The 56355-nt window shown below is 69.1% G+C and carries 56 protein-coding genes (1 of these 56 only partly in view); 34 read left to right on the forward strand and 22 right to left on the reverse strand.

Annotated elements, in window-relative coordinates:
• Window positions 1-67: 67 nt before the first annotated feature.
• From AB0H36_RS33190 to rsrA, 4 genes are all read left to right on the forward strand, one after another.
• The gene (locus AB0H36_RS33190; RefSeq protein ID WP_360532717.1) at window positions 68-868 is read left to right on the forward strand and encodes an SOS response-associated peptidase; all 801 of its coding nucleotides are present in this window, start codon (window positions 68-70) and stop codon (window positions 866-868) included.
• Window positions 869-937: 69 nt separating this feature from the next.
• A complete protein-coding gene (locus AB0H36_RS33195; RefSeq protein WP_360532720.1) occupies window positions 938-1570 on the forward strand; it encodes an alpha/beta family hydrolase in 633 nt (210 codons plus the stop codon).
• A gap of 129 nt (window positions 1571-1699) precedes the next feature.
• Window positions 1700-2314, forward strand: a complete 615-nt coding sequence (locus AB0H36_RS33200; RefSeq protein WP_132207908.1) for a sigma-70 family RNA polymerase sigma factor — start codon at window positions 1700-1702, stop codon at window positions 2312-2314.
• Window positions 2311-2589 carry a mycothiol system anti-sigma-R factor gene (gene rsrA / locus AB0H36_RS33205; RefSeq protein ID WP_360532723.1) on the forward strand — a complete coding sequence of 93 codons (279 nt, stop codon included), beginning with the start codon at window positions 2311-2313 and terminating at the stop codon, window positions 2587-2589. The genes AB0H36_RS33200 and rsrA overlap by 4 nt, the downstream gene beginning before the upstream one ends.
• 12 nt (window positions 2590-2601) lie before the next feature.
• Here the strand turns inward: rsrA and AB0H36_RS33210 are convergent, their stop codons facing one another.
• Window positions 2602-5055 (reverse strand): helix-turn-helix domain-containing protein, encoded by a 2454-nt coding sequence (locus tag AB0H36_RS33210; protein WP_360532726.1) that lies wholly within the window; start codon window positions 5053-5055, stop codon window positions 2602-2604.
• A 667-nt stretch (window positions 5056-5722) separates the two neighbouring features.
• Here AB0H36_RS33210 and AB0H36_RS33215 point away from each other — a divergent pair.
• Together AB0H36_RS33215 and AB0H36_RS33220 are read left to right on the forward strand one after the other, a co-directional pair.
• Window positions 5723-7072, forward strand: coding sequence for an HD-GYP domain-containing protein (locus AB0H36_RS33215; protein WP_360532729.1), 1350 nt, complete (start codon window positions 5723-5725; stop codon window positions 7070-7072).
• Entirely contained in the window at window positions 7069-8358 is a 1290-nt protein-coding gene (locus tag AB0H36_RS33220; RefSeq protein ID WP_360532732.1) for an HD domain-containing phosphohydrolase, read from the forward strand. Before AB0H36_RS33215 ends, AB0H36_RS33220 begins: the two co-directional genes overlap by 4 nt.
• Here the strand turns inward: AB0H36_RS33220 and AB0H36_RS33225 are convergent.
• The 3 genes from AB0H36_RS33225 to AB0H36_RS33235 all read right to left on the reverse strand — a co-directional run bounded on the left by AB0H36_RS33225 (window position 8320) and on the right by AB0H36_RS33235 (window position 10989).
• Window positions 8320-8937 (reverse strand): DUF5317 domain-containing protein, encoded by a 618-nt coding sequence (locus AB0H36_RS33225; protein WP_360532735.1) that lies wholly within the window; start codon window positions 8935-8937, stop codon window positions 8320-8322. The two genes, AB0H36_RS33220 and AB0H36_RS33225, sit on opposite strands and share 39 nt — an antisense overlap.
• A 118-nt stretch (window positions 8938-9055) precedes the next feature.
• Window positions 9056-10711: a monocarboxylate uptake permease MctP gene (mctP, locus tag AB0H36_RS33230; RefSeq protein ID WP_360532738.1), complete on the reverse strand. Its 1656-nt coding sequence runs from the start codon at window positions 10709-10711 to the stop codon at window positions 9056-9058.
• Window positions 10708-10989: a DUF3311 domain-containing protein gene (locus AB0H36_RS33235; RefSeq protein ID WP_360532741.1), complete on the reverse strand. Its 282-nt coding sequence runs from the start codon at window positions 10987-10989 to the stop codon at window positions 10708-10710. The genes mctP and AB0H36_RS33235 overlap by 4 nt, the downstream gene beginning before the upstream one ends.
• A 108-nt stretch (window positions 10990-11097) precedes the next feature.
• On the opposite strand from AB0H36_RS33235, the gene AB0H36_RS33240 reads away from it, so the two are divergent.
• The gene (locus tag AB0H36_RS33240) at window positions 11098-12075 is read left to right on the forward strand and encodes an endonuclease/exonuclease/phosphatase family protein (protein ID WP_360532744.1); all 978 of its coding nucleotides are present in this window, start codon (window positions 11098-11100) and stop codon (window positions 12073-12075) included.
• Here the strand turns inward: AB0H36_RS33240 and AB0H36_RS33245 are convergent.
• Complete coding sequence (locus tag AB0H36_RS33245; protein ID WP_360532747.1) at window positions 12062-12967, reverse strand: DUF2785 domain-containing protein; 906 nt, start codon at window positions 12965-12967, stop codon at window positions 12062-12064. The genes AB0H36_RS33240 and AB0H36_RS33245 overlap by 14 nt on opposite strands.
• A gap of 104 nt (window positions 12968-13071) precedes the next feature.
• On the opposite strand from AB0H36_RS33245, the gene AB0H36_RS33250 reads away from it, so the two are divergent.
• A complete protein-coding gene (locus tag AB0H36_RS33250) occupies window positions 13072-14550 on the forward strand; it encodes a histidine kinase N-terminal domain-containing protein (RefSeq protein WP_360532749.1) in 1479 nt (492 codons plus the stop codon).
• A gap of 78 nt (window positions 14551-14628) precedes the next feature.
• Here AB0H36_RS33250 and AB0H36_RS33255 read toward each other — a convergent pair whose 3' ends face one another.
• Window positions 14629-14880, reverse strand: a complete 252-nt coding sequence (locus tag AB0H36_RS33255; protein ID WP_012922773.1) for a WhiB family transcriptional regulator — start codon at window positions 14878-14880, stop codon at window positions 14629-14631.
• 589 nt (window positions 14881-15469) lie between these two features.
• Between AB0H36_RS33255 and AB0H36_RS33260 the strand changes: the two genes are divergently transcribed.
• Window positions 15470-15745, forward strand: coding sequence for a hypothetical protein (locus AB0H36_RS33260; RefSeq protein WP_360532752.1), 276 nt, complete (start codon window positions 15470-15472; stop codon window positions 15743-15745).
• Here AB0H36_RS33260 and AB0H36_RS33265 read toward each other — a convergent pair whose 3' ends face one another.
• The 5 genes from AB0H36_RS33265 to AB0H36_RS33285 form a co-directional block, all read right to left on the reverse strand.
• Window positions 15746-16543 (reverse strand): RNA polymerase sigma factor SigF, encoded by a 798-nt coding sequence (locus AB0H36_RS33265; RefSeq protein ID WP_360532755.1) that lies wholly within the window; start codon window positions 16541-16543, stop codon window positions 15746-15748.
• Between the two features lie 76 nt (window positions 16544-16619).
• Complete coding sequence (locus AB0H36_RS33270) at window positions 16620-17012, reverse strand: anti-sigma regulatory factor (RefSeq protein ID WP_360532758.1); 393 nt, start codon at window positions 17010-17012, stop codon at window positions 16620-16622.
• 126 nt (window positions 17013-17138) lie between these two features.
• Window positions 17139-17894 (reverse strand): amino acid ABC transporter ATP-binding protein, encoded by a 756-nt coding sequence (locus tag AB0H36_RS33275; protein ID WP_360532761.1) that lies wholly within the window; start codon window positions 17892-17894, stop codon window positions 17139-17141.
• Window positions 17894-18715 (reverse strand): amino acid ABC transporter permease, encoded by an 822-nt coding sequence (locus AB0H36_RS33280; RefSeq protein WP_360532764.1) that lies wholly within the window; start codon window positions 18713-18715, stop codon window positions 17894-17896. The genes AB0H36_RS33275 and AB0H36_RS33280 overlap by 1 nt, the downstream gene beginning before the upstream one ends.
• Window positions 18712-19566, reverse strand: coding sequence for an ABC transporter substrate-binding protein (locus AB0H36_RS33285; RefSeq protein WP_360532767.1), 855 nt, complete (start codon window positions 19564-19566; stop codon window positions 18712-18714). The genes AB0H36_RS33280 and AB0H36_RS33285 overlap by 4 nt, the downstream gene beginning before the upstream one ends.
• Before the next feature lie 301 nt (window positions 19567-19867).
• Here AB0H36_RS33285 and AB0H36_RS33290 point away from each other — a divergent pair, with 301 nt between their 5' ends.
• From AB0H36_RS33290 to AB0H36_RS33305, 4 genes are all read left to right on the forward strand, one after another.
• Window positions 19868-21079: an NADP-dependent malic enzyme gene (locus AB0H36_RS33290; RefSeq protein WP_360532770.1), complete on the forward strand. Its 1212-nt coding sequence runs from the start codon at window positions 19868-19870 to the stop codon at window positions 21077-21079.
• Window positions 21080-21134: 55 nt separating this feature from the next.
• A complete protein-coding gene (locus AB0H36_RS33295; protein ID WP_360532773.1) occupies window positions 21135-22103 on the forward strand; it encodes a zinc-binding dehydrogenase in 969 nt (322 codons plus the stop codon).
• Complete coding sequence (locus tag AB0H36_RS33300; protein ID WP_360532776.1) at window positions 22104-22607, forward strand: GNAT family N-acetyltransferase; 504 nt, start codon at window positions 22104-22106, stop codon at window positions 22605-22607. It begins immediately after the preceding gene.
• 147 nt (window positions 22608-22754) lie between these two features.
• Window positions 22755-23048, forward strand: coding sequence for a WhiB family transcriptional regulator (locus tag AB0H36_RS33305; RefSeq protein WP_360532779.1), 294 nt, complete (start codon window positions 22755-22757; stop codon window positions 23046-23048).
• A gap of 3 nt (window positions 23049-23051) precedes the next feature.
• Here AB0H36_RS33305 and AB0H36_RS33310 read toward each other — a convergent pair whose 3' ends face one another.
• Window positions 23052-24287: a sodium:proton exchanger gene (locus AB0H36_RS33310; protein WP_360532782.1), complete on the reverse strand. Its 1236-nt coding sequence runs from the start codon at window positions 24285-24287 to the stop codon at window positions 23052-23054.
• A 114-nt stretch (window positions 24288-24401) separates the two neighbouring features.
• On the opposite strand from AB0H36_RS33310, the gene AB0H36_RS33315 reads away from it, so the two are divergent.
• Window positions 24402-24758 (forward strand): metalloregulator ArsR/SmtB family transcription factor, encoded by a 357-nt coding sequence (locus AB0H36_RS33315; protein WP_360532785.1) that lies wholly within the window; start codon window positions 24402-24404, stop codon window positions 24756-24758.
• 363 nt (window positions 24759-25121) lie between these two features.
• On the opposite strand, the gene AB0H36_RS33320 is transcribed toward AB0H36_RS33315, so the two are convergent.
• The 3 genes from AB0H36_RS33320 to AB0H36_RS33330 all read right to left on the reverse strand — a co-directional run bounded on the left by AB0H36_RS33320 (window position 25122) and on the right by AB0H36_RS33330 (window position 29983).
• Window positions 25122-25298 (reverse strand): DUF6104 family protein, encoded by a 177-nt coding sequence (locus tag AB0H36_RS33320; protein ID WP_360365326.1) that lies wholly within the window; start codon window positions 25296-25298, stop codon window positions 25122-25124.
• Window position 25299: 1 nt separating this feature from the next.
• Window positions 25300-29148 (reverse strand): multifunctional oxoglutarate decarboxylase/oxoglutarate dehydrogenase thiamine pyrophosphate-binding subunit/dihydrolipoyllysine-residue succinyltransferase subunit, encoded by a 3849-nt coding sequence (locus tag AB0H36_RS33325; RefSeq protein ID WP_360532788.1) that lies wholly within the window; start codon window positions 29146-29148, stop codon window positions 25300-25302.
• A 424-nt stretch (window positions 29149-29572) separates the two neighbouring features.
• Complete coding sequence (locus tag AB0H36_RS33330; RefSeq protein WP_360532791.1) at window positions 29573-29983, reverse strand: DUF3052 domain-containing protein; 411 nt, start codon at window positions 29981-29983, stop codon at window positions 29573-29575.
• A gap of 51 nt (window positions 29984-30034) precedes the next feature.
• On the opposite strand from AB0H36_RS33330, the gene AB0H36_RS33335 reads away from it, so the two are divergent.
• The 5 genes from AB0H36_RS33335 (at window position 30035) to AB0H36_RS33355 (ending at window position 35247) form a co-directional block, all read left to right on the forward strand.
• Window positions 30035-30418 (forward strand): RidA family protein, encoded by a 384-nt coding sequence (locus AB0H36_RS33335; protein WP_360532794.1) that lies wholly within the window; start codon window positions 30035-30037, stop codon window positions 30416-30418.
• 17 nt (window positions 30419-30435) lie between these two features.
• Window positions 30436-31107 (forward strand): FadR/GntR family transcriptional regulator, encoded by a 672-nt coding sequence (locus AB0H36_RS33340; RefSeq protein ID WP_360532797.1) that lies wholly within the window; start codon window positions 30436-30438, stop codon window positions 31105-31107.
• A gap of 15 nt (window positions 31108-31122) precedes the next feature.
• A complete protein-coding gene (locus tag AB0H36_RS33345) occupies window positions 31123-31332 on the forward strand; it encodes a DUF6343 family protein (protein WP_360532800.1) in 210 nt (69 codons plus the stop codon).
• A gap of 151 nt (window positions 31333-31483) precedes the next feature.
• Window positions 31484-33064, forward strand: a complete 1581-nt coding sequence (locus tag AB0H36_RS33350) for an ATP-binding cassette domain-containing protein (protein WP_360532803.1) — start codon at window positions 31484-31486, stop codon at window positions 33062-33064.
• 92 nt (window positions 33065-33156) lie between these two features.
• A complete protein-coding gene (locus AB0H36_RS33355) occupies window positions 33157-35247 on the forward strand; it encodes a copper-translocating P-type ATPase (RefSeq protein ID WP_360532806.1) in 2091 nt (696 codons plus the stop codon).
• Window positions 35248-35296: 49 nt separating this feature from the next.
• Here the strand turns inward: AB0H36_RS33355 and AB0H36_RS33360 are convergent, their stop codons facing one another.
• The gene (locus tag AB0H36_RS33360) at window positions 35297-35860 is read right to left on the reverse strand and encodes a DUF305 domain-containing protein (RefSeq protein ID WP_360532809.1); all 564 of its coding nucleotides are present in this window, start codon (window positions 35858-35860) and stop codon (window positions 35297-35299) included.
• A 56-nt stretch (window positions 35861-35916) separates the two neighbouring features.
• Complete coding sequence (locus AB0H36_RS33365) at window positions 35917-36408, reverse strand: hypothetical protein (protein WP_360532812.1); 492 nt, start codon at window positions 36406-36408, stop codon at window positions 35917-35919.
• A gap of 176 nt (window positions 36409-36584) precedes the next feature.
• Between AB0H36_RS33365 and AB0H36_RS33370 the strand changes: the two genes are divergently transcribed.
• The 7 genes from AB0H36_RS33370 (at window position 36585) to AB0H36_RS33400 (ending at window position 45366) form a co-directional block, all read left to right on the forward strand.
• Entirely contained in the window at window positions 36585-37931 is a 1347-nt protein-coding gene (locus tag AB0H36_RS33370) for a cytosine permease (protein ID WP_360532815.1), read from the forward strand.
• A 57-nt stretch (window positions 37932-37988) separates the two neighbouring features.
• Window positions 37989-39545: a hydantoinase/oxoprolinase family protein gene (locus tag AB0H36_RS33375; RefSeq protein ID WP_360532818.1), complete on the forward strand. Its 1557-nt coding sequence runs from the start codon at window positions 37989-37991 to the stop codon at window positions 39543-39545.
• A complete protein-coding gene (locus AB0H36_RS33380; RefSeq protein WP_360532821.1) occupies window positions 39542-40618 on the forward strand; it encodes a DUF917 domain-containing protein in 1077 nt (358 codons plus the stop codon). Before AB0H36_RS33375 ends, AB0H36_RS33380 begins: the two co-directional genes overlap by 4 nt.
• The gene (locus tag AB0H36_RS33385; RefSeq protein ID WP_360532824.1) at window positions 40615-41730 is read left to right on the forward strand and encodes a DUF917 domain-containing protein; all 1116 of its coding nucleotides are present in this window, start codon (window positions 40615-40617) and stop codon (window positions 41728-41730) included. Before AB0H36_RS33380 ends, AB0H36_RS33385 begins: the two co-directional genes overlap by 4 nt.
• An 81-nt stretch (window positions 41731-41811) precedes the next feature.
• Complete coding sequence (locus AB0H36_RS33390; RefSeq protein WP_360532826.1) at window positions 41812-42888, forward strand: DUF917 domain-containing protein; 1077 nt, start codon at window positions 41812-41814, stop codon at window positions 42886-42888.
• On the forward strand, window positions 42885-44411 hold the full coding sequence (locus AB0H36_RS33395; RefSeq protein ID WP_360532829.1) for a helix-turn-helix domain-containing protein: 1527 nt from the start codon (window positions 42885-42887) through the stop codon (window positions 44409-44411). Before AB0H36_RS33390 ends, AB0H36_RS33395 begins: the two co-directional genes overlap by 4 nt.
• Before the next feature lie 187 nt (window positions 44412-44598).
• The gene (locus AB0H36_RS33400; RefSeq protein ID WP_360532832.1) at window positions 44599-45366 is read left to right on the forward strand and encodes an alpha/beta hydrolase; all 768 of its coding nucleotides are present in this window, start codon (window positions 44599-44601) and stop codon (window positions 45364-45366) included.
• Between the two features lie 2 nt (window positions 45367-45368).
• Here AB0H36_RS33400 and AB0H36_RS33405 read toward each other — a convergent pair whose 3' ends face one another.
• Genes AB0H36_RS33405 through AB0H36_RS33415 form a run of 3 tightly spaced genes read right to left on the reverse strand, consistent with a single transcriptional unit; the run spans window position 45369 to window position 48393 of the window.
• Window positions 45369-46331 carry an aldo/keto reductase gene (locus tag AB0H36_RS33405; RefSeq protein WP_360532835.1) on the reverse strand — a complete coding sequence of 321 codons (963 nt, stop codon included), beginning with the start codon at window positions 46329-46331 and terminating at the stop codon, window positions 45369-45371.
• Window positions 46328-47080 carry an SDR family oxidoreductase gene (locus AB0H36_RS33410; protein ID WP_360532838.1) on the reverse strand — a complete coding sequence of 251 codons (753 nt, stop codon included), beginning with the start codon at window positions 47078-47080 and terminating at the stop codon, window positions 46328-46330. Before AB0H36_RS33410 ends, AB0H36_RS33405 begins: the two co-directional genes overlap by 4 nt.
• The gene (locus AB0H36_RS33415) at window positions 47077-48393 is read right to left on the reverse strand and encodes an L-fuconate dehydratase (protein ID WP_360532841.1); all 1317 of its coding nucleotides are present in this window, start codon (window positions 48391-48393) and stop codon (window positions 47077-47079) included. The genes AB0H36_RS33410 and AB0H36_RS33415 overlap by 4 nt, the downstream gene beginning before the upstream one ends.
• A 185-nt stretch (window positions 48394-48578) precedes the next feature.
• On the opposite strand from AB0H36_RS33415, the gene folP reads away from it, so the two are divergent.
• Genes folP through AB0H36_RS33430 form a run of 3 tightly spaced genes read left to right on the forward strand, consistent with a single transcriptional unit; the run spans window position 48579 to window position 50901 of the window.
• Complete coding sequence (gene folP, locus AB0H36_RS33420; RefSeq protein WP_360532844.1) at window positions 48579-49457, forward strand: dihydropteroate synthase; 879 nt, start codon at window positions 48579-48581, stop codon at window positions 49455-49457.
• 14 nt (window positions 49458-49471) lie between these two features.
• Window positions 49472-50197: a pyrimidine reductase family protein gene (locus AB0H36_RS33425; protein ID WP_360532847.1), complete on the forward strand. Its 726-nt coding sequence runs from the start codon at window positions 49472-49474 to the stop codon at window positions 50195-50197.
• Between the two features lie 2 nt (window positions 50198-50199).
• Window positions 50200-50901, forward strand: coding sequence for a class III extradiol dioxygenase subunit B-like domain-containing protein (locus AB0H36_RS33430; protein WP_360532850.1), 702 nt, complete (start codon window positions 50200-50202; stop codon window positions 50899-50901).
• Here AB0H36_RS33430 and AB0H36_RS33435 read toward each other — a convergent pair.
• Window positions 50894-51520 carry a hypothetical protein gene (locus tag AB0H36_RS33435; RefSeq protein WP_360532853.1) on the reverse strand — a complete coding sequence of 209 codons (627 nt, stop codon included), beginning with the start codon at window positions 51518-51520 and terminating at the stop codon, window positions 50894-50896. The genes AB0H36_RS33430 and AB0H36_RS33435 overlap by 8 nt on opposite strands.
• Before the next feature lie 134 nt (window positions 51521-51654).
• Between AB0H36_RS33435 and AB0H36_RS33440 the strand changes: the two genes are divergently transcribed.
• Window positions 51655-52281, forward strand: a complete 627-nt coding sequence (locus AB0H36_RS33440; protein ID WP_360532855.1) for a hypothetical protein — start codon at window positions 51655-51657, stop codon at window positions 52279-52281.
• Between the two features lie 33 nt (window positions 52282-52314).
• Here AB0H36_RS33440 and AB0H36_RS33445 read toward each other — a convergent pair whose 3' ends face one another.
• On the reverse strand, window positions 52315-53289 hold the full coding sequence (locus AB0H36_RS33445; RefSeq protein WP_360532858.1) for an iron-siderophore ABC transporter substrate-binding protein: 975 nt from the start codon (window positions 53287-53289) through the stop codon (window positions 52315-52317).
• Between the two features lie 75 nt (window positions 53290-53364).
• Between AB0H36_RS33445 and AB0H36_RS33450 the strand changes: the two genes are divergently transcribed.
• The 4 genes in view from AB0H36_RS33450 to AB0H36_RS33465 are tightly spaced (each overlapping or abutting the next) and all read left to right on the forward strand, a layout consistent with a single transcriptional unit that may run on beyond the window.
• On the forward strand, window positions 53365-54378 hold the full coding sequence (locus AB0H36_RS33450) for an iron ABC transporter permease (RefSeq protein WP_360532861.1): 1014 nt from the start codon (window positions 53365-53367) through the stop codon (window positions 54376-54378).
• The gene (locus tag AB0H36_RS33455; protein ID WP_360532864.1) at window positions 54375-55403 is read left to right on the forward strand and encodes an iron ABC transporter permease; all 1029 of its coding nucleotides are present in this window, start codon (window positions 54375-54377) and stop codon (window positions 55401-55403) included. The genes AB0H36_RS33450 and AB0H36_RS33455 overlap by 4 nt, the downstream gene beginning before the upstream one ends.
• Window positions 55403-56176 carry an ABC transporter ATP-binding protein gene (locus tag AB0H36_RS33460; RefSeq protein ID WP_360532867.1) on the forward strand — a complete coding sequence of 258 codons (774 nt, stop codon included), beginning with the start codon at window positions 55403-55405 and terminating at the stop codon, window positions 56174-56176. Before AB0H36_RS33455 ends, AB0H36_RS33460 begins: the two co-directional genes overlap by 1 nt.
• Window positions 56173-56355: the start of a (2Fe-2S)-binding protein gene (locus AB0H36_RS33465; RefSeq protein WP_360532870.1), read on the forward strand. It continues 477 nt past the right edge of the window; 183 of the gene's 660 nt are visible here — the first part of the coding sequence; the start codon lies at window positions 56173-56175; its stop codon lies off the right edge, out of view. Before AB0H36_RS33460 ends, AB0H36_RS33465 begins: the two co-directional genes overlap by 4 nt.

The raw sequence follows: 56355 nt of genomic DNA on the forward strand, positions 1-56355 counted from the left end.
GGCGGCGACGGCGATCCGTCGCCGCTTGTCCGCTGCCACTGTCGGTGGACCTGATTAGGCTGTCGGTATGTGCGGAAGGTATGCGTCCAGCCGGGATCCGTCCGACCTCGTGGCCGAGTTCGAGATCGAGTCCGGGAACGTGCGCGAGTCCGTGCAGGAGGTGGGGGAGAACTACAACGTCGCGCCGACCGACCAGGTGATCGCGGTGGTCGAGCGGAAGAACCGCGAGGCGCCGGAGGAGACGGTGCGCAAGCTGACCACGGTCAAGTGGGGGCTGGTGCCGTCCTGGGCCAAGGACACCTCGATCGGGAACCGGCTGATCAACGCCCGGATGGAGACGGTCGCGGAGAAGCCGGCCTTCAAGAAGGCGTTCGCGACCCGGCGCTGCATCCTCCCCGCCGACGGGTACTACGAGTGGTACAAGTCCGAGCAGAAGGTGAACGGCAAGCCGGTCAAGCAGCCGTACTTCATCCGCCCCGCCGACGGCGGCATCCTGGCGATGGCCGGGCTCTACGAGATCTGGCGGGACCAGACAATTGAGGACCCGGAGTCCGACGAGGCCTGGCTGTGGACCTGCACCGTCCTGACCACCTCGTCCACCGACGACCTCGGCCGCATCCACGACCGGATGCCGCTGCTCGTCGAGCGCGAGCGGTACGACGCCTGGCTCAACCCGCTGAACTCCGACAAGGACGACCTGCTCGACCTGCTCGTCCCGGCCGCACCCGGACGGCTCGAGGCGTACGCCGTCTCCAAGGCGGTCAGCTCGGTGAAGAACAACGGACCGCACCTGGTCGACCCGCTCCCACCCGACGGCGTCGACCCGCTCGACAAACCCGAGGAGCCGAAGGAACCCCCGCTGTTCTGACCCACCGTGTCCTTTGACGCACCGCGCCGACACCACCGATCGGTGCTGAAGTGATGACAGGATGGGGCGGTGACCGACGAACGGATTGTGGGGACGCCGCACGGGGACGCCCGGATCGTGGCGCATCGGGCCCGGCGACCGGTGGCGACGCTGGCCCTCGGTCACGGCGCCGGGGGCGGAATCGAGTCGGCCGATCTGGCCGCGCTGGCGTCCCGGCTGCCGAAGCAGGACATCAACGTGTTCCTGATCGAGCAGCCCTGGCGGCATGCCGGGAAGAAGCTTGCCCCCGGCCCGAAGATCCTCGACGAGGCCTGGATCGCGATCATCGGCCAGCTCCGGATCCGGACGCCGCTGGTGGTCGGCGGCCGCAGCGCCGGCGCCCGGGTGGCCTGCCGGACCGCGAGCAGTCTGGGGTCATCCGGCGTACTGGCTCTGGCCTTTCCGCTACATGCGCCGGGGAAGCCGGAGAAGTCCCGGGTGGACGAGTTGCAAAGTGCCGGCTTGCCGACGCTGGTGGTGCAGGGGGAGCGGGACCCGTTCGGGATGCCCGAGGAGTTCCCGCCGCTCACCGAGATGGCCGTGGTGCCGGATGCCGACCACTCGTTCAAGGTGCCGAAGCGCGCCGAGCTCAGTCAGCAGGAGACCCACCAGCTGCTGGTCGAGGCCGTGTTCGAGTGGGTCAGCCGCGAAGTGTCCGGATAGTGGTCACCGGTTGACCACCGCCGCCGTACGGGGAATGCCCCCGCGCCCGGGCGTGTTGTGCCGGGCATGATGGCGACGAGAGAGGCTCCGGCGAGGACCGGCGGGAAGACCCCGGTATTCTCGATCCCGATGCCGACTCCCACCACGACCGAGACACCCGAGCAGCGGACCGCGCGCTTCGAGCGCGAGGCGCTGCCCTTCCTCGACCAGATGTACGCCGCGGCGATGCGGATGACCCGTAATCCGTCGGACGCCGAGGACCTGGTCCAGGACACCTTCGCGAAGGCGTACAGCTCATTCCACCAGTTCACGCCCGGCACCAACCTGAAGGCGTGGCTGTACCGGATCCTGACCAACACGTTCATCAACGGATACCGCAAGCGCCAGCGCCAGCCGACGCAGTCGCCGACCGAGGAGATCGAGGACTGGCAGCTGACCGCCGCCGAGTCGCACACTCCCGGTGGCCTGAAGTCGGCCGAGGCGGTCGCGCTGGAGCATCTGCCCGACTCCGACGTCAAGGAGGCCCTGCAGGCGATCCCGGAGGACTTCCGGCTGGCCGTCTACCTGGCCGACGTCGAGGGCTTTGCGTACAAGGAGATCGCCGACATCATGGGTACGCCGGTCGGCACCGTGATGTCGCGGTTGCACCGTGGCCGGCGCCAGCTGCGTGACCTGCTGGGCGACTACGCGCGCGACCGGGGCCTGATCCCGTCCGACGAGACCGGAACCGAGGAGGAGTCGTGAGCTGCGGCGAGCACCACGACATCGACTGCAGCGAGATCCTGCAGCGTGCGTACCTTTTCATCGACAACGAGCTCGAGGGCGCCAGTACCGACGAGATCCGGCAGCACCTCGAAGAGTGCGCGCCGTGCCTGGACGAGTACGACCTGGAGCGCTGCGTGAAGAAACTCGTGCACCGTTCCTGCGGTTCCGACCACGCCCCCGACGCACTCCGTCAGAAAATCCTTCTCCGCCTCACCCAAATCCAGGTCGAAACCACCATCACCACCACCGACTGAACGCGCCGCGGCTCAGATCGAATGCGTTGTGAACATGTAGCTGTAGGTGTCTCCACGCCGTAACAGCGCCAAAAGTTCCTTGGCGTAAGCGGCATGAAGCGGTGAAACAGTCTCGAGTACTGCGGCCGCCGCGGCGGCATTTGTCAGCGCGTTTGAACGATCATCTGCGGCGGCGTTGATGCGGGCGATCTCGAGCAGCAGACGGCCTTCCCGAATCGCGTTCATGGCCCGCCGGGCGGAGGCGAGTCCCGCCTCGGCATGGCCGAGTGCGCGGTCGAAATCCCCTTGCGCTGCCAAGGCGAGGGTAAGAGTTTGGTGGGCTTCGGTCAGGCGAATGTCGTCCTTCGTCTGCTCCGCGATTGCGAGGCTCTGCAGAGTCCAGCTGACGGCGTCGTCGTGCCGTCCGACCAGCAGGTGCGAGAAACCGGCGTTGATGTAGCGCTTGTAGACCGAACGCGCGTCTCCGGACTTCTCGGCCAGGCCGATCGCGTGTCGGAACGCCTCGTCCGCGCGGCGGTGGTCGCCCGCCTGGTTGTGCAGTCCGGCGACCGCTGTGTAGGCGACCCCCTCCAGCGTCGGGTCGCCCAGTTCCTGACTGAGCCGGAGCGATTCGTTGCCGAACGCCAACGCTTCGTCGATTCGGCCGAGGTGGCCGAGGACGTATGTCAGCGACGAGCAGCAGCGTGCCAGACCGGCGATGTCTGCTTGCGCGCGGAACATCTCGAGCGCGGTGAACAGGTGCTCGGCAGCCGACTCCAGACCGCCGTTCTCGACCTCAGGGATAGCGCTGTCGTGCTCGAGCCAGGCGGCCATCAACGGCAGACCATGCTGCGCGGCCAGCTCCGCGGCCCCTCGTCCGAGTTCGCCCATCTCGACCCAGCGACGCCGCGGCTCGAAGTATCCGAACAGTGCGAGCGCCAGTTCCGGGAGCAGCGCCGTCCCCGCGAGCGCCGACGTCGTCGCCTGCGCGACGCGGTCGGTCAGGTTGCGTTGCTCGTCGTCGAACCAGCGCAGGGCCGAGTCGAGGTCGGCGAGAGCGGGGAGCGGCTCGATCTGAATCGTGGCGAGCGCCAGCCGGGGGCTCGCCTCGTGGGTCAGCGCATGGCAGCGCCAAGCACAGCCGATGTAGAGGCGCACGATGCGTTCCAGTCCGGCGTCACGTTCTGCCGGGGTCAGCGTCTGGTCCGCGAGCTCGCGGCCGTAGGCGCGGATGAGGTCGTGGAAGCGGTAGCGCTCCGGAGCGACCGAGTCGAGCAGGTTGAGGTCGACGAGGCGTTCGAGGATGGCGTCGGCGCGGAGGACCGGGACGTCGAGCAGGTGGGCGGCGACGGCGGTGAGCAGGTCCGATCCGTCGGGCACGCTAAGCAGCGGCAACGCTCGCGCGGCGTCGCGATCAAGGCCACGCTCGCTGGTCTCGAGGAACTGGACCGAGCTCGCGATGCTCGCCCGTACGCCGGTCTCGCCGGCTTCCAGGCCGTCGAGCCGGCGGCCCTCGTCCTGCAGGAGATCGACGAGGTGGTGGATCGGCCACGTGGGTCGCGCGGTGAGCCGCGCACCGATCAAGCGGACCGCCAAGGGAAGCCGGCCGGTGAGCAGAGCGAGACTCTCCGCAGCGGCCGGCTCGGCCGCGATCCGGTCGGCGCCGACGACCCCAGACAGCAACTCGACCGACTCCAACTCCGACAACGCGTCGAGCCTGACCTGCCGGGCCCCGGCCAGCGTGGCCATCGACCCGCGGCTGGTGATGATCACGGCCGACCCAGGACTGCCCGGCAGCAGGGGAAGGACGTGCGGTACGTCAGTCGCGTTGTCGAGCAGCACCAGCATCCGCCTGCCGGCCAATTGGGACCGCAGCAGCGCAGCCGCCTCTTCGACGCCCTCGGGGATCAGTTGCACATCGAGCCCGAGGGAGCGAAGCAACTGGCGCAGGGCTTCAGTGCTCGTCATCGGCTTGCCGGGCCCGTAACCACGGAGGTTGAGATACAGGTGGCCGTCGGGATAGCTGCCCACGAGTTTGTGAGCAGCCTGGATCGCCAGGGCCGTCTTGCCGATGCCTCCCATTCCGGTCACCGCGACCAGGCCGACGGCTCCGTTGCGCCGGGGATCGCGAAGCGCGGACAGGACCGCCTCGATCTGCGCCGCACGACCGGTGAAGTCCGGGGTGGCCGGCGGTAGCTGCCACGGCATCGGCAGTACCTCGGCGGACGGAGTCTCCGGCCCATGGGCTCGTGGGCCACGGCCCTTGCCTCGCGCAACAGCGAGGAAGTGCGCGGTCTCGCCCTGGTCCAGTTCGAGGGCCTCGGTCAGCACCCGGATGGTGGCCACCCGGGGACGGCTCCTGGTGCCGCGCTCGATGACACTGATCGCCTGCTCGCTGAGGCCGGCCTTCTCGGCGAGGGCGGCTTGGGTGAGGCCGGCGCGGGCCCGGTACTTTCGCAGCAGTTCGCCCAGACTGTCCGTGATCACGTCACCCACCTCCCCTCACGCAGCGGCTTTCAACCGGCTACGGTCGGTGCCGGAGCCCCCGCTAACTCTAGGAGGCTCTGCCGTCACGCGCTGGCGTTGTCCAAAGCGATGACTGGACCGGTTTGGCTTGGATCGGCGGTGTGCGCATGGTTCGGCGGACCGGAAAGTCCAACGATCGTTTGAAGATTGCATTCGGTATTCGGATGCGAACGCTCCGAATACAAGACCTCTGTGCGCAGAGGTCTGAACCGACCCGTAACCAAATTGCAAAGACCCCGGTTTTGGCCGGGGTCCTCGCTGTCTGTAGCCGCCTGAGTCAGGCGTTGGGGCGCTTGCCGTGGTTAGCGCCCTTCTTCTTGCGTGCGCGGCGCTTGCGGCCGGTCTTGCCCATTCCTAAGCCTCCTTGTTACAACTGCAAAGAGTCACAGTCTCTCATATCCCGAGGGACTCTTCAGTTCGTGCGGCGGGTCACGGTCTGGCTTACAGTGTTTTGGCGCACGTCGGATGAGCAAAATTCCAGCCAAGAGTCAGCGATGCGCTGTCTGCCCCCCTGAACCTGCTTCCGCGGGTTTCGAGACTACGCCGCTGTTCGGAGGTGACTATCATGACGAACGACAGCTGGGACTGGTGAACTGTGTCGTAGCGGAAGGCTTGAGGTGGCGCCCCAGTGAGAGCTTCTCTGCTACGAGCAGCGGTTGCCGCGGTCGCCGTGGCTGCACTGGCGGTGTGGATCATCGCTCTCACCAAGATCACCTTTGGTTACACGACGCTTGCGCTGTGCCTTCTCATGCTCGTCGGCGGGGCTCTCCGGTTCCGGGTGCTGCCGAATCATCCTGCTGCCCTCGACTCGGTCGCGCTGGTAGCGGTCTTTGTCATTGCCGGCCCTTGGTACGCCGTTGCTGTCTCCGTCTTCGGCTACCTGGCCCAGTTACGGCAGCCGTCGCCCGTCATCAAGCGAATCTTCAACCCGTCCTACCGGGTGCTCGCTGCCGGCGGCGGTGGTCTCGCGTATGCCGCGGTCGGTGGGCCGATCGGCGCCGACGCTCTCGAGCACATCCCGATCACCGTCGCGGCCGCCGTCGCCGGCACGATCGGGCACCAGTTGACCAACGCACTCCTGGTCAGCCTGATCCTGTGGCTCGAGGGACAGGTGCGGGTTGTCGAATTCCTCCGGTCGGTGATCGGACCGACCTTCCTGCCGATGCTCGGCTACAGCGCTCTGGGGGTGCTGCTCGCGGTGATGTGGATCGGGGGCCTCAACATCGTCGCCTGCTTCCTGGTGGTCGTGCCGCTGATCGTCGTCCGGTGGGCGCTGTCGCAGTACCAGGCCGAGCGCGCTGCCCAGGCCGCGACGATGCGCGCCTTCATCCAGGTCATCGAGACCAAGGACCTGTACACCCGGGGACATTCCGAGCGTGTCAGTGCGGGCGTCGGGATGCTCGGCCGGTACCTGCGCCTGCCCGATGATCGCCAGAACGCCCTGGAACACGCGGGTCTGCTGCACGACGTCGGCAAGGTGGGAGTGCCGACCAGCATCATCCGCAAGCCCGGCAAGCTCGACGACTCCGAGATGGACGCGATCCGGCTGCACCCGGCACGTGGGGTCGAGCTGATCGGCAACATCCCGTTCCTCGAAGAGGTGAAGTCGGCCGTGCTCCACCATCACGAGAAATACGACGGATCCGGCTATCCGGCCGGCCTCAGCGGAGCCGGTATTCCCTACTTCGCGCGCATCATCGGCATCGTCGACGCTTTCGACTGTCTCACCTCGACCAGGTCCTACCGGCCCGCACGGAGCGTCGAGGAGACCCTGGCAATCCTCGTCCAGGACAAGTACACGCACTTCGATCCCGACCTGGTCGACGCGTTCGTCCGGGTGATCAAAACCCAGGGCTGGAGCGCCGCGGCGGCCGACCAGCCGGCACCGGACGAAACAGTGCAGGCCAGCCTCGATCACGACGACCTGAGTCTCGGCAGCGGCGGCGGGGCGTCCGGCTCGGCGGCGGGACCGGCATGACCATTCCGGGCGACCTGCAGGGCTATCGATACGAGGAACGGCGGCTGGGCAGCGGAGTCGTGCTGGCCGCCGCAGGCGGCGCGGTCGGCCTGGTCGGGGTGATCCTCACGGTTGGGCACGGCTTGACCGAGTGGCCTTTCGCCATCGCGTTCGGGCTGCTGATCGCCATCGGCGAGATGGTGCAGTTCCGGGTGGACCGGAGCCGGAACCGGGCGCCGATCGCGACCAGCGCCGCGCTGGCCTACGTGATGATCCGCGAGCCGGCTGTGCAGGTTCCTCCCGACGTCGCACAGGTCATCGCGGTCACCGGCGTCGCCACGCTCGCCGGAATCTTTCCGCGCGCCGTGGCCGGGCTGCCCTGGGATCTGGTGATCTCCAGCCGGCGCGTGCTCTCGGTGGCCTGCGCCGCGGTGGCTTTCAACCTCGTCACGCCCGACGACCTGTCCTGGAACGGCTCCTGGACGCATGCCTTGCCGCTGACCGGCGCGATGCTCCTCGGAGTGCTGGCCGCTGGAGTGGTGGACGCCCTGGTCGGCGCGGGACAGGAGACGGAGCGGGACAATCGGCCGTTCCCCGCAGCCCTGCGCGATGAGCTGGCGGTGATGGGACGGATCGGCTTGGCGATGGGAATCAGCGGCATTTTGCTCGCCGCCGGCACGTCCCTGATCGGCCTCTGGGCCGTCCCCCTGGTGGTGGTTCCGCTGTTGCTGACGCAATTCGCGTTCCGGCGGTTCGCGTCGGCACAACGCACGTATCGGGCAACGGTCCGCTCGATGGCTCGCAGTACGGAGATCGCCGGGTTCAGCAGCCCTGGGCAGAACGCGCGGACGGCGCAGCTGGCCGTTGCGCTGGGCCACGATCTGGGGTTGACGCCGTCGCGGATGGAGGCGCTGGAGTACGCCGCGCTGCTGTCCGGAGTCGGTCAGTTGGCGTTGGCGGATCCCAGTCCTGGCGGGGCTTCGCTGCTCCGGACCAGGACGGAGCGCCAGCGAGCAGCGGAGATCGGGGCAGCGGTCATCGAAAGGTCAGGTGTCCTCGAACACGTGGCGGAGATCGTGCGGCATTCGAATGACCCTTACCGTCAGGGCCGGGCGAAGAACGCCGACATCCCCGTGGAGAGTGGGATTGTCAATGTGGCGTTGGCCTATGAGCAGTTGGTCGGTGAGGGGACCGGGCAGTCGCCGGGGAAGGCGATGGAGTCGATCGGGTTGGGGATCGGGGCGGAGTACGACCCGGTGGTGGTCGAGTCACTCAGGAGGGTGATCGGCCGGGGCTTCCGCTTTTAGGCGAAGCAGCGCAGGCGTTCCCGCACAAGGCTTCAGGTCGTCCCAGACCGGCGCCTCGGTGGCCGGGATACGGTGCGACCCGCCCATTCCGGCGTACAGCAGAAGGCCCGCTCCGGCGGCGATCAGGACATCTCCTGGGCTGACCGCCTGGCCGAGCCCGGGAAGGGCCACCGGTACGACGTCGCCGAGCCACGGCAACCGGGTCGTCGCATCGGACAACTCGTGGCGCGGTGAGCTGGTGAAGGGCCCGACGCCGGCGCGGGCCAGCGCGTCGGCGTCGACCGGCATCGCGCCGTTCAGGGCGACCACCAAGGCGTTGCAGAAGAAGCCCAGGGCAAGCAGTCCGACACCGGGATGCCGCAGGTTCTGGCGGAGGAAGACCGCGATGCAGACCGCGGACCCGACCAGCCCGACCGGGTACGCCGTACTGCCGATGATCGCGCCGAGGAACTGGCCGATCGCGGCGGCGGCCAGCCAGTGCACGCCGGTCAGCGAGTTGTCGGCCAGGCTGGTGAGGCGTCCACCCGTTGCCCAGGCCGCACCCGCGGCGAGCACCATGACGAGGAGGACCAGCAGCACCCTCGCGATTCTGCCGTGGCGGACTCGGAATCCCGGGCAAGCTGATCCCGCAGCGTGTCGACATAACGGCAAAGAGTGATGGCGGCCCCTTCCGGAGAAGGGACCGCCATCGGTCGGCTCAGGACTTGGCCGAGGCCGCGCCGCCCTCGTCGAGCAGCTCCGGAAGGTCCTTCACCCCCGGGTCGCCCTGGTCGGCGCGGTAGTCCGACGCGTGCGTGCTGTCCACACCGTCCGGCACCTTCACCGCCCGGAACACCAGCGTCAGCACGACGACCACGATCAGGTTGAGCCCGAAGGCCGTCAACGCGATGTAGGCCTGGGTGTCGGTGAACGGGATGTTCGTGACCGAGCCACCGAAGTGCTTGCCGGTCGCCGGGTTGACCACGTTGTAGGCCTCGAGGGTGCCGTACACCATCGCGACCGCCCAGCCGGCCAGCAACGCCCAGCGATGGAACCATCTGGTGTACAGACCGACCACGATCGCCGGGAAGGTCTGCAGGATCCAGATGCCACCCAGTAGCTGGAAGTTCAGCGCGAGGGTCTTGTCCAGCGTGAGGACGAACGCCAGCGCGCCCAGCTTCACCACCAGCGACGCGAGCTTGGAGACCTTCGCCTCCTGGGCCGGCGACGCGTTCGGTTTGAGGAAGTCGCGGTAGATGTTGCGGGTGAACAGGTTCGCGGCCGCGATCGACATGATCGCCGCCGGCACCAGCGCCCCGACCGCGATCGCCGCGAACGCGATCCCGGCGAACCAGGACGGGAACTCCTGGTCGAACAGCCGCGGGATGGCCAGCTGCGGGTTCGCGATGCCGTCCAGGCCCTTCACGTCCACGTTGGCCTTGATCGCCATGAAGCCGAGCAGCGCGAGCAGGCCGAGCAGCAGCGAGTACGCCGGCAGGATCGCGGCGTTCCGCCGGACGATGTTGCGGTTCTTGGTCGACAGCACCGCGGTGACCGAGTGCGGGTACATGAACAGCGCCATCGCCGAGCCCAGGGCCAGCGTCCAGTACGCCGAGTAGCCCGTCTCACCCGGGATGAACGCGCCCACCGGCTTGCCGGTGTTCGGGTTCGTCGCGGTGAGCTTGGCCTCCGCGGCGTCGAAGATCGAGCCCCAGCCGCCGAGCACGTGCGGCAGGTAGAAGATCGCGACCGCGATCACCAGGTAGATCAGGCCGTCCTTGACGAACGCGATCATCGCCGGCGCCCGCAGGCCGGAGGAGTACGTGTACGCCGCCAGCACCGCGAACGCGATCAGCAGCGGCAGGTCCTTGGCCAGCAGGTTGTCGCCGCCCAGGCCCATCGTCTCGAACACGGCCTGCATACCCACCAGCTGCAAGGCGATGTACGGCATCGTGGCGAGGATGCCGGTCACCGCGACCGCCAGCGACAGCGACTTGCTGCCGTAGCGGCCGTGCACGAAGTCGGCTGGGGTCACGTAGCCGTTGCGGTGCGAGACCGACCACAGCCGGGACATGAAGATGAAGATGATCGGGTAGACCACGATCGTGTACGGCACCGCGAAGAAGCCGCTGATCGCACCGGTGGCGTACATCGCGGCGGGTACGGCGATGAACGTGTACGCGGTGTAGAGGTCGCCACCCAGCAGGAACCAGGTGATGAAGGTGCCGAACCCGCGGCCGCCCAGACCCCACTCGTCCAGGTTGTCCAGGTTGCCGGTGCTGCGCCAGCGAGCGGCCATGAAGCCCATCGCGGTGACGGCGCCGAAGATGAGTACGACGATCGTGAGCTGGACCCAGTCGACTGTGTGGTTCACTGGTCGCCCTCCTTCGCCGCAGCCGGCTTGTCAGGGTCACCAAGGCCCTGCGCCGCCCGTCGCTTGCGCTCCTCGGTGATGACCAGCTTGTAGCAGATGCTGACCAGGGCGGCGGAGAGGAAGACCCAGAGGAACTGGTACCAGTAGAAGAAGGGGAAACCCCACAGGCGGGGTTCGTCCCTGGCGTACGTCGACACCAGGAGCGGCACCACGACCGCGATCGCCAGCAGAACGCCGGAGATCCAGTACGCGGGTCTGACCGCGGACAATCGGGACACTGCAAACCTCCTCGGGACACAGGCGCAACGGAGCACGCTACCGTTCGACCCGACACGGGACCAGATCTAAGTGCCGGGTAACATCAGGCACTCGTACCAGGGTGGTTCATGGACAACGAACGAGCATGGTTCGTACGGCGGGTCGTGCTGTCCGTTCTCTTTCTGCTGATCGTTGCCGTCCCGCTGTATCCGGAGCTGTACGGCCTAGACGAGGTCACCCCTTTCACGCAACTTGTGGCGTTTCGCCCGCAGGGACTGGCTGTTCTGCTGCTGCTCGGCCTGCTCATGCTGGTACGGCGGGCCTGGCGCATCGCCGCCGTACTCGTGCTGGGCCTGGCGCTGACCGGGGCGGTGCTGACGGCGCCGCGGCAGTTCTCCGACGCGGACCCGCCGTCGGACGGCGCGCGGGTGCTGACGATCATGGTCGCCAACGTGCTCGGCGGCGGCGCCGACGCCGGAGCGGTGGCCAAGGTGATCCGGGAGCGCCGGCCCGACCTGGTTTCGTTGCCGGAGGCACAGGTCGACGTCCGCGAGGACATCCGGGCACACCTGCAAGGCCTTGCGTACAACGGTTACACGCTGCAGCCGAGCAAGGCGGTCGAGAGCGCGACGAGCGTCCTGGTGTCGTCGTCGCTGGGCACTGTGCGTTTCCAGGCCGACCAGCTCGGCACGACCTTCGGGCACATCATCGTGACCGGCGGGAACCTCGGCGACCTGCGGCTGATCGCGTACCACGGCTTCCCGCCGTTGCCGGCCGAAGTGACCACCTGGAAGCAGGACCTCGACGTCCTCCGGCAGTGGTGCGCGCAGAATCCGCCGACGATCGTGGCCGGCGACTTCAACGCCACCACGGATCACGCGGTCTTCCGGTACGCGCTCGGCTCCAATTGCCGCAGTGTCGCGTCGCTGACGGGCGCAGGCCTCGTCGGGACCTGGCCGTCGGACCGGCCGGCGGTCACGCGGACGCAGATCGACCACGTGCTGATCACCCGGCAACTCGAGCCGGGGCGCTTCACGACGTACGCGATCGAGGGCAGCGACCACCGTGCCGTCGTCGCGACTGTCTCCGTACCTAAGACTGGGTAGCGGCCGGGCGGTAGATGTAGGGCTGGGAGGCCTGCACTGCTTCGGTGAGCATCAGCAGCATGTCGGCCCGGGCCTCGATCGGCCGGCCGAACAGCTCGTCGTCACCCGGGATCGGGAACCCCTTCACGCCGATCGCCAGCTGGCTCAGCAGGACGTGCAGAACACCACGGGCGTTGAAGACCGAGGGAGTGGGCCACTCCGGCAACGTCTCGTGCATCAGCGGCTGCTGGGCGGCAGTCGCGGCCACCGGCTTCAGCCAGCGCTCGAGCTCGTCGCTGGTCAGCATGTTCCGGTGCAGGATCGTCATCACCGCATGCGCGACCCGGTCGTGCTCCTCGTGCACCCAGCGGTACTGCGTGTCCTTCACGATCCGGTCGGCCAGTACGTCGAGCAGCGCCCGAAGCACCCCGGTGTCGCAGTGCCGCGACCGGGCCAGCGCGCCGATCGCGTCCGCGCCATGGGCAACGGCATGCGCCCACCCGCAGTCCGGCACGTAGCCGCGCAGGTCGCGCTCCCGCAGCAGCCAGGTGGCCAGCCGGTCGCCCCAGCGCATCACCACCTCGTCGTGCACCAGGAACTCGGCGTTGTCGCGGTGGATCACCTCCGCAAGCGTCAGCGCGGTGAACGACCGCCGGAAGACGGTGTCCGTGCCGTCCTCACCCAGGCCGTACGCGAGGCCGGCACACAGACCGTCGCCGAAGCCCGGCAGCAGGTCGTCGTACACCCCGCGCTCCAGCCAGGTGGCCAGCGTCGGGTACGCCAGCGCGTCCCGGATCTGCGGGTTGGTGCTGGCGAGGCCGCGGACGAGCTCCTCGGTGAGGTCGGTCAGACCACGGTCGCGCGGTACCGCGTAGTCCGCGGCCATCACGTCCTGCCAGTACGTCGACTCCACCGAAGCATCCTTTCATCCGTGCCTGATCAATCAACACCTAGATACACCCACTTGTCGAGTGGACCTCAGCGGGTACTGGTATGAGCCGTCGGTAGCATCGAACCGTGCCGTCTCTGACCGACGTGGCCCGTAACCACACCACCCTGGACCAGGCCGACCTGGACCGCCTGCAGTTGCTCGTCTCCGACTGGCAGATGCTGGCCGACCTGTCGTTCGCCGACCTGGTGCTCTGGCTGCCCGACACCGAGGGCCTCGGCTTCTGGGCCGGGGCGCAGATGCGGCCCACCACCGGCCCGACGGCGTACCTGGACGACATCGTCGGCAGCTTCATCCCACGCGGCCGCCGGCACCTGCTGGACCAGGCGTACGACGGCGGCCGGATCTGCCGCGAGGGCGACCCGGAGTGGCGCGACGACGTGCCGGTCCGGGTCGAGACGATCCCGGTCCGGCGCGGCACCCGGGTGATCGCGGTGATCGCGCGGAACACCAACCTGCTCGGCGTCCGGACCCCGTCCCGGCTGGAGATCGCCTACCTGCAGAGCGCCACCGACCTGGCCCGAATGATCACCGACGGCGTCTTCCCGTACGGCGGGGAGCGGCTGCTCTCCACCACCCCACGCGTCGGCGACGGGTGCATCCGGGTCGATCGGCACGGGATGGTGACGTTCGCGAGCCCGAACGCGTTGTCGGCGTACCGGCGGATGGGACTGGTCACCGACCTGGTCGGCAGCCGGCTGAAGGACATCTCCGGCGAGCTGCTGCACAGCGGGCACAAGGTCGACGACGTGCTGGCGTCGGTGCTGACCGGGCGCGCGGCCAAGGAGCTCGAGATCGAGAACGCCGACGCGACGCTGTTCCTGCGCGCGATCCCGTTGCGCGCCGAGGGGCAGCACGTGGGGGCGCTGATCCTGCTCCGGGACGTGACGGAGCTGCGCAGCCGGGAGCGGGAGCTGGTCACCAAGGAGGCGACCATCCGGGAGATTCATCATCGCGTCAAGAACAACTTGCAGACCGTCGCGGCGTTACTGCGGATGCAGGGCCGGCGGATCACGGTGCCGGAGGCCCAGGCCGCGCTGGCCGAGGCGGTCCGCCGGGTCGGGTCGATCGCCATCGTGCACGAGACGCTGTCGGAGTCGTTCGACGAGCACGTCGACTTCGACGACGTCGCCGACCGGGTCGGCGCGATGGTGGCCGACGTGTCCACGGTCGCCACCTCGGTCGAGACCAAGCGGTCCGGGAGCTTCGGCGTGCTGGACTCCGAGATCGCGACCCCGCTGGCGATGGTGCTGACGGAGCTGATGCAGAACTCGGTGGAGCACGCTTTCCGGTCGCGTGACGGTGGTACGGCCAGCGGCACCATCGAGCTGTGGGCCGAGCGTTCGGTCGGCCGCCTGCACGTCACCGTGATCGACGACGGGCAAGGGCTGCCGGCGAACTTCGACTCGGAGCTGTCCGGGAACCTCGGCCTGTCCATCGTCCGCACCCTGGTGATCGGTGAGCTGGACGGGACTCTCGACTTCGGGCCCCGTCATGACGGGAAGTCCGGCGCTCAGGTCACCCTCGACCTTCCGGTCAAGGAGTAGCGCCGAAGCTTGCCGGGGAACTTGCAGGGGAAAGCGAAAGGCCCCGCGGGATTCTCCGCGGGGCCTCGAAGATCTTGCTCAGGCGGTGCGGATGCGGGCGCGAGCGTTGCGGCGCTTCAGAGCGCGGCGCTCGTCCTCACTCAGCCCACCCCAGACTCCGTGATCCTGGCCGGCTTCCAGCGCCCACGCGAGGCACTGCTCGCGCACGTCGCAGCGACGGCACACCTGCTTGGCCTCCTCGATCTGCATGATCGCGGGCCCGGTGTTGCCGATGGGGAAGAACAGTTCCGGGTCCTCATCGAGGCAAACGGCCCGGTGGCGCCAATCCATGGCGGATCCCATCTCTCTCAGTAGTTGTCATACGCTGTGAGCCTGGTCTGTGCCCAGTCAGCGCGGCTTTACTCGTAGTTCAGCTCGCACAGGGGGTTTCGAGGTGCGAGGGTGTTCGATCCAGGAACGTGTTGTGAACGTTTTCACGAACGAGACCATGTTCCCAATCTCGGCTGAGTGAAACAAGGGTTCTGGAGTTGTCGATCCGATCACAACACTTCCTTAACACTACGAACCGGTGCGCAGCCGTTCACCCCGTCCGGTAACCGGACAGAGACTCGTTCTTGCACTCACCCGTTCACTGCAAGTAACCGATCCAACGGCCTTTTGGTTACGCACGACCTCAGATCCCTGTGGGGCTGGGGTTCCCGCGAGGATTGGGCTCGCAGGAAGAGGGGGTGATCGTCCCTTGCGCCCGAACTACTCGAACGGCACGGGGCACTAAGCTGGCGAAGTGCCGACCGACCCCCCAGCTGCCGCCGTACCGAGACCGCTCAAGCTAGCCGCGGCTGTGGTGGCTGCGGAAGGGCTCGTGCTCGTCGTTCTCGGAATTGCCGAAGCATTAACGATCCAAGGCTCGCGGCTCTTCATGGGGCTGACCACCACCGCGTTCTTCATCCTGTACGGCGTGGGCCTCGGCCTGGTCGCCCGCGGCCTGTCGCGCGCGTCCACCTGGAGCCGCGGGCCGGCCGTGTTCGCGCAGCTGATCCAGATCCTGGTCGCGTACAGCTTCTGGGGCGGCGGCACCAAGCCGATCGCCGTCGCACTGGCCCTGGCGGCCCTCTTCGTCCTGGTCGCGATCTTCCGGAAGGCCTCCACCGAAGCCCTCGCGGACGACCCCACCAAGGACCGCCCGGTCCTGTAGCTATTCCTTGAGCAGGCCGGTTCTGAGCTCGGTGAGCGTGCGGGCCAGCAGGCGGGAGACGTGCATCTGGGAGATGCCGATCTCGTCGGCGATCTGGGACTGCGTCATGCCGCGGAAGAACCGCAGCGTCAGGATCCGCTTCTCCCGGGTGTCCAGCTGCGCCAGCAGCGGTTTGAGGGACTCCCGGTACTCCACGCTCTCCAGCGCCTCGTCCTCGCCGCCGAGGCCGTCCAGGACCGTCGTGGTGTCGGTCTCGTTCTGGTCCGGGGCGTCCAGGGACAGCGTGTTGTAAGCGTTCGCGGACTCCAGCCCCTCGATCACCAGGTCCGGTGAGAGGCCCAGCCGGTCGGACAGCTCGGCGACGGTCGGGGCCCGGCCCAGCTCCTGGGTCAGCTCGGCGGTCGCGGCGGTCAGGGAGAGCCGGAGCTCCTGCAGCCGCCGCGGCACCCGGATCGCCCAGCCCTTGTCCCGGAAGTACCGCTTGATCTCGCCCAGGATCGTCGGCGTCGCGTACGTCGAGAACTCCACGCCGCGATCGGAGTCGAACCGGTCGATCGCCTTGATCAGGCCGATGGTGGCCACCTGGACGAGGTCGTCGTACGGTTCGCCGCGGTTGCGGAAGCGGCGGGCCAGGTGCTCCACGAGCGGCATGTGCAGCGCGACCAGGCCGTCCCGGGCACCGCCGTACGCCGGGTCCCCCGGGCCGTCGGCGGCGGACATCGCCCGGAACAAGTCGGCCGTCCGCGTACGCAGATCTGGAGAGTCCTGAGCTTCGCCCAGGGTCATGTCCTCGGTCACGCCTCCGCCTCGCTGGCGCTCGGCTCCAGCGTGACCGACAACGGTGCTCTGCTCATCGTTCGCTCGCTGCGCTCGCTCACAGGGTCTCCGTGGCCGTGGCGGTCGCCGTCACGGTGATGGTGAGCCGTCCGTCGATCGTCTCGGCGGCCGCGGACTCGACCAGCGCGGTCAGCACGGTCCAGCCGAACGACGAGGTGTCGGGACGCCAGCCGTTGGGCACGACGGCGCTGGTGCGCACCGTCAGCTGCGGCGGGTCGATCTCGAACACGCAGTCCAGCACGCCGTCGGACGCCTGCGGCAGCAGCAGCGCGCACGCCTCGTCGACGGCGATCCGCAGGTCGTCGATCGCGTCCACGGTGAAGTCGTTACGGGCCGCCAGGTTGCCCACCACCGACCGCGGTACGGCGATGTACGCACTGTCCGCCGGAATACTCAGACGGACCTCGGCGGATCGTCCCCTGCTGCCCACACTGCCTCCCTCGAGTCCGGCGGGCGATCGTCCCACCACGCCGTACATCTTCCACTCTCACACGCCGCAATGCACGGCGAAGGCCCGGCCTTGTGGACAAGACCGGGCCTCCGCGGCGAACGAACGTCAGCTGGTCGGCTCGACGTGGGTCGGGTCGAGCACGCGGCGCAGGAACGTACGGGTGCGCTCGTGCTTGGGGTTGCCGATCACGTCGGCCGGCGGGCCCTGCTCGACGATGACACCGCCGTCCATGAAGACGACGCGGTCGGCGACCTCGCGGGCGAACGCCATCTCGTGGGTGACCACGAGCATCGTCATCCCGTCCAGTGCCAGCTTGCGCATGACCGTGAGCACGTCGCCGACGAGCTCCGGGTCGAGCGCCGAGGTCGGCTCGTCGAACAGCATCAGCGCCGGGTCCATCGACAGTGCCCGGGCGATCGCCACCCGCTGCTGCTGACCGCCGGACAGCTGCGCCGGGTACGCCAGCACCTTCTCGCTCAGGCCGACCCGCTCCAGGTTGGCCCGGGCGATCTTGTCCGCCTCGGCCGGCTTGCGTTTCAGCACGGTGGTCTGGGCGATCGTGCAGTTGGCCAGCGCGTTCAGGTGCGGGAACAGGTTGAACTGCTGGAACACCATCCCGATCTGCTGCCGGGCGGCGTCCAGGTGGCAGTCCGGATCGGTGATGTCGTCACCGCGCACGAACACCTGCCCCTCCTGCGGCTGCTCGAGCAGGTTGACGCAGCGCAGCAGGGTCGACTTGCCCGAGCCGGACGGGCCGATGACGCAGACCACCTCGCCCTGCTCGACGGTGAAGTCGATTCCGCGCAGGACGTGGTTGCTGCCGAAGGACTTGTGCAGGTTCTTGATCTCGACCAGTGCCATCAGCGGCTCCTCGCAGCGCGCGCCTCGAGCCGGCGGACCAGGATGCCCAGCGGCAGCGTGATGATCAGGTAGCAGAAGCCGGCGGTGACGAGCGGGGTCAGGTTCGAGTAGGTGTTGGCCAGGTCCCGGCCGAAGCCGGTCAGCTCGTACCCTTCCGCCGAGACGCCGATGATGAAGACCAGCGAGGAGTCCTTGACCAGCAGGATCAGGTCGTTCGTCAGCGGTGGCAGCACGATCCGGAACGCCTGCGGCAGCACGATCTTCCGGGTCGCCAGCCCGGCCGGCATGCCGAGCGAGCGGGCCGCCTCGATCTGTCCCTTCGGAACCGCCTGGATGCCGGCCCGGATCACCTCGGCCATGTAGGCCGAGGCGACGATGCCGAGCGCCAGCCAGACGACGCCGTACGGATCGAAGGGGATGGTCAGGCCCTCGAACGCCAGCGGCAGCAGGCTGAAGGCGATGAACACCACGATGGCCGGCAGGCCACGGAAGAACTCGATGTACGCCGTCGCGAGCCACCGGTACGGGCCGACGCTGCTGAGCCGCATCAGCGCCAGCACGGTGCCGCCGACCAGGCCGATGACGAAGGCGCCGGCGGTGTACTCCAGCGTCTTGACCAGGGCCTGGAGCAGGCCGTCCTCGAACGCCGCCTTGATGTACTCCGGCTTGAAGAAGACCTCGGCGATCTGGCCCCAGTCGGCCGTGAACACGGCGACCACGACCAGGCCGACGAGGACCGCGTACTGGATCCCGCGCGAGCGCCGAGCCCGCTGCCGCGGGCTCAGCCCCTTCCGCTCAACGGCTTCGGTCGACGTGCTCACTTCTTCGGCTCAACCCCGAACCACTTCTTGTAGATCTCGTTGTACTGGCCGTCCGACTTGGCCTTGGCCAGCAGCTCGTTGAACTTGGCCACCAGCTTCGGGCCGCTGCCGTCCTTGAGGGCGGCGAAGCCGTACTGCTCACCGGTGTTGAACTCGGTCGCGATCTCCATGTCCGGGTTCGCCTTGACGAAGTCGTAGAGCACGCCGTTGTCGTTGATGGCGGCGTCGACCCGGCCGGACTTGACGTTGTTGGTCTGCAGCGCCAGGTCGTTGAACGGGATCACCGTGTAGCCGTTGGCCGCGGCGTTGTCGTCGGCGTACTTCTTGCCGGTGGTGTCCGCCTGGGCGCCGATCTTCTTGCCCTTCAGGTCCGCCAGGCTCTTGATGCCGGAGTCCTTCTTGACCATCAGCACCTGGGTGGCGTCCATGTACGGCTCGGTGATGCTGATCGCGGCCTGCCGCTCCGGTGTGATCGTCATCGCGCCCATGCCCATGTCGCACTTCTTGGCCGCGAAGGCGGCGCCGGAGGTGACCTGGGCCCACTCGATGTTGACGACCTCCTGCTCCAGGCCGAGGTCCTTGGCGACCAGGTCGAGGAGATCCACGTCGAAGCCGACGACGTCTGCGCCGTCCTTGTACTGGAACGGCTTGTACGGCAGGTGGGTGCAGACCATCAGCTTGCCGGACTTCACCAGGGTGATGCCGGCCGCGGCGGCCTTGTCCTCGGTTCCACCGCTGCTCCCCGAGCCCGAGTCGTCACTGCCGCAGGCTGAGAGGGTGAGCGCGAGCACTGCGGCCGCGGCGACGACGGTGCGGGCGCGGCTCTTGCGGAGGGTGGAGACGATGTTCATCGCTGTTACTCCTCGACACTGGAACTTGTATTCCGTCCCGCACGGTAACCGGGTCGGATGCCGCATCCTGACACAGCAACCAGCCGGGTGGCGGCAGCAGACTCCGGCCGATACCTCATCGTCACCCTGTTGGGGCTGTTCGGAACCCTGTGGGGACCCTCACAGAGCAGACCAGTGCGGTGTGTGGTTTACTCGGTGCGACGGGTGACCCCCTGGCCACGGCGTTGTTCGACGCACCCACTGACCGAACCGCCCACTCACTGTAATCGACCGCCATCTCGCTGTTACGAAGGGTCCCCGCATGGTCGCCCAGCCGCATCCGTCCGTTTCCACGCCGCTTCCCGAGTCCGACCAGTACGCCGGTGACGCAGTCTTCGAGCTGCACCGCGGCGGCAAGATCGAGGTCACCTCGTCGGTGCACGTCCGCGACGCCGCCGACCTGTCCAAGGCCTACACGCCGGGGGTCGCCCGGGTCTGCACCGCGATCGCCGAGGACCCGTCGCTGGTCCGGCGCTACACCTGGAAGTCCAACGTGGTCGCGGTCGTCACCGACGGCACCGCCGTACTCGGGCTCGGCGACATCGGCCCGGCCGCGTCGCTGCCGGTGATGGAGGGCAAAGCCCTGCTGTTCAAGGAGTTCGGCGGTGTCGACTCGGTGCCGATCGCGCTCGACTGCACCGACGTGGACGAGTTCGTCGAGACCGTGGCCCGGCTGGCCCCGACGTTCGGCGGGATCAACCTGGAGGACATCTCGGCGCCGCGCTGCTTCGAGATCGAGCGTCGGCTCAAGGAGCGGCTCGACATTCCGGTGTTCCACGACGACCAGCACGGTACGGCGGTCGTCGTACTGGCCGCGCTGCGGAACGCGCTCCGGGTCACCGGGAAGTCGATCGAGGACATCCGCGTGGTCATCTCCGGAGCCGGTGCGGCCGGGGTCGCGTGTGCGCGGATCCTGCTGCAGGCCGGCGTCGGCGACCTGGCCGTTGTCGACAGCAAGGGTGTGCTGCACGAGGACCGCCCGGACCTGAACCCGGTGAAGCTCTCGCTGGCCCGGGACACCAACACCGGTGGGCTTTCCGGCCGGCTCGTCGACGCGCTGGACGGCGCCGACGTGTTCCTCGGGGTGTCCGGCGGGACGGTGCCCGAGGAGGCGATCGCGCGGATGGCCGACGGGTCGATGATCTTCGCGCTGGCGAACCCGAACCCGGAGGTGCACCCGGACATCGCGCACCGGCACGCCGCCGTGGTCGCGACCGGCCGCTCCGACTTCCCGAACCAGATCAACAACGTGCTCGCGTTTCCCGGCATCTTCCGCGGCGCATTCGACGCGAACGCCTCCCGGATCACCGAGGGCATGAAGCTCGCCGCCGCCGACGCCCTCGCCAACCTGATCGCCGAGGACGACCTCCGCCCCGACTACATCATCCCGTCCCCCTTCGACCCCCGCGTCGCCCCAGCAGTAGCCGCCGCGGTCGCCACCGCCGCCGCAACGGACGGCGTCGCCCGCACCTGACCCGTGGTGAATTCGGTAACTGACTTGGGGTGGGGCAGCGCGTAGGTTGGGTCGCATGCTTGCTGCCTACGCCGCCAAGTTCGACGCCGACGACCCGATCGCTGCGCTGGAGGTGGGGGAGCGGCCCGACCCGACCGTGCCCGAGGGATGGGTGACGATCGACGTCCGGGCCACCGCTCTCAACCACCACGACCTGTGGTCGCTGAAGGGGGTGGGGCTGGCCGAGAAGAGCCTGCCGATGATCCTCGGCTGCGATGCGGCCGGGATCGACCCGGACGGCAACGAGGTCGTCGTGCACGCGGTGATCTCGGACCCGGCGTGGAAGGGCGACGAGACGCTCGACCCGAAGCGGTCGCTGCTCAGCGAGCGCTATCAGGGGACGCTGGCCGAGAAGGTCGCCGTACCCGCGCACAACGTGGTGCCGAAGCCGGCCGGGCTGAGCTTCGAGCAGGCCGCATGCCTGCCGACGGCGTGGCTGACGGCGTACCGGATGCTGTTCACGCAGTCCGGGCTCAAGCCGGGCGACACCGTGCTGGTGCAGGGCGCCGGCGGTGGTGTGGCGACCGCGCTGATCACGCTGGCCCGCGCCGCCGGGATCCGCGTCTGGGCGACCAGCCGGGACGAGGGGAAGCGCGCGCGGGCGCTGGAGATCGGCGCGCACGACGCGTTCGAGTCCGGGGCCCGGCTGCCGGAGCGGGTGGACGCGGTGATGGAGACGGTCGGCCAGGCGACCTGGTCGCACTCGCTGAAGTCGCTGAAGCAGGGCGGCACCGTGGTGATCTCCGGTGCGACCAGCGGCCAGGCGCCGAAGTCGGCCGAGCTGAACCGGATCTTCTTCCTCCAGTTGCGCGTTCAGGGCTCGACGATGGGCACCCGGACCGAGCTCGCTGAGCTCGTCCAGTTCATGGCGAACGCCGGCATCTCGCCGCACATCGACTCGGTGCTCCCGCTGGCCGACGCCCGCAAGGGCTTCGCCAAGATGAATGAGGGCGACGTGTTCGGGAAGATCGTCTTTACTGTTTGAGTGCAACCGGAGATTCGCCGCGCGACGACCGACGATGCCGAGGCTGCGGCCTGGTGTCACCTGCTCTGCTGGCGCGAGGCGTACGACGGCCTGGTGGACCCTGGCGTACTCGCGGAGCGGACCAGCGACATCGACCGCCGGATCGAACGCTGGTCGCACGCGCTCGGCGAGGGCTGGATCCGATGGGTCGCGATCGATCCGGATCCGGCCGCCGGGGTCGAGGACCGGGTGATCGGCTTCTCGGCGGCCGGCCCGGCCCGGGACGACGACGCGCCCACGCCGCTCGAGCTGTTCGCGATCTACGTCCGCAAGTCCTGGTGGAGCACCGGCTTGGGCGCCCGGCTGCTGGAGGTTGCCATCAGCAAAGAACCGGCCACCCTGTGGGTGCTGGAGGGCAACGAGCGGGCGCGGGCCTTCTACCGCCGGCAAGGCTTCCGCGAGGACGGCACCCGCGTCGACGAGCCGTTCTTCGGCGTCCCGGAGATCCGGATGGTGCGCACCTAGGCCGTGCCTGGTGCCACCGGCACTTTTGTGCCGGATGACGTTTCACGCCGGAAACATTCGCGTCGCACCGGGGCAACGCGACTGGCTCACTCTGTTCCTACCGCAGCACGTTTCGATCCGCCCGATCGATGAGGAGCAGGAGTGCCCATGAGGCCGACCTTGACGGTGATCGCCGACCCCGCCGACCGCTGGATGACCAAAGCCGCGTGCGTCGGCCAGGCCCCGTCGTACGACGAGACCGCCAGCCAGTGGGAGCAGCGCAAGGCCCAGGCCGTGTGCCTGACGTCGTGCCCGGTGATCGAGGAGTGCCGCGAGTGGGCCCGCCGCACCAAGTTCACCGGCACCGCGGCCGGCGAGAAGTTCCTCTACGGTCGCCGCCGCGGCCGCCCGGGCCCCCAGGAGCGCCGCCGCCCCATCGTCGAGGAGCAGCAGGCCAGCTGAACCTCAGACCCCGACAAGCTCGTCGGCGCGCTTCGCGTCGGCGGGCTTTTCCGTACGGCGGAACGGGGAGGTCAGCGTCGGCAGCAGCTCGCGCCGGTTCCGCGTGAAGGCAACGATCGCCAGTACGAGGTAAATCCCGCTCAGCACGTACCGCCCGGTCTGACCAGGTACGGCGAACTGCACCGCGAACAACCCGAGCAGCGTCCAGGCCGCCCACCGCGGGAACCGAAGGCTCAGCAGTACGGCGAGACCCAGTAACGTCTGCGTCGCGGTGAGCAGGAACTCCTCGACCTGCCGTCCGTCCAGGTGCAGCGCCGTCGACCCGCCGCCGATCCCGTAGGCGACCGGCAGGCTGCCGATCAGCAGGGTCCACTGGTTCACCTTGGCCGAGATGAGCAGGCCGAGCGCGGCAGCTCCCTTCCCTCGCCAGGCGAACAGCAGCGCCACGATGAACTCCGGCGCCTCCGAGGCCAGTGGAGCCAGCCACTGCACCAGCAGGAACTGGTCGATCCCCAGCGCGTGCCCGCTCTCGACCAGCGAGTCCGCGAACGGCTCCGCGGCCGCCAGGATCACGCCCGCCGAGGCGAGGAACATCCCGATCACGGTGATCCGGCGCTGCACGGTCGGCAGCCCGCCGATCGTGGCCGCCGGGCCGATCAGGTCCGGCTCGTCGTCGTGCCCGGAGACCGCGGCGCGGTAGAGGTAGTAGGCGAAGAACGCGAGCAGCAGGATGCCGAGCACCAGATGGATCTCGCCGGTCACCGGGATCACGAAGGCGACCACCGCGGCGATCGCGAGGAAGCCGAGCTCGCGGCGGTAACCGGAGTCGAGGACGAGGGTCTTGACCGTACGGCCGCTGCGGCGCGAGGCGACGTACAAGCTGATCAGGACGACGCTCGACCAGCCGAGGCCGAGGAGCAGTCGGTTCGACCCGGTCATGTTCGCCGCGGCGTACTGCACGTATTCGGGGTTGGTGCCGGCCGTGTGCGCGAAGTAGAGGTCCACGGCGTACTCCGGGAGAACCGCGATCACCGCCAGTAGCGCGATGGCCAGGCCGCCGGAGATGTCCACCTCCGCCGCCTCGGCCGCCCACGCCAGCACGAAGGACGCGGCGACCACGGCCAGGCCGAAGACGAACAGCGACGCCAGGGCCGGCGGGTGCGTGCCGGTGAGCCGGAGGGCGACCGCTGGGATCGCCACTGCGAGCAGCATCAGCACGGGGCGGAGGGCTCGGAACATGGTTCCAGCCTGACATCGTTTTGATACTTTCGCAATTGCGAAAGTATGAGACCGTCATCACGACGGCCTGCCGCGCTCCCGCCTGACCGCTCCAGCGGTCACAATGACTGCGCGATGACGACTCCGTTCCCCGAACCCACGAAGGCCCAGCTGGAATCCGCCGCCGGCACCTTCGCCATGCTGTCCGCCCCGGTGCGGCTGCATCTGGTCTCACTGGCGGCCCAGGGCGAGTACGACGTCGGCACACTGGCGGACCGGGCCGGCGTCAGCATCGCCACCGCCAGCCAGCACCTGGGCAAGCTCCGGCTGGCCGGCATCATCACGGCCCGCCGCGAGGGCCGGCGGCACATCTACACCGTCGACGACCCGCACGTCCTCAATCTGGTCGACCAGATCTTCGAACACATCGCCCCCGACGGCTCCCTCGCCCCCGACCCACCCCGCCGAACCCGCCCACCCCACACGGACTAGAGCACGTGGCGTAGATACCGAGCCGGCGCATCCAGGTACGCGCGCCAGTTCGATTCAGTACGCCGACCACGGCAAGACTGCTCGAGAACGAGAGCACCGGCTCCGGCCGGGCGCCGGGGTTCTGCTCGAGGTAGGTGTAGAACCCGTGCATCGTCTCGGCCCGCAGGAAGAACCCGGCCCGCTTGCCCCCGACCCCGTGCCGTTCTCGCCGACGAGGAACGTGACGCCAGGATCCAGGTCCAGGCCGTTGGTGAGGAGTTGGCGTACTGCCGGGATGGTGTGCGGCCAGTGCCTGGACGCGCGAATGCCCTCCGCCGCGGCAACCCGTCGTACGGGCTGACTGGCGAAGGGCATTCGCTCAGACTAGTCGTCTTCGTCGTCGAGGCGGGCTAGCCAGGTGGCGAAGCGTTCTATGGGGGTTTCGAAGTCGGGGTTCAGGTCGACGAACTCGCGGAGGCGTTCGGCCACCCAGGCCAGCGTGACGTCTTCCTCGCCGCGCCGGCCCTCGAGCTCCTCGATCCCTCGATCGGTGAAGTACACGTCAGCTGAACGCCTGCTTCAGCAGCGTGGACTGCTCGGACTGGTGCACACCGTGCGAGCCGACCGACGGCGCCGACATGGCCGGGCGGGAGACCCGGTAGAACGGCTTGCCGCCGAGGTGCTCGGTCAGGTTCAGCGCCATGAACGGCCACGGGCCCTGGTTCGCGGGCTCGTCCTGGACCCAGCGGACCTCGGTCGCGTTCGGGTACTTGGCCAGCTCGGCGGAGACCTCCTCGGCCGGCAGCGGGTAGAGCTGCTCGACCCGGAGGACCGCGGTGCTGAGCTTGTCCGGCTCCGCCTTCTTCCGCTCGGCCAGCAGGTCGTACACGATCCGCCCCGACGCCAGGATGACGCGCTCGATGGTGCCCGCGGTCGCCTCGGCGTCGGCGTCGCCGAGCACCGGCTTGAACGTGCCGTGGGTCAGCTCCTCCGGCCGCGACACCGCCTCCTTGCGCCGCAGCAGCTGCTTCGGCGTGAAGACGATCATCGGGTTGTGCTCCTCGCCGAGCGTGTGCCGGCGGATCAGGTGGAAGTACGACGCCGGCGTCGACGGCTGTGCCACCGTCATCGCGTTCTCGGCGCACAGCTGCAGGAACCGCTCGATCCGGGCCGACGAGTGGTCCGGGCCCTGGCCCTCGTACCCGTGCGGCAGCAGCAGCACGACACCCGACTTCTGGCCCCACTTCGCCTCACCGGACGAAATGTACTCGTCGATGATCGACTGGGCGCCGTTGACGAAGTCGCCGAACTGCGCCTCCCACAGCACCAGCGCGTCCGGCCGGGCCACGGAGTACCCGTACTCGAAGCCGAGTGCGGCGTACTCGCTCAGCAGCGAGTCGTAGACGTGGAAGTTCGCCTGGCCCTCGTCCAGGTGCTGCAGCGGCACCCAGTCCTGGCCGTTGACCCGGTCGATGATCGCCGCGAACCGCTGCACGAAGGTGCCGCGCCGGCTGTCCTGGCCGGCGAGCCGGACCGGCCGGTTGGCCAGCAGCAGCGTGCCGAACGCGGTGATCTCCGCGCTGGCCCAGTCGATCGGGCCCTGGGTGATCGCGGACGCCCGGCGCTGCAGCTGCGGCAGCACCTTCGGGTGCACGGTGAAGCCCTCCGGCAGCGTGGTGTACGCGTCGGCGATCTTCTTCAGCACCTCGGGCGTGGTCGCGGTCGCGTCCGGGCCCTCCGGCTTGTCCGGGTACACCGGGACGGTGACGTACGGCGCCGGCCTGTCCGGCTGGCTCTTCGCCTCGCGGACCTCGGTGAACACCCGCTCCAGCCGTTGCTGGAAGTCCCGCATCGCCTGCTCGGCCTCTTCGACCGTGATGTCGCCGCGGCCGATCAGGGCCTCGGTGTAGAGCTTGCGGACGGACCGCTTCTGCTCGATCAGGTCGTACATCAGCGGCTGGGTGAAGCTCGGGTCGTCGCCCTCGTTGTGACCGCGGCGGCGGTAGCAGACCAGGTCGATGACGACGTCCTTGTTGAACGCCTGGCGGTACTCGAAGGCCAGGTCGGCGACCCGGACACAGGCCTCGGGGTCGTCGCCGTTCACGTGGAAGATCGGCGCCTGCACCATCCGGGCCACGTCGGTGCTGTACATCGACGACCGCGACGAGGCCGGGGAGGTGGTGAAGCCGACCTGGTTGTTCACGATCACGTGGATCGTGCCGCCGGTGCGGTAGCCGCGCAGCTGGGACAGGTTCAGCGTCTCGGCCACCACGCCCTGGCCGGCGAAGGCCGCGTCACCGTGCACGAGCACCGGCAGCACGGGGAACGCGGTGCCGCGGTCCAGGATGTCCTGCTTGGCCCGGACGATGCCCTCGAGCACCGGGTCGACGGTCTCCAGGTGGGACGGGTTCGCGGCCACCGAGACCTTGATCTTGTCGCCGAACTCGGAGACGAACTCGCCCTCGGCGCCCAGGTGGTACTTGACGTCACCGGAGCCCTGCACGGTCCGCGGGTCGATGTTGCCGTCGAACTCGCGGAAGATCTGCCCGTAGGACTTGCCGACGATGTTGGCCAGCACGTTCAGCCGGCCGCGGTGCGCCATCCCGATGACGACCTCGTCCAGGCCGGCCCCGGCCGCCTCCTCGCAGAGCTCGTCGAGCAGCGGGATGGTGGTCTCGCCACCCTCCAGGGAGAACCGCTTCTGGCCGACGTACTTGGTCTGCAGGAAGGTCTCGAACGCCTCGGCCTCGTTCAGCTTGGCCAGGATCCGCAGCTGCTCCTCGCGCGGCGGCTTGGTGTGCGGCCGCTCGACCCGCTCCTGGAGCCACTTGCGCTGCTCGGGGTCCTGGATGTGCATGTACTCGATACCGGTGGTCCGGCAGTACGAGTCGCGCAGGATGCCGAGGATCTCGCGCAGCTTCATGAACTTGCGGTCCGCGCCGCCGAACGAGCCGGTGGCGAACTCGCGGTCCAGGTCCCACAGGGTCAGGCCGTGGGTGGCCACGTCCAGGTCGGGGTGGCTGCGCTGCTTGTACTCCAGCGGGTCGGTGTCGGCCATGATGTGGCCGCGCACCCGGAAGGCGTGGATCAGCTCCAGGATCCGGGCCTGCTTGCTGATGTCCTCCTCGTGGCTGTGCGGGAGGTCGGCGGCCCAGCGGATCGGCTCGTACGGAATCCGCAGCGACTGGAAGATCTCGTCGTAGAAGCCCTCCTGGCCGAGCAGCAGCTGGTGCAGCCGGCGCAGGAACTCACCCGACTGGGCGCCCTGGATGATCCGGTGGTCGTACGTCGAGGTCAGCGTCATCACCTTGCTGACCGCGAGCTTGGCCATCGTCTCGTCGGCCGCGCCCTGGTACTCCGGCGGGTACTCCATCGCGCCGACGCCGACGATGCAGCCCTGGTTGGTCATCAGCCGCGGCACCGAGTGCTGGGTGCCGATGGTGCCGGGGTTGGTCAGGCTGATCGTGGTGCCCTGGAAGTCGGGCAGCGCCAGCTTGTTGTCCCGGGCCCGCCGGACGATGTCCTCGTAGGCCATCCAGAACTCGGCGAACGTCATGTCCTCGGCGGCCTTGATCGACGGCACCAGCAGCTGCCGGGTGCCGTCCGGCTTCTGCATGTCGATGGCCAGGCCCAGGTTGATGTGGGCCGGCTGCACCAGGGTCGGCTTGCCGTCGGTCTCGGCGTACGACGCGTTCATCTCGGGCAGCGTCTTGAGCGCCTTCACCAGCGCCCAGCCGATCAGGTGGGTGAAGGAGACCTTGCCGCCGCGGGCGCGCTTGAGGTGGTTGTTGATGACGATGCGGTTGTCGATCAGCAGCTTGACCGGGACCTGCCGGACGCTGGTCGCGGTCGGGACCGTGAGGCTGGTCTCCATGTTCTGCGCCGTCCGCGCGGGCGCGCCGCGCAGGATCTGCCGCTCGGCGTCGCTGCTGGACGCGGGAGCGGCCTTGGGCTGGGCGCTGGGCGGCTGGTTCACCGTGCCTCCGGTCGGGACCGCGCTGCCGGCGGCAGGCGCTGCCTTCGCTGCTGGTTGTGCTGCGGGCTGGCTCTTCGGCACGGCGGCCTGCGCAGCGGCCGGCGGTGTTGCGGCAGCCGGGGCCGGAGCGGCGGCTGGGGGAGCTGCGGCGGCGGCCGCCGCTGCAGGCTGGCTCGAGGCGGGCGCGGACGCTGCCGTGCCGCGGCTCGGGGCCTCAGGAGTCTTGTTCTCTGACACCGCGTCGGGCCTGGGAGCGTCGGCCGGGGTCGTGGTCACCGGCTTCGCGTCACCTGGGTTGTAGTTCTTGAAGAAGTCGAGCCAAGCCGGATCCACTGAATTCGGGTCCTGCAGGTACTTCTCGTACAGCTCGTCGACCAGCCATTCGTTCGCACCGAAGGCTGCTAGTGGATTGGTGTCTGATGGCTCGGTGGCCACTTGGCAGTTCGCCTCTTCCGATCGGTCCGGTACCGCGGGTGTTAATGCTGATGTTATGGGTGGTGTCCCAGGGCAAGGCTAATAGCACGCGGACCACTTCCACAGCCCGGGACCACCGGACCAGTGCGTCGGGTGGTCAGGCCCTGGCGACTTGATCGATCGAGGCCTGAAACACTGTGCTGGCAGGTGTTTCAGCTCACAGGCCCCGGGTCCCGATGTGAGTGACCGGACGGAAACTCGGCCGGAGTCCGGGACGCCTTGCAGAGGTGGGATTCCGGCCGGTCCGGCGGTCACTCTCGGTGCACCGTTTGAGCGTGCCTGGCCACTGTATGCAACTGACCACTCGCGGTGGGTGCTGATCAGCACTAGGGAGAAATGTGGTGAAGCTCACGCTGTGGATCAGTCCAGTTCGCCGCGACTGGGCTCACCGGTTGGTCAGCCGGCGGACCAGCTTGAGTCCGGACCAGGTCGCGTCGATCGCACACACCTTGACGTCGACGACGCCGAGCGGGAGGGCGAGCTCGCGGATCCCGTTCTCGTCCAGGTCGGTCGGTACGCCGGACGACCGCTTCGGCCAGGCGATCCAGACCATCCCGGCGGCCGTCGTCTTCTGGAGCAGCAGCGGCAGCCGTTTCGCCAGCCGGTCCCGGTCCGGGCAGAACGCCAGCACGACCTCGTACGGCGTGCGGCCGGGCTGGCGCGCGATCGTCGTACCGTCCGGCAGGCCGTCGATCGCGAAGTCGTCCGGGGCGTTGTCGACCAGCACGACCTGGCCGGGCTGGATGCCCAGCTTGGCCGCGAGCGGCTTGCCCGAGTAGCCCGGCGTGGTCGCCATGACCGCATGCTATGTTCTGGATATCAGATATCCAGAATGTGAGGAGTGGGGATGATCACGAATCCAGCGGAGCTGCATGATCCGGCCGGCTTCGGCTACAGCCACGTGGCGAGCGTCGGGGATCTGGTCTTCGTCGCCGGTCAGTACGCGTCCGGACCGGACGGCCTGGTCTCGGTCGACGACTTCGCCGAGCAGGTGAAGTTGTCGTTCGAGAACCTCGGGATCGCCCTGCGCTCGGCCGGGCTCGACTACGCCGACGTGTTCCAGTTGCGCACGTACGTCGTCGACCACTCGGCGGAGAAGCTCGCCGTCCTGGGCGCCGCGATCGCCGAGCGCTGGCCCGCCAAGCCGCCGGTCCAGACCCTGCTCGGCGTCGACCGGCTGGCCCTGCCCGAAATGCGCTTCGAGGTCGATGCCATCGCAGTACGCCCCTAGGGCTGCATACTGACCAGATGGCGTTGACGGATGAGGCGATCGTCAAGATCAAGGGGATGATCACCTCGGGGGAACTGGGGCCTGGGGATCGACTGCCGAAGGAGGCGGATCTCGCGGCGCGGCTCGGCCTGTCGCGGAACTCGCTGCGCGAGGCGGTCAAGGCGCTGACGCTGGTGAACGTCCTGGACGTCCGGCACGGCGACGGCACGTACGTGACCAGCCTGGACTCGGCGCACCTGCTCGACGCGCTGAACTTCATGGTGGACCTGCACCGCGACGACTCGGTCCTGCAGTTCTTCGAGGTACGGCGCCTGCTCGAGCCCGGCGTGGCTGCGCTGGCCGCCACCCGGATCACCAAGGAGCAGGTGATCGAGCTGCGGTTGCTGTGCAGCGACCTGACGCCGGAGGCCGAGGTGGAGGAGCTGGTCGCCAACGACCTGCGCTTCCACCGCGGCATCGCGGAGGCGACCGGGAACCAGGTCGTCTGCTCCTTGCTGGACGGCATCTCCGGCGCGACCCAGCGGGCTCGGATCTGGCGTGGGGTCACCCAGGCCGGCGCGGTCGAGCGGACGCTGCTGGAGCACGCCGCGATCCTGGATGCGATCGAGATCGGCGACGCCGAGGCGGCCCGAGCGTGGATGACCGCCCACATCGCCGGCGTCGAGACCTGGCTGCGCAAAGCCCCATAGGGGTACTGGGCAGGTATGGCGTTCGAGCCGCCTCCACCGCGCAGTGCGCTGACGTTGCGTCTGGTCCTGGCGTGCTTCGGCGTGGCCATGTGGATCACGGCGGCGGTGCTGTCCGCCGTACTGGACCTGCCGCAGGGCTGGGTGATCGCGTTCGGCATGCTCGCTGTGGTCGCGGCGGTCGACTTGGTGATCGTTGCCTGGCGCAAACACCGGATAAGAAGTTGAAGGGGTGAACCACGACCCCGTAGGCTTGGTGACGTCCCATTCCCGACGTCAGGGGTCTGCGTTGTAACTCCGAGGTCTTTCCTTCAGCCGGTGATCGCCACCCGTCGCGGTGCGCGGTCTCGTCCGAGACCTCTTTCTGGAGTACACGCACATGAGTCATTCCCTGTCCTGTACGGACCTCTTCTTCGCCTGGCCGGACGGCGACGTGCTGTTCGACGGGCTCAGCTTCGTCGCCGGGCCGGTGCGGTCCGGGCTGGTCGGCCGCAACGGCGCCGGCAAGTCGACGCTGCTCCGGCTGATCGCCGGTCGGCTCACGCCGCAACGTGGGTCGATCCGGGTCAGCGGCGAGCTCGGGTACCTGCCGCAGGACCTCACCCTCGACATCACGCTGCGCGTCGACCAGGCGCTCGGCATCGACGGCGTCCGGCGGGCGATCACCGCGATCGAGTCCGGTGACGCCTCCGAGGAGAACTTCGCCGCCGTCGGTGACGAGTGGGACGTCGAGGAGCGGGCCGAGGCGATGCTGGGCAAGCTCGGCCTCGGCGCGATCGGGCTGGACCGCAACGTCGGCGAGCTGTCCGGCGGCGAGACGATCCTGCTCGGCCTGGCCGCCGAGCTGCTGCGGCGTCCCGACGTACTGCTGCTGGACGAGCCGACCAACAATCTCGACCTGCGGGCGCGGCGGCATCTGTACGACGCCGTCGAGCAGTTCCGCGGTGCGCTGCTGATCGTCAGCCACGACCGGGAGTTGCTGGACCGGGTCGACCAGATCGGCGACCTGCGCAAGGGCGACATCACCTGGTACGGCGGCAACCTGACGGCGTACGAGGAGGCGGTCGCAGTCGAGCAGGAGGCGGCCGAGCGGATGATGCGGGCGGCGGAGGCCGACGTACGCAAACAGAAGAAGGACCTGATCGAGGCGCGGATGAAGATGGACCAGCGCCGGGCGCGGGGGCAGCGGGCCTTCGAGCAGGGCGGGATCCCGAAGATCGTCGCCGGCAACCTGAAGCGCGGGGCGCAGGTGTCGGCCGGCAAGCACCTCGGCATGCAGAGCGAGCGGCTGGAGTCGGCGCAGGAGGCGCTGGCCGATGCGGAGGCGAAGGTCCACGACGACGACACGATCAGGGTCGACCTGCCGAAGACCGCCGTACCCGCGGGGCGGATCGTGCTGCAGCTGGAGGATCACGAACTGCGGACCGGCGCGCGCGTCGAGCTGGAGATCCGCGGGCCGGAGCGGATCGCGTTGACCGGGCCGAACGGCGCGGGCAAGACGACGCTGCTGCAGTCGATCGTGGCGGGGGAGTTGCCGGTGGTGCCGTTCCGGTACCTTCCGCAGCGGCTGGACCTGCTGCGGGACGACCTGTCGATCGTCGACAATCTCGCTTTGCTTGCTCCGAGCACGGAGAACCAGGAGCGCCGGTCGCGGTTGGCGCGCTTCCTGTTCCGGGGGCGTTCGGCGGATCAGCTGGTCAGCACGTTGTCGGGTGGCGAGCGCTTCCGGGCAACGCTGGCGGCTCTCCTGCTGGCCGAGCCGCCGCCTCAGTTGCTGATGCTTGACGAGCCGACGAACAACCTGGATCTGGCCAGCGTCGCGCAGTTGCGTGACGCGCTCGCGTCGTACAACGGCGCCCTGGTCGTCGCGAGCCACGACCTCCCGTTCCTCCGCGAGATCGGCATCACCCGCTGGGTCGAGCTGACCCCGGAGACCCTGACCGACATCGATCCGCTGTAGTCCGCTACCGACAGCCCCGTCACCCCGCTGGGGGGTGGCGGGGCTTTGTCGTGCCCTTGCCTTCGATACCCCTAGGGGGTATGGTCTGGGGCATGGATGAGCATCACGAGCACGTTTCGCACGTTTCGCACGACGAGCACGGTGGCCACGTCGAGCACAGCGAGCACGGTGGGCACGGTGGGCATGCGGGGCATGGGGATCACGCGGCGCAGTTCAAGGACCGGTTCTGGATCAGCCTGGCGCTGGCGGTGCCGGTGGTGTTCTTCAGCGAGATGTTCGCCGACCTGCTCGGGTACATGCCGCCGGAGTTCCCCGGCTCGAACCTGATCGCGCCGGTGCTCGGCACCGTGATCTTCCTGTACGGCGGCCGGCCCTTCCTGACCGGTGGATGGTCCGAGCTGACGTCCCGCCGGCCCGGGATGATGCTGCTGATCTCGATGGCGATCACGGTCGCGTTCGTGGCGTCCTGGGTCACCACGCTCGGCCTCGGCGGCTTCGACCTGGACTTCTGGTGGGAGCTCGCGCTGCTGATCGTGATCATGTTGCTCGGGCACTGGCTGGAGATGCGTGCGCTCGGCGCCGCGTCCGGCGCCCTCGACGCGCTGGCCGCGTTGCTGCCGGACTCGGCGGAGAAGGTGACCGCCGACGGTGTGGTCGAGGTGTCGCTGTCCGAATTGCAGGCGGGCGACGTCGTACTGGTCCGTTCCGGTGGTCGCGTGCCCGCCGACGGGACGGTGGTCGACGGGCAGGCCGAGGTCGACGAGTCGATGATCACCGGCGAGTCGCGCCCGGTCGCCCGCGCCGTCGGCGACCCGGTCGTCGCCGGAACCGTTGCCACCGACAACGCCCTGCGGATCGAGATCACCGCCGTCGGCGACGACACCGCGCTGGCCGGGATCCAGCGTCTGGTCGCGGAGGCGCAGGCCTCGTCGTCCCGCGCGCAGGCGCTGGCCGACCGGGCCGCCGCGTTCCTCTTCTACTTCGCGTCGATCGCCGGCGTGATCACGTTCGGCGTCTGGACGTTGCTCGGCGAGATCAACGAGGCCGTCACCCGGACCGTGACCGTCCTGGTGATCGCCTGCCCGCACGCCCTCGGCCTCGCCATCCCGCTGGTGATCGCGATCTCCACCGAGCGCGCCGCGAAGGCCGGCGTGCTGGTGAAGGACCGGCTTGCGCTGGAGCGGATGCGGACGATCGACGTCGTACTGTTCGACAAGACCGGCACGCTGACCAAGGGCCAGCCGGTCGTCACCGGCGTCGCGGCGACCGGTTCGGTGACCGAGGACGAGCTGCTGGAGCTGGCGGCCGCGGTCGAGGCGGACAGCGAGCACCCGCTCGCCAAGGCGATCGTCCGGGCGCACTCGGAACGCGTTCCGGCCGGCGGCCGGGGGAGTGTGACCGCTTCGGACTTCCGGTCGCTGACCGGCCGCGGCGTACAGGCTGTTGTCAATGGCAACGAGGTTGCCGTCGGCGGTCCGGCGCTGCTGCGGGAGTACGGCGTACCGGAGCCGGCGGAGCTGGAAGCAGACGTCGCCGCCTGGAAGGGGCGGGGTGCCGCGGTGCTGCACGTGGTCCGGGACGGGCAGGTGCTCGGCGCGGTCGCGTTGGAGGACGAGGTCCGTGAGGAGTCCAAGCAGGCTGTGGACGCGTTGCACCGGCGGGGGGTGAAGGTCGCGATGATCACCGGTGATGCGCACCAGGTGGCCAAGGCGGTGGCGAAGGAGATCGGGATCGACGAGGTGTTCGCCGAAGTCCTGCCGCAGGACAAGGACGCCAAGGTCGCGGAGCTGCAGGCCCGTGGGCTGAAGGTCGCCATGGTCGGCGACGGCGTGAACGACGCGCCCGCCCTGGCCCGCGCCGAGGTCGGTATCGCCATCGGCGCCGGCACCGACGTCGCCATCGAGTCCGCCGGCGTGGTCCTCGCCGCCGACGACCCGCGCGCGGTCCTGTCGGTGATCGAGCTCTCCCGCGCCAGCTACCGCAAGATGTGGCAGAACCTGGCCTGGGCCACCGGCTACAACGTGATCACGGTCCCGCTGGCGGCCGGCGTACTGGCCTTCGCCGGAGTCGTCGTGTCCCCGGCCGTCGGCGCCGTCCTGATGTCCGTGTCCACCATCGTCGTAGCCCTCAACGCCCAACTCCTGCGCCGCCTCAACCTCAACCCGGCCGACCTGGCGCGCTGACCCCTGCTGGGCTCTCACTGACGCGGTGGGAGCCCAGCAGTCTTTTAGGTCAGCTGTTCTTGAGGAGGTTCTGCATCGTGGTGATCTCGGCGGTCTGAGCCGCTTGGATCTTCTTGGCCAAGGCGATGGCGGCCGGATCCTTGCCGCTCTTCTGCTCGGCCGTCGCCATGGTGACGGCACCCTGATGGTGCCTGATCATCAGCTGCATCCAGGCCTGGTCGAACGCGGCGCCCTTCGCCTTGCCGAGCTCGGACATCTCCTCCTCGCCCATCATGCCCGGCGCCTCCTCGGCCGCGCCGTGGCCGCCATGCTCCGGGCTGGGAACCGGCTTGCCCCAGGTGGTCAACCACCCGGACATCACCTTGATCTCCGGATCCTGCGCAGCCTTGATCGCCACCGCAAGACGCTTCACCTCAGGCGTGGTTGCCTGGTAGCCGGCCATACTCGCCATCTGCACAGCCTGCTGGTGATGCGGAATCATCTGCGACGCGAACCTGACATCCGCGTCGTTGAACGCGGCGGCGGTAGCGGTCGAGCCAGGCTCTGGTGCCACGGCCTCACCACAACCGGCCAACGCCAACACCAACACAGTCGTACTGAAAACGCGCTTCATCACAATGCATTCCTTTGAAGTCGAAGATTCGGGTACGGCGGAAGGCGCGCGGCGGCCTATATCCGCAACGCACCCAACTTCGACAACTCGGGCCTCGGCCAGGGTGGAGAGCGCTCACCCGCCACCAGTCGGCCGACCGGCGGAATCACCACGACGGATCGCCACGCCAGCAGACTCCGCAACCCCAGCGCGAGCGCCAGCAACAACAGAAGCCCGGTCAACACAGCCACACAGACCGAAACCATCTCGTGCTGCTCACTCGCGGGCGCGATGTCCACTCGTCCAAACGCATCGAGCAGCACAAGCGGCAACACCACCTCGTGCTGCCCAGCAGGCGTCACGCCCTCGTGCTGCTCCTGCCGGCCCGCTCCCGCCGGCTCCGCCATGTCCCCGTGGTGGCCGGACAGCGCCGGATGGGTTGGCGGGGTGGCCATCGCCGCGTCGTGGTGGGCTGTCAGGCCGTGCATGGCGAAGACTCCAACGGCCAGCGCGAGCACACTGAGGACGCGCAGCAACAGCGCTCCGCGGAACTCGGGCCGGTGATCCATCGGGCCCAAGGCTACAGATCCCTGCGCGCCGCAGGTGTTCGTGTGGGGACGAGGTGGTCAACAGGTGGGGGATGGGCTGGGTGCACAGTTGGGTGGGGTTGGGTGTGCACATTCCACGGTGATCGGGGTCGGCTTGCGTCGTACGTTCGGTGGAATCCCCAGTGCTGGAGGTTCCTATGGCCGGTTCACAGGTCGGTACCGACGACTATGCGCTCGCCCGTGTGCCGGCGAGTGCGCGTTATTCGTGGTGGTCTGTCGCGACGCAGCGGTTCGGGCAGATCTCTGCGCTCAGTCAGTTCCTGCTCGGAGCGACGCTCGGGTTCGGGATGAGTTTCTGGACCGCGTTCTGGGCGTTGACGCTCGGCGCGGTGATCCTCGAGCTGGTCGCGATCCTGATCGGCATCATCGGCGCCCGCGAAGGGTTGCAGACGTCGGTGATCGCGCGCTGGGCCGGGTTCGGCCAGGCGGGGTCGTCGCTGATCGGGCTGGCGATCGGGATCAGCCTGATCGGCTGGTTCGGCATCCAGTCCGCGGTGTCCGCGGCCGGTCTGAGCTCCCTGATCGGCGTGCTGCCGACCTGGGGCTGGTCGCTCGTGTTCGGGCTCGCCGTGACCCTCGTCGTACTGCGTGGGTTCCACTCGATGGCCTGGGTCGCCTACGTGACAGTCCCGGCCTTCCTCATCCTGGTCGGCTGGTCGATCATCAGCGAGCTGTCCGACCACAGCCTCGGCGCGCTGGCGAGTTCGGCGCCGCCCGGGCCGGAGCTCAGCCTGCTGCAGGGTACGACGCTCGTCGCCGGCGGATTCATCGTCGGGGCGGTGATCACCCCGGACATGACCCGCTACAACCGCAGCACCGGCGACGTGGTGAAGCAGACCCTCCTCGGGATCACGCTCGGCGAGTACGTGATCGGCCTGTCCGGCGTCCTGCTCGCGCACGCGGTCGGCTCGGCGGACGTGATCACCATCGTCACCTCGTCGGTCGGCTGGGTCGGCACGCTCGTCATCATTCTCGGCACGCTGAAGATCAACGACTGGAACCTCTACAGCTCCGGCCTCGGCGTGGTGAACTTCATCGGAACCGTCTTCGGCCGGCACGTCAACCGGGCCGTGGTCACGCTCGTGGTCGGCGTCCTCGGCAGCCTGCTCGCGGCGGGTGGGATCCTGACCAAGTTCACCGACTTCCTGATCCTGCTCGGGGTCGCGTTCCCGCCGATCGCCGGGATCATGGTCGCGGAGTACTTCGTGGTCAAGCGCTGGCGCCCCGACCTCGACCGGTCCCGCGAGCACGGCGCGCTGCCCGCGACCGCGCCGACCTGGGTGCCGGCGACGATCGTGATCTGGATCGGCGCCGCCCTGATCGGCAAGTACGTCGAGTGGGGCCTGCCCAGCATCAACTCGCTCGTGGTCGGCTTCGCCGCGTACGTCGTGGCCGGCAAGCTCGGCCTGGTCCGTGGCGTCGGCACCAGCCGCACCATGGACAGTGAGGACACCGAAGTCACCGCCGTCCCGGTCACCCGCTAGTCATCGCGGTACGGCGGCCGGCGTCGGCCGCCGTACCTGAAATCCAGGAGGATCCGAATGCGTATCGGCATCGATGTCGGTGGCACCAACACCGACGCCGTGCTGCTCGAGGGCAACACCGTGCTCGCGGCGAACAAGTCGGCGACGAGCGAGGACGTGACCGCGGGCATCATCGACACCCTCGACCGGTTGCAGGCCGAGCGGTCGTTCGACCCGGGCCAGGTGCAGGCGGTGATGATCGGCACGACACACTTCATCAACGCGCTGGTCGAGGCCCGGCGGCTGGCTCCGACGGCCGCGCTGCGGCTGGGGCTGCCCGCGACCGCCTCGCTGCCGCCGCTGGTCGACTGGCCGCAGCGGCTGGTGGACGCGGTCAGCGGCCGCAGCTACCTGGCGCACGGCGGGCACGAGTTCGACGGCCGGCACATCGCCGAGCTGGACGAGGACGAGCTGCGCCGGCATGCCGCGGACATGGTTGCGCACGGCATCCGGTCGGTGGCGATCTCGTCGGTGTTCTCGCCGGTCAGCAACGAGTTCGAGCTGCGGGCGGCGGAGATCCTGCGATCCGAGCTGGGCGACGACGTGGCGATCTCGTTGTCGCACGAGATCGGCCGGATCGGCCTGCTGGAGCGGGAGAACGCGACGATCATCAACGCGGCGCTACGGGAGCTCGCCGCGAGTATCGTCGACGGTCTGGCCGGCGCGGTCGCCGGTCACGGCATCGCCGCCCCGCTGTACCTGAGCCAGAACGACGGCACCCTGATGGACGTCGACTTCGCCCGCCGCTACCCGGTTGCGACGTTCGCGTCCGGTCCGACGAACTCGATGCGCGGCGCGGCCCTGCTGTCCGGCCTGGACACCTGCGCGGTCGTGGACGTCGGCGGTACGACGAGCGACGTCGGCGTACTCACGCACGGCTTCCCGCGGGAGGCGACCACCGAGGTCGACGTGGCCGGCGTACGGACGAACTTCCGGATGCCGGACGTGCTGAGCATCGGCATCGGCGGTGGCAGTTTGGTGGCCGAGGACAACGACCTGGTGACGGTCGGCCCGCGTTCGGTGGGCTACCGGCTGACCGAGGAGGCCTTGGTCTTCGGCGGTACGACGTTGACCGCGACCGACGTCGCGGTTGCGGCCGGACGGGCCGAGGTCGGGGACTCGGCCCTGGTCGCCGAGCTCGACCCGCGTCTGGTGAAGGAGGCGCTCGCCCGGGTCGCGGCGGACATCGCGGACGCCGTGGAGCGGATGCGGACGTCGCCCGAGCCGCTGCCGGTGGTGGCGGTCGGCGGTGGGTCGATCCTGCTGCCGGACGATCTGCCGGGCAGTCTCGCCGTCCATAGGCCGGATCACTTCGCGGTCGCGAACGCGATCGGCGCGGCGATCGCCCAGGTCGGCGGCGAGGTGGATCGGGTGTACGCGATCGATCCCGGCCGGCGCGACGCGGTGGTCGACGAGGCTCGTCAGGAGGCGGTGGACCGGGCGGTCGCGGCCGGTGCCGATCCGGCGGCGGTCCGGATCGTCGACTTCGACGAAGTACCGATTCCCTACTTGCCGGGCAACGCGACCCGGATCCGCTGCAAGGCGGTCGGCGACCTGCGGTTGGGGCAGTCATGACGACGCTGACTGCCGCTGATCTGCAGGCGCTGGCGCGCGGAGCCGCCGTACTCGGGACTGGTGGTGGCGGGGATCCGCACATCGGGCGGCTGCTCGCCGAGCAGGCGTTGCGTGCGCACGGTGACGTCGAGATCGTCGGTGTGGACGAACTGCCGGACGACGCCTGTGTGTTGCCGGTGGCAATGATGGGCGCGCCGACCGTGATGGTCGAGAAGCTGCCGTCCGCGGACCAGATCGCGATCGCCGTCGAGACGCTGGCCAAGTACGTCGGCAAGACGCCGACGCACATCGCCTGTATCGAGGCTGGTGGGGTCAACTCCACGGTCCCGGTGATCGCGGCCGCGCAGCTCGGTCTGCCGCTGGTCGACGGCGACGGGATGGGACGCGCGTTCCCAGAGCTGCAGATGGTGCTGCCGACTCTGGCCGGGATCGAGGCGACGCCGATGTCGATTGTCGACGAAAAAGGAAACCGCGGGGTTTTCGACACGATCTCCAACACCTGGGCCGAGCGGCTGGCGCGGTCGGCGACCGTGGACATGGGGTGTTCGGCGATCGTCTCGCTGTATGCGATGACCGGGGCCGAGGTCCGTGCGTCGTTCGTGCCGGGCACGCTGAGCCAGTGCCTCGCGATCGGTCATGCGATCGAGCTTGCGCAGCGTGAGCTCAGTGATCCGGCGGCCGCGGTCGTGGACCGGCTCGGCGGGCGGTTGCTGCATGTCGGCAAGGTGGTCGACGTTCAGCGCCGTACGACGACGGGCTTCGCGCGGGGTGACGCGGCGGTCGACGGGCTCGACGCGTCGCTCGGGCGCCTGCTGGTGCTGCGGTTCCAGAACGAGCATCTGGTCGCGGAGATCGACGGCACCGCGGTCGCGACCACTCCGGACCTGATCATCGTGCTCGACACTGAATCCGGCGAGCCGATCACCACCGAAGCGCTCCGCTACGGGCAACGCGTCAGCGTCCTGGCCGCGCCGTCCGACGAACGCTGGCACTCGCCGGCCGGCATCGAGCTCGTCGGCCCGCGCTACTTCGGCTACGACCTGGACCCGATCCGCGCCTTGGAGACGGTATGAGCTGGCAGTTGGGGATCGAGCATCTGCGGGATCTTGCCCGTGGGGCGGCGATCCTGGGCACCGGTGGTGGCGGGGATCCGCTGATCGGGCGGTTGCTGGTGGAGCAGGCGATCCGGGAGCACGGGCCGGTGACGGTGCTGGATCCGGACGAGCTCGACGACGACGCGTTCGTCATCCCGACCGCGCAGATGGGTGCGCCAACGGTGATCGTGGAGAAGATCCCGCGCGGCAGCGAACCGGTCGGCGCGCTCCGGGCCCTCGAACACCACCTCGGCCGCACCGCCGACGCGACCATGCCGATCGAGTGCGGCGGGATCAACTCGATGATCCCGCTCCTGGTCGCGGCCCGGACCGGCCTGCCGGTCGTCGACGCCGACGGGATGGGCCGCGCGTTCCCCGAGCTCCAGATGGAGACCTTCTCGGTGTACGGCGTACCGGGGTCGCCGATGGCGATTGCAGGCGAGCACGACGAGACGGTTGTCATCAATACGGGTGTCGACAATCGACAGATGGAGTGGCTGGCCCGCGGGATCACGATCCGGCTGGGCGGCGTCGCGCACATCGCGGAGTACTCGATGACGGGCGCCGACGTGAAGCGCACCGCCGTACCGCGGACGCTGTCCCTCGGGTTGTCGCTCGGGCGTGCGGTCCGGGAGGCGCGCGAGTCGCACAGCGACCCGATCGAGGCGATCCGTACGGCGTTGGCGCCGACGCTCTACAACCACCTGCGGGTGTTGTTCCGCGGCAAGGTGGTCGACGTGGAGCGCCGTACCGTCGAGGGCTTCGCGCGCGGGCGGGCGCGGTTCACGTCGTACGACGGAGAGTCCTCGCTCGAACTGCGGTTCCAGAACGAGAACCTGGTCGCGGAGGTCGACGGGACGGTCGTGTGCACCGTGCCGGACCTCATCTGCGTGCTGGAGGGTGACACCGCCGAGCCGATCACCACGGAGGGCCTCCGCTACGGGCAGCGCGTCACGGTGGTCGGCATCTCCACGCCTGACCTGATGCGGACACCGGAAGCACTGGCCGTGTTCGGGCCGTCGTGCTTCGGACTGGACGTGGAGTTCGCCCCGGTCGAACGCCTTACCGACCTGGTTGGCACGACCCCCTGAGACCTCGGCCCACCGTTGCGACCCCTCCGCGGTGGGCCAGGGTTCCACCCACAGCCGTGCTCGCGGTGACATCATCGGCCCATGACGACGGTCATCCGGGAGCAGGATCTGGGGGCGTTGGTCGTCGGCGTCACGCTGCTCGGGTCCGGTGGTGGCGGCGACAGCCGGGCGTTCGGACGGATCCTGCAGCGCCGGCTGGGGACCGGTGACCTGTCGCTGCGCGACGCGTCGGCGGGTGTCGAGGGCAACCTGAGCCCGGTCGGTGTGGTCGGGGCGACCAGTGTGCTCACCGAGAAGCTGCCGAGCGGGGGTGAGTTCGCCGCCGCAGTGCAGGCGGTCAGCCGGTGGACCGGTCAGCCCGTGGACGGGTTGATGTCGCTGGAGGCGGGCGGCCTGAACGGTCTCAGCGCGCTGGTCGCTGCAGTGGACATGGGCCTGCCGTTCGTCGACGCCGACCTGATGGGCCGGGCGTTGCCGCGACTCGACCAGTTCTCCTGGGCGGTCGCTGGGCGCTCGCTGACACCGTGTGCGTTGAGCGAGCCGGGCGGACAGGTCGTTGTCGTCGACAACATCGATCCGGCCGGGCTGGAGCGCGCCGTACGGAGCTTCGTCGTCCACACCGGCGGCTGGGCAGTGCTGGCCCTCGCGCCGACACCGGCCGCGGCTGCGACCGCCGACGCGGTCAACGGGAGCCTGGCACGTGCACTCGAGCTCGGCCGCGTCCACGCCGATCTGCCTGTCTCGGCAGCGCCGTCCGAGGTGGCCGAGGCACTCGGTGGACGGCTACTGGGCGACGGGCGGGTCGATGAGGTGGCCCGGTACGGCGGTCGGTCGCACGGCCCGGGTGGTGCGTTCGGGCGGGGCACAGTCTGTGTTGTCGATGAGCCGAGTCAGGCTGTGGTCCGGATCGAGACCGAGAACGAGTACCTGCTGGCGATGGTCGACGGCGTACCGGTGGTGACCACACCGGACCTGGTGTGCGTGCTGGACCGGCGGACGCTGCAGCCGATCGCGGTCGACGCGATCCGTTCGGGTGACGAGGTGCTGGTGCTCGGGTTGCCGGGGCCGGACTGGTGGCGGCACGGCGAGCGGCTGACCCACGTGGGTCCGCGAGCCTTCGGTCTCACGTGCGACCCACTGTTGCTGGAGGCATCGTGACTGCGCTGGCTGCGATGCTGACCTCGCCAGGCTGGCGGGACGTCGTCGTACTGGGTGGTGGGCAGGCGGAGCCTGGGCCGTCGCTGAAGGGCTCGCGGGTGTTGATGGATGTCGCTGGGCATCCGGCGCCGATGGGCGGTGAACTGCTCGTCGTACTGCTCTCGTCGGACCACACCGACTGGCGGATCGATGCGCTGATCAGCAGGGCCTCGGCCGCGGGTGCTGCGGCGGTGTTGCTGGCTGGGGTGGAGCCGTTGGGGCGTGGGGCTCAGTTGCTTGCCGAGCGACTGCAGTTGCCGGTGCTGGGGAGTCCGGATCCGTTGGCTGCCCACGACTACCTCAACCGGGTGACGGCCGAGCCGGAGCTCGTGCGGGCGGACTTGGTGCAGCGGGCGGTGACTGCGCTGCGGCGGTCCGACGGTGAGCTGGAGTCGGTGCTGCGTACGGCGGCCGACGTACTGGAACGGCCCGTCACGCTGGCTGGGTCTGACGGCGGCACATTGGCTGGTGAGCCGTTGGAGCCTTCTGAGCGACCGGAGTTGGTTGCTGCGTTGCCTGCGGTGCCGGTGGCGTGGGCAGCGCCGTACCGGGTGGATCTGTCGAGTGGTGCAGTGCTGATTGCGGTGTCCGTGTTGGGTGCTGGGCCTGCTTGTTGGTTGGTGGCTCGGTTGCCCGGGGTGGTCGCGGCTGAGGTGGCCGCCGTACCTGAGGTGCTGACTGTGGTTGCGCCGGCTGTGGGGCAGCGGCTGGCGTTGCGGCGGTTGGAGCTGGAGCGGGACGCTCGGCAGCGCACGTCGTTGCTGGGGGAGTTGTTGCATGGCGAGCCGTCCGAGGCGACGCGGCGACGTGCCGTGGACCTGGGGTGGCAGCTCGACGGGTGGCACACGGGTATCCGCATCGGTGCGGACGGGCAGGTGGATGTGGCTGGTCGCCGTACTGATGTGGTCGAGGCGTTCGATGCTGAGGGGTTGCAGGCGGTGGTGGTCGAGCAGGGGGACGGCTGGTCCGCTTGGATCACCGCCGCGCGCGAGCCGACGGCGACTGAGGTGCAGCAGCAGGCTGCAGCCATCCGGCGTGTCCAACGCCGTTTGGTGCAGACCGTGGACGCGTATGTCGGCGTTGGTCGCGTACAACCCGGGCCGAGCGGCATCGCCACCTCCCTTGCTGAGGCCGGCGATGCTGCCGGGCTCGCCCGCGGTCGCCCGGAGACTGGCCGCTTCCTACACGTCGACCGGCTCGGCCTCGCGCAACTGCTGCTGGCCTGGACGCGCACCGACACGTTCCAACCGGCCGCCCGCGCCCTCCTCGCCCCGATCGAACACCAACCCGGCGACCTGGTCGGCACTCTCGCCACCTACCTCGACACCGAATCCTCCTTGGCCGAAACCGCCGCCGTCCTCGGCATCCACCGCAACACCGTCTCCGCCCGCATCAGCAAGATCCAGCAACTCCTGGGCGTAGACCTGACCAACCCCGACGAACGCCTGGCCCTCCACCTAGCCTGCCGAACCGCCCGCGACTGATCGCTGGAAATTGGGGCGCGGGATGGAGTGGGGGTTGGTAGCGTGTGGGCGACCGTGTGAGTGTGAGGAGGTGAGTCCCATGAAGGTTGTACGTACGTGGGTGCTCCCCCTCGTCGCCACGGTCGGCGATTGACGTAGGGGTCGCCGGGAGCGCCGGACCACTTGGCACTCCCGAAAGGCAATTCCCATGCATTCTTTGCGTTTCACCAACGAGGCATCGTCGAACGGTGTCGTCGAGCGTGACTTCATGGTGGGCGACGTCCCCGGCGTACTCTGGTCGCCAGCAGCTGGTCTCGAGCATGCGCCGCTGGTGCTGATGGGGCACGGCGGCGGTATGCACAAGAAGACGCCGGCACAGGTGGCGCGTGCTCGCGATGCAGTCACGCAGTGGGGCTACAACGTGGCCGCCATCGATGCGCCAGGGCACGGCGAACGGCCGCGTACCGCGGACGACGAGCAGGCCCGCCTCGACCTCCGGCAGGCGTTGACGGACGGCGACCACGAAGGCTTCAAGGCGGTCAGCATCCGTTTCGCGATCTCGCTTGCGGAGCGCGCCGTACCGGAGTGGCAGGCGACTCTGGACGCACTCCAGGAGCTGCCCGAGATCGGCTCCGAAGCACCGATCGGGTACGGCGGGGGCATCTCGCTGGGCACCGCGATCGGCGTACCGCTCACGGCGACCGACTCCCGCATCTCAGCCGCCATCTTCGGTGGCGGCTTCTTCGTGTACGACGAACAACTCGAAGCCGCCCGCCGGATCACCGTCCCGATCCAGTTCCTGCTCCCGTGGGACGACGAACACGTCGACCGTCAGTCCGGCATTACCTTGTTCGACGCCTTCGCCACCCAGGAGAAAACCCTCCACGCCAACCCAGGCGACCACCGCACCATCCGCTGGATCGGCCTCGACAACGAGTTCCTCCCCCGCCACCTCGGCCGTCCACCAGCCGCCTGAGCTCAGGGCGTGGGGGCGTCCTCGCGGAGGAGGCCGGTGGATTTCAGGTCGGACCAGAGGCCACCTGGGATTTCCGTTCGGGCCAGCTCGGCGTTGGTGTGGACTTCGGCGGGGGTGCGGCAGCCTACGGCCAGGCCGGCCACGGCGGGGTGCGCTAGCGGGAAGGCGAGGGCCGCGGCGGGAAGAGTGACGCCGTGGGACTCGCAGACGTCGGCCAGTTTGTTGGCCTTGTCCAGCAGCGACGCGTCGGCGGGAGCGTAGTTGAAGGTGGCATCGGCGGCGGGGCGGGGCCGGGAGAGGAGGCCGGAGTTGAAGATGCCTACGGCAACGATCTGGACGTCGTTGGCGACACAGGCGGGCAGGACGTCGTCGAGGCCGTCGGGGTCGATCAGGGTGTAGCGGCCGGCCAGCATGATCACGTCGATGTCGACCTCCTGGACGAACCGGGTGAGCATCGCGCTCTGGTTCATCCCGGAGCCGATCGCGCCGATCACGCCCTGGTCCCGAAGCTCGATCAGGGTCGGGAAGGCGGTGCCGACGGCCTCGTCGTAGTGGTCGTCGGGGTCGTGGACGAAGACCACGTCGAGCCGGTCGGTGCCGATCCGGCGCAGCGAGTCCTCGATGCTCTGCAGAACGCCGTCCCGCGAGAAGTCCCAGCGCCGGCGACGATTCGAGTTGATCGCGAAACCTTCGTCGTCGGTGGCGGCATCGTCGGCGGTGTAGATGATCCGCCCGACCTTGCTCGACAGCACGTACGCGTCCCGCGGCTTCCCGGCCAGGCCGCGGCCGAGCCGCTCCTCGGCCAGCCCGAGACCGTAGTGCGGCGCGGTGTCGAAGTACCGCCAGCCTTCGTCCCAGGCTGCGTTCACTGTGGCGACGGCGTCGGCTTCGCTCACCTCGCCGAGCAGGTTCCCGATCGGCGCCCCACCGAGGCCGACCCGCTGATCCGCTGGAAACAGTTTCATGACCGCGCCGCCGGAAGCCTAAGGTTCTGCATCCCGCCGTCGACGGCGAGCGCCGTACCGGTCGTGGAACCGGACAACGGGCTGGCGAGATACGCGATCGCGGCAGCTACCTCGTCGGCCGAGACCAGGCGCCCCATCGGCTGGCGGGCCTCGAGTGCGGCCCGTTCCGCCGCCGGGTCCGCGGCGACTTCGAGGAGGCGGCCGACCCATGGCGTGTCCGCCGTACCAGGGTTCACGCAGTTCACCCGGATGCCTTCGCGCACGTGGTCCGCGGCCATTGCCATGGTCAGAGCCAGTACGGCGCCCTTCGACGCCGAGTACAGCGCCCGGTTCGGCAGACCCGCGGTGGCGGCGATCGAGCAGGTGTTGACGATCGCGGCGGCCGACGACTTGCGCAGGTACGGCAGCGCGGCCCGGGTCACCCGGGCGATGCCGACCACGTTGACGTCGAGGACGCGGTGCCACTCCTCGTCGTCGTTGGCCGCGACCGTGCCCTGGGCGCCGATGCCGGCGTTGTTCACCACGATGTCGATCCCGCCGAGTTGCAGCGCGGCTGCGGCGACCGCGTCCCGGACCGAGCTGTCGTCGGTGACGTCCGCGGCGATCCCGGTCAGCGGCTCGGAGACCTCAGGCTTGAGGTCGAACACGACCACCTGGGCGCCCCGCGCGACCAGCAGCGTGGCGGCCGCGAGGCCGATCCCCGAAGCACCTCCGGTCACCACGGCCTTCAGGCCGGCGAAGTCGGTCACTTGCCCTCCTTGGTCAGGTCGGTCCAGATCTTGCCACTCGGGTACCGGTAGTCACAGAGCGTCTCAGCATCCATCTCGGCCCCGAACCCGGGCTTCAGCGGCGCGACATAGTGCCCGTCCTTGATCACGACCGGGTCGAGGAAGTGCTCGTGCAGGTGGTCGACGTACTCGATCACGCGGTCCTGTGCCGAACCGCTCACCGCCACGTAGTCGAACATCGACAGGTGCTGCACCAGCTCGCACAGCCCGACCCCGCCGGCGTGCGGGCACACGGGCACACCGAACTTCGCGGCCAGCAGCAGGATCGCGATGTTCTCGTTCACCCCGGCGACCCGGGCCGAGTCGAGCTGCAGGACCGACAGCGAGCCGGCCTGCAACAACTGCTTGAACACGACCCGGTTCTGCACGTGCTCACCGGTCGCGACCCGGATCGGCGCGATCCCGGCCGCGATGGCCGCGTGCCCGAGGATGTCGTCCGGGCTGGTCGGTTCCTCGACCCACCAGACGTCGTACGGCGCCAGCGCCTTGACCCACGTGATCGCGTCGGCCACGTCCCAGCGCTGGTTGGCGTCGATGGCGATCCGGATGTCCGGGCCGACCGCCTCGCGGGCCAGCCGCATCCGCCGTACGTCGTCGTCCAGGTTGGCGCCGACCTTCAGCTTGATCTGGGTGAACCCATCGGCGACGGCCTCGTGGCAGAGCCGGACCAGCTTGGCGTCGTCGTACCCGAGCCAGCCGGGCGTCGTCGTGTACGCCGGGTAACCGCGCTCCCGCAGCAACGTCTCCCGCTCGGCCCGCCCGGACTCGGCGGCGCGCAGGATCTCCAGCGCCTCCTCGGGCGTCAGCGCGTCGGTGAGGTACCGGAAGTCGATCAGGTCGACGATCTGCTCGGGGGTCAGGTCGGACAGCAGCTTCCACAGCGGTACGCCGGCCCGCTTGGCGGCGAGGTCCCACACGGCGTTGACGACGGCGCCGATCGCCATGTGCATGACGCCCTTCTCCGGGCCGAGCCAGCGCAGCTGCGAGTCGTGCACGAGCGAGCGCCAGAACCCGCCGAGGTCCTTCAGCGTCGAGTCGAGGTCGAGTCCGATGACGTGGTCGCGGAGCGCCTCGATCGCCGCGGTCTGGACGTCGTTGCCGCGGCCGATGGTGAACGCGAACCCGTGCCCTTCCAGCCCGTCCTCGGCGTCGGTCCGCAGGATCAGGTACGCCGCGGAGTAGTCCGGGTCGGTGTTCATCGCGTCGGAGCCGTCCAGGTCCAGCGACGTGGGGAAGCGGACGTCGTACGTCTCTAACTCGGTGAATCGTGGCATGAGGACCCGATCTGCTGCGGTGGGCGGGCTGACGCGTCGAATCCTATAGGATATGTGGCGGATTGGGCAGTGGTGGGGCGGATCGCCAGGCCATCACAACTGTGCGCGCCGGGGCCGGCCGCGCTCGAGCCCCGCGTCCGCCGGCGATTGTGATGGCCTGGGGATCCGCCGGTTAGAGTCGGACCATGGCCGAGCGCGACAGACCCCTGCGGCTGGGCGGCCGGACGTTCGGCGAGGGCGAGTTCGCGCTGATGGCGATCGTCAACCGGACCCCGGACTCGTTCTTCGACCGCGGCGCGACGTACGCGACCGAAGCGGCGTACGAGGCGATCGACAAGGCGGTCGCCGACGGCGCCGACCTGGTCGACATCGGCGGCGTCAAGGCCGGGTACGGCGAACCCGTGAGCGAGGCCGAGGAGCTCCGCCGGACCGTGGACTTCGTCGCCGGGATCCGGTCCCGGCACCCCGGGCTCGTGATCAGCGTCGACACGTACCGCAGCGGTGTCGCCCGCCAGGTCGCCGAGGCGGGCGCGGACTTGATCAACGACACCTGGGCGGGCGCGGACCCGGAGGTGGCCGGGGCCGCCGCCGAGTTCGGCGCCGGACTGGTCTGCAGCCATGTCGGCGGCCTCTCGCCGCGCACCGACCCGCACCGGATGGCGTACGACGACGTGGTCGCCGACGTGATCCGTACGACGACCGCCCTCGCCGACCGCGCGGTCGCCGCCGGGGTCCGGCCGGACGGGATCCTGATCGACCCGACCCACGACTTCGGCAAGAACACCCTGCAGTCGCTCGAACTGACCCGCCGCCTGGACGAGCTGGCCGCCACCGGCTGGCCGGTCCTGGTCGCGGTGTCGAACAAGGACTTCATCGGCGAGACCCTGGAGCTGCCACCCGGGCAGCGCGGCAACGGGACGCTGGCCGCGCTCAGCGTGTCCGCCTGGCTGGGCGCCCGGGTCTTCCGCGTGCACGACGTGCCGGCCGCGCGGCAGGCGCTCGACATGATCGCCGTACTGCGGGGCACCGGTCAGCCTGCCGGAACCCGACGAAGCCTCGCCTGAAGGAGCCTGACCTGATGCGCCGACTGGAAGACCTCAGCGACGCCGACCTGGCGGCGGCCTACGAGCCGGCCGACCGCTCGGTGCCACACCTGCGCGCGAACTTCGTCAGCAGCCTGGACGGCGCGGTCGAGATCGACGGCCAGTCCAAGGCGTTGTCGAGTGACTCGGACAGCCGGTTGTTCAGCCGGATCCGGATGCTGGCCGACGTGGTGATGGTCGGCGCCGGGACGATCCGGGACGAGGGCTACAACCCGCTGCGGTTGTCGGCGGCGAGCCGCGAGTGGCGGCGGGCGTCCGGCCTGCCGGAGAACCCGACCCTCGTGGTGGTCTCGTCGCGGCTCGAGCTGAGCCCGGTGAACCCGATCTTCCAGTCGGCGGTGCGGCCGATCGTGGTCACGCACTCCGCGTCCCCGCCGGAACGCCGCGAGGCGCTGGGCGAGGTGGCCGACGTCCTGGTACTGGGAGCGGCCGAGGTCGATCTGACCGCGGTCGTCAAGGAGTTGGGGGAGCGGGGGATGCCGCAGATCCTGTGCGAGGGCGGTCCGCACCTGCTGGGGTCGCTGACCGAGGTGGACCTGGTCGACGAGCTGTGCCTGTCGCTGGCGCCGCTGCTGGCGGGTCCGGGCGCCGGGCGGATCACAGCCGGCCCGGAGACGACACTGACCCGGCGGATGAAGTTGGAGACCGTGCTGACGGCGGACGACGGGTATGTGTTCCTCCGCTACCTCCGGGAGGGGTGAGCGTGTCAGTAGTGAGTGCTGCGGTCTGCCCGCACCCGCCCTTGCTCGTCCCAGAGGTCGCATCCGGTGCGGCAGGAGAGCTGGACGACCTGCGCGCTGCCTGTCTGACAGCGATCGAGCAACTGGCCGCAGCGGATCGGCTGCTGGTTCTCGGCTCGGCTCCGGCCGGTACGACATCGGTCGGGCCCGTTTCCTACGATGGCTCCGCCGGTGGGTCCTTCGGCGCCTACGGTGCGCCTGGCGTGCGGGTCGGGGCCGGTGACGCGGTGCTACCGCTGTCCTTGGCCATGGGTGCCTGGCTGGTCGAACAGACCAAGGCCGCCGGGCTGCCACGCTCCTACCTCGCCGTTTCCAGCGCCACCTCGCCTGCGCAGTGCGTGCAGCTCGGCCGGGAGATTGCGGCAGGCAACGATCGGATCGGGTTGCTGGTGATGGGTGACGGCTCGGCTCGGCGCAGTGAGCACTCTCCGGTCCACCTGCATCCACGGGCGGAGATCTTCGACACCACGGTCGCGACCGCGTTGGGTGCCGCCGACTCCGTCGTACTGGCTGCTCTCGATCCCGACCTTGCCGCCGAGCTCCAGGCGGCCGGGCGTGCGCCTTGGCAGGTGCTCGCTGGTGTCCTGGAGTCTGGGCTGACCGGCAATCTCGCCTACCACGCGGCGCCGTACGGCGTCGGCTACTTCGTGGCCACGTTCACCTAGGGACAGGCGGCCAGCGGTCAGCTGTGTCGGCCAGGTCGTCGCGACCGGCTGCCCGTAGTTGTTCGACGAGGTCCGAGCGAGCCGCTTGTACGGCGGCCACCGCGGCGTCGGCGGTGTCGTGCGGACCGGACCAGTTGCAGACCGCGTCACCGGCGTACCAGACGCCCGTCGACGAGCGCCGTACGTGGGACGCGGCCAGACGTGCGGCCGGCAGGTCCGTCGCGGCCAGCTGAATGACGGCGTCGACCGCGACAACATCAGCGTCCAGGTCCAGCAGCGGCCGCAGCTCTACTGCGTCCGTCAGCACGAACTCGTACCCGGCAGGCGCTCGCTCAACCAACCAGGCGAGCGCCGCCTCGGCAGTCTCCTGCAGCAGCCGCGCGTTGTCCGGATCGGCCAGCGTCTGCACACCACACAGCCGCGTATGAGTAGGCCGAAGCTCGTTCTGCCACAGCCGAACCTGCAACTCGTCCCGCCCCGCCAACCGCCGCCCGAGGATGCGCGCCAGCCCGACGACATCGAAGTGGAGCTCGTCCAGCGTTCGGGTCCGCCCCGGCTCGCCGGGCCGGGTGCCACGCGTCGTCCACGCACCCACATGCCACCGCTCCAGCGCCGTCATACGCCCGACCTTATCGAGCGCGCACGCCGGTCACTCTCCGCTGTGGACGCAGTCACGGTTTTGGTCCATGGTTGAGCATCACACCGGTGGCCGGGGGGCCATCGAGTACGACGTATCACGTGGGGGGAACCACAGTGAGCCAGACCAAGACAGGCACGCCTGCCGGAAAACCGGACCAGCAGAAGGAGGGCTGGCACCGGCATCCTGCCTTCATCGCGATGATCACCGCGCTCGGCGCCATCGTCAGCGCGGCATTGGCCATCTTCCTCGGCCAGACCGGCGCGCTGCCCTCCAGCATCAACCCGGCGCCGGCACCGACCACCATCTTCGCGACCGAAACCGTCACTGCCACCAGCACGGTCACCCAGACGGTCACGGAGAGCCCGACCACGGGTCCGGACAGCCCCAGCACCACGCCGACGGTGGAGACGCCGCCGCCGGGTAGCTTGGCGATCACCGTGGAGCTGGGGCGCAACGGGAAAATCGGGCCGGACGAGTACCGGGCCGGATCGTTTCCGCACGCTGCGGCGGTGGTCTACGACGAGACCGGCAAGTACCTGACCAGGGGGTGCTACCTGACCTGGGAGCTGAAGCGCGGGTCGACGGTGATCAAGTCCACCCGCACCGAGACCTGCGGCGGGACCACGTTCTACTTCCAGCCCGGGTACCTCGAGGTCGCCGGGACCTATCAGCTGTCGGTCTCCGGTCTCACCGACGCCGGAGCAAAGGGGACGAAGGCCGTGCAGTTCAAGGTCATCTGAGGTGATGGCCCGCCCGGGCGGGCCATCACACAGTCACGCCTTGGCCGGGGCCGGGACGTCGAAGGTCTTGGCCAGGTCGGTGAGGATGACCCAGGCGCCTTGGAGGCCGACGGCGGTCATCCAGGTGAGGTCGGGGACCTCGTGGACCTTGGCGGCCAGCGGGGTCCAGAGCGGGTTGGCCCTGAACTGGGCGGCGGTCTTGGCGCTCAGGCCCTTCTCGTCGGCGTACTCGGTGACGAAGATCGCGTCGCCGTCGGCGTCCTTGATCCGCTCGGGGCTGATCTCCAGCGCGAAGTCCTCGACGTCCTGCGACTTCGGCCGGGCCAGGCCGGCGTCCTTCAGCACGATGCCGGAGAAGCTCTTCTTCTGGTACAGCCGGGTTGGGCCGTCGACGAACCGGACGATCGAGATGGTCGGGTCGCCCGCCTTGGCGTTGATCGCGTCGCCGACGGTCTTGGCCGCCTTCTCGTACGCCGAGAGCTCCTGCTCAGCGAGCTCCTCCTGGCCGAGCGCCTTCGCCTCCAGCCGGATGTTGTCCTTCCAGGTCGGCCCGGTGGTCTCCGACATCACCGTCGGCGCGATCGCGGACAGCTGGTCGTAGAGCTTCTCGTGCCGGACCTTCGCGGTGATGATCAGGTCCGGGTCGAGGGCGGCGATCTTCTCCAGGTTCGGCTCGGCCAGCGTGCCGACGGCCTGCGCCTCCGACCCGTACGCCGTCCGGTCCTCGCCGAGGTAGTCCGGCAGCTTCCCGTTGATGCTGCGGTAGTCGGTGTAGCCGACCACCGGGGTGTCCAGGATCAGCGTGGCGTCGACGAAGCTCGCGTCCAGGGCGACGACGCGCTTCGGCTTGGCCGGGATCTCGGTCGTGCCCATCGCGTGCTCGACGGTGCGCGGGAAGCCAGCATCCGAGCCGGCGGCGGCCGATGGCTCCTCGTCGGACGAGCCGCCGCACCCGGTCAGGGCGAGGGCGGCGACAGCGAACAGGGCGGTCAGGCGGGTCAGACGCACGGGTGTTCTCCAGGGGGACAAGGACGCAGGTTAAGGTGGCTCACCACCTCAGTGAAGTAAGGCAACCCTAACCATATGCGCTCCGCTGTCCCTGTCGCACTTCCGGTACGGCGTACCGGCGCGCTGCTGCTCCTGGTCGCGATCCTGGTGCTGGCGTTCGCGGCCAGCCTTGCGTTCGGCTCCCGCTGGCTGGGTCCGGGCGCGCTCTGGCACGCGCTGATCTCGAACACCGGCACCGACGCCGACGTGATCGTCCGCAACCTGCGCTTCCCACGCACTGTGGTCGCCGTGCTGATCGGGGCCTGCCTCGGCATCGCCGGTGCGTTGATGCAGGGCCACACGCGGAACGCGCTGGCCGAGCCGGGGATCTTCGGAGTGAGCTCGGGCGCTGCATTCGCCGTCGTACTCGGGCTGCAGCTCGGTCTGGTCGAGTCGGTGGCGTCGACGGTCTGGGTCGCGCTCGCGGGTGCGCTGCTCGCGACCTTCGGGGTGCAGCGGCTCGCATCGCGGGGGAGTGGTGCGTCGCCGGTCGGGCTGGCGCTGACAGGCGCCGCGGTGGCCGCGATGCTCGGTGCGGCGACGTCCGCGATCGTGCTGCTCGACGCGAACACGCTGGACAGCTATCGCTTCTGGGCGGTCGGTTCGGTGGCCGGTCGCGGGCTGGACGTCGCTGGTCAGGTGCTGCCGTTCGCTGTGGTCGGTCTACTCCTTGCCGCAGTCAACGCCCGCGACCTGGACCTGCTGGCGCTCGGTGACGACGTGGCCGCGGGGCTCGGGTTGTCGATCCGTCGCGCCCGGCTGGTCGGGCTCGCGGCGATCGGCTTGCTGACCGCGGCGGGAGTCGCAGCGTGCGGTCCGATCGGATTTCTCGGACTGCTGGCGGGGCACGTCGCGCGGCGGATGTTCGGCGCCCGCAACAGTTGGCTGATCCCGGCAGCGGGCCTGATCGGTGCAATGTCGCTGGTCATGGCGGACATGGTCGGTCGCTTGGTCGGTGGTGCCGGTGAGGTGCAGGCCGGTGTGGTGCTAGGCATCGTCGGAGCGCCCTTGTTCGTCCTTGTCGTCAGACGTCGTGCGGTGGCCTTGTGAAGTCGCGGACTGTCTTCCTGAGCGTTCTCTTCGCGGCCCTGGCCGTCGTGGTGGCCTTGGTGTCCTTGAGTGTCGGTACGACGAAGCTCCCGGTCGCGGATGTGGTCGAGGTGCTGCTGGGCGGCGGCCGCCGCGGTACCAGACTGGTCGTCCTGGAACTCCGCCTGCCTCGGGTAGCGACTGGTCTGCTCGTCGGCATCGCGTTCGCCGTGTCAGGTGCGCTGCTGCAGACCCTGTCGCGCAACGCACTCGCCAGCCCGGACATCGTCGGCGTCAACTCAGGTGCGTCCGCCGGCGCGGTCGCCGTGATCGTCCTCGCCGGCACCGGTGGCGGGAACATCTCCGGCGTCGCAGCAAAGGTCGGCATCCCGTTGGCCGCCGTACTGGGCGGACTGCTCGCTACGCTGATCGTCGGTGCGTTGTCGGTCCAGCGTGGCGTGGTCGACGCGGGACGGGTGGTGCTGATTGGCGTCGGGGTCGCAGCCGCGGCCAACTCGCTGGTCGCGTGGTTGCTGGTGATCGGTGACGTCAACGACGCGGGTCGCGCTGCGGCGTGGCTGGCCGGTTCGCTCAACGCCCGCGCGTGGAGCGACGCCGTACCGGTCGGGCTGGCCGTGTTGCTGCTCTTGCCAGTAGCAATGATGTTCAACCGGGACCTGTCCGCGCTGGTGCTCGGTGACGATGTCGCGTCGTCGCTAGGCGTGCGCGTGGCCCGCATCCGGCTCGCGTTGCTGGTCATCGCGACCGTGCTGGCCGCTATGGCGACCGCAGGTGCTGGGCCGATCGCGTTCGTCGCGCTGGTCGCGCCGCAGATCGCGCAGCGGCTGACCCTGATGGAGCGGCCGCCGTTGCTGACGACTGCGATGCTCGGCGCGCTGTTCGTCGTACTGGCGGATCTGCTGGCCCGGAACGGGTTGCAGTGGCTGCAGGTCGGGCCGTACGAGCTGCCTGTCGGCGTGGTCACGGCCGCGGCGGGCGCGCCGTACTTGCTACATCTCATCGGTCGCCAGCAGAGGGGACGCTAATGCACGTAGAGAACATCACCCTCGCGTACGGCGCTGATGCGCCGGTGGTGACCGGGTTGACGCTGGAGGTGCCGGCTGGGCGGCTGACTGCTGTCGTCGGGCCTAACGGATCCGGCAAGTCGACACTGCTGCGTGGGATGAGCCGGCTGCTGACTCCGCAGAGCGGTCAGGTGCTGCTGGACGGGAGGGACATCCACAAGCTGCCTGCTCGCGACTTGGCTCGGCAGCTCGGTGTGCTGCCGCAGGGGCCGGTCACGCCGGAAGGGATCACCGCAGCGGAGCTGGTGTCGCGTGGTCGACATCCACACCGGGGGCTGTTCGGCCGGCTGACCGCCGAGGACGACGCAGCGATCGACGAGGCGCTGGCAGCGGTCGAGCTGACCGAGCTGCGCGAGCGGTCGGTGGACCAGCTGTCCGGTGGGCAGCGGCAGCGGGTGTGGATCGCGATGGTGCTGGCGCAGGGCACGCAACACCTCCTGCTCGACGAGCCCACGACGTACCTGGACTTGGCCCACGCTGTCGACGTCATGAACGTCGTGCACGCGGCTGCTGCGTCCGGACGGACTGTGGTCGCCGTACTGCATGACCTGACTCTGGCGGCCCAGTACGCCGACCACCTGGTGGTGATGGGGGACGGCCGGATCGCGGCTGAGGGGCGGCCGGTCGACGTACTGACCGAGGAACTGCTGGACGATGTGTTCGGGCTGCAGGCCACCGTGGTGGAGGTCGGGGGCGCGCCGGTCGTCGTACCCGACCGTAGGCTGGCCGGGTGACGTACTCCGTCGATCGCCTGGCCGCCATCGTGGACGACGCGGTGGCGTGGGTCTCTGTGCGCGTCGCGGACGCCGTGCCGGGGCCGGAGTGGGTGTCGTGCGCGGACGTGGTCGCGGAGCAGCAGGCCGGTGGCGACCCGACATACGGGTGGCGGAAGACGGTGCGGGAGGACTACGCC

It is taken from the genome of Kribbella sp. NPDC050820, assembly GCF_040653975.1.
GTDB lineage: Bacteria > Actinomycetota > Actinomycetes > Propionibacteriales > Kribbellaceae > Kribbella.

Coding starts and splice junctions, on each gene's coding strand:
- AB0H36_RS33190 (WP_360532717.1), top strand. CDS start 68: ATGTGCGGAAGGTATGCGTCCAGCCGGGATCCGTCCGACCTCGTGGCC.
- AB0H36_RS33200 (WP_132207908.1), top strand. CDS start 1,700: ATGCCGACTCCCACCACGACCGAGACACCCGAGCAGCGGACCGCGCGC.
- AB0H36_RS33220 (WP_360532732.1), top strand. CDS start 7,069: ATGACCATTCCGGGCGACCTGCAGGGCTATCGATACGAGGAACGGCGG.
- AB0H36_RS33240 (WP_360532744.1), top strand. CDS start 11,098: ATGGACAACGAACGAGCATGGTTCGTACGGCGGGTCGTGCTGTCCGTT.
- AB0H36_RS33255 (WP_012922773.1), bottom strand. CDS start 14,880: ATGGATTGGCGCCACCGGGCCGTTTGCCTCGATGAGGACCCGGAACTG.
- AB0H36_RS33260 (WP_360532752.1), top strand. CDS start 15,470: ATGGGGCTGACCACCACCGCGTTCTTCATCCTGTACGGCGTGGGCCTC.
- AB0H36_RS33275 (WP_360532761.1), bottom strand. CDS start 17,894: ATGGCACTGGTCGAGATCAAGAACCTGCACAAGTCCTTCGGCAGCAAC.
- AB0H36_RS33285 (WP_360532767.1), bottom strand. CDS start 19,566: ATGAACATCGTCTCCACCCTCCGCAAGAGCCGCGCCCGCACCGTCGTC.
- AB0H36_RS33290 (WP_360532770.1), top strand. CDS start 19,868: ATGGTCGCCCAGCCGCATCCGTCCGTTTCCACGCCGCTTCCCGAGTCC.
- AB0H36_RS33295 (WP_360532773.1), top strand. CDS start 21,135: ATGCTTGCTGCCTACGCCGCCAAGTTCGACGCCGACGACCCGATCGCT.
- AB0H36_RS33305 (WP_360532779.1), top strand. CDS start 22,755: ATGAGGCCGACCTTGACGGTGATCGCCGACCCCGCCGACCGCTGGATG.
- AB0H36_RS33310 (WP_360532782.1), bottom strand. CDS start 24,287: ATGTTCCGAGCCCTCCGCCCCGTGCTGATGCTGCTCGCAGTGGCGATC.
- AB0H36_RS33315 (WP_360532785.1), top strand. CDS start 24,402: ATGACGACTCCGTTCCCCGAACCCACGAAGGCCCAGCTGGAATCCGCC.
- AB0H36_RS33330 (WP_360532791.1), bottom strand. CDS start 29,983: ATGGCGACCACGCCGGGCTACTCGGGCAAGCCGCTCGCGGCCAAGCTG.
- AB0H36_RS33335 (WP_360532794.1), top strand. CDS start 30,035: ATGATCACGAATCCAGCGGAGCTGCATGATCCGGCCGGCTTCGGCTAC.
- AB0H36_RS33340 (WP_360532797.1), top strand. CDS start 30,436: ATGGCGTTGACGGATGAGGCGATCGTCAAGATCAAGGGGATGATCACC.
- AB0H36_RS33345 (WP_360532800.1), top strand. CDS start 31,123: ATGGCGTTCGAGCCGCCTCCACCGCGCAGTGCGCTGACGTTGCGTCTG.
- AB0H36_RS33350 (WP_360532803.1), top strand. CDS start 31,484: ATGAGTCATTCCCTGTCCTGTACGGACCTCTTCTTCGCCTGGCCGGAC.
- AB0H36_RS33355 (WP_360532806.1), top strand. CDS start 33,157: ATGGATGAGCATCACGAGCACGTTTCGCACGTTTCGCACGACGAGCAC.
- AB0H36_RS33360 (WP_360532809.1), bottom strand. CDS start 35,860: ATGAAGCGCGTTTTCAGTACGACTGTGTTGGTGTTGGCGTTGGCCGGT.
- AB0H36_RS33365 (WP_360532812.1), bottom strand. CDS start 36,408: ATGGATCACCGGCCCGAGTTCCGCGGAGCGCTGTTGCTGCGCGTCCTC.
- AB0H36_RS33370 (WP_360532815.1), top strand. CDS start 36,585: ATGGCCGGTTCACAGGTCGGTACCGACGACTATGCGCTCGCCCGTGTG.
- AB0H36_RS33375 (WP_360532818.1), top strand. CDS start 37,989: ATGCGTATCGGCATCGATGTCGGTGGCACCAACACCGACGCCGTGCTG.
- AB0H36_RS33380 (WP_360532821.1), top strand. CDS start 39,542: ATGACGACGCTGACTGCCGCTGATCTGCAGGCGCTGGCGCGCGGAGCC.
- AB0H36_RS33385 (WP_360532824.1), top strand. CDS start 40,615: ATGAGCTGGCAGTTGGGGATCGAGCATCTGCGGGATCTTGCCCGTGGG.
- AB0H36_RS33390 (WP_360532826.1), top strand. CDS start 41,812: ATGACGACGGTCATCCGGGAGCAGGATCTGGGGGCGTTGGTCGTCGGC.
- AB0H36_RS33400 (WP_360532832.1), top strand. CDS start 44,599: ATGCATTCTTTGCGTTTCACCAACGAGGCATCGTCGAACGGTGTCGTC.
- AB0H36_RS33405 (WP_360532835.1), bottom strand. CDS start 46,331: ATGAAACTGTTTCCAGCGGATCAGCGGGTCGGCCTCGGTGGGGCGCCG.
- AB0H36_RS33415 (WP_360532841.1), bottom strand. CDS start 48,393: ATGCCACGATTCACCGAGTTAGAGACGTACGACGTCCGCTTCCCCACG.
- folP (WP_360532844.1), top strand. CDS start 48,579: ATGGCCGAGCGCGACAGACCCCTGCGGCTGGGCGGCCGGACGTTCGGC.
- AB0H36_RS33425 (WP_360532847.1), top strand. CDS start 49,472: ATGCGCCGACTGGAAGACCTCAGCGACGCCGACCTGGCGGCGGCCTAC.
- AB0H36_RS33435 (WP_360532853.1), bottom strand. CDS start 51,520: ATGACGGCGCTGGAGCGGTGGCATGTGGGTGCGTGGACGACGCGTGGC.
- AB0H36_RS33450 (WP_360532861.1), top strand. CDS start 53,365: ATGCGCTCCGCTGTCCCTGTCGCACTTCCGGTACGGCGTACCGGCGCG.
- AB0H36_RS33460 (WP_360532867.1), top strand. CDS start 55,403: ATGCACGTAGAGAACATCACCCTCGCGTACGGCGCTGATGCGCCGGTG.